General features: G+C 65.5%; 53 protein-coding genes and 1 tRNA gene (1 of these 54 cut by a window edge). 30 read left to right on the top strand and 24 right to left on the bottom strand.

What is annotated here, in order from left to right; translation table 11 throughout:
* Positions 1-646, bottom strand: the 5' portion of a protein-coding gene (locus ABIA70_RS18755) for a FadR/GntR family transcriptional regulator (RefSeq protein ID WP_354149090.1). 179 nt of this gene lie to the left of the window's left edge; the window shows 646 of its 825 coding nt (coding positions 1-646); the start codon lies at positions 644-646; its stop codon lies off the left edge, out of view.
* Between the two features lie 135 nt (positions 647-781).
* Here ABIA70_RS18755 and ABIA70_RS18750 point away from each other — a divergent pair, with 135 nt between their 5' ends.
* The 6 genes from ABIA70_RS18750 to ABIA70_RS18725 all read left to right on the top strand — a co-directional run bounded on the left by ABIA70_RS18750 (position 782) and on the right by ABIA70_RS18725 (position 6,928).
* A complete protein-coding gene (locus tag ABIA70_RS18750) occupies positions 782-2,077 on the top strand; it encodes an ABC transporter substrate-binding protein (protein ID WP_354149089.1) in 1,296 nt (431 codons plus the stop codon).
* Positions 2,078-2,281: 204 nt separating this feature from the next.
* On the top strand, positions 2,282-3,223 hold the full coding sequence (locus tag ABIA70_RS18745; protein WP_354149088.1) for a carbohydrate ABC transporter permease: 942 nt from the start codon (positions 2,282-2,284) through the stop codon (positions 3,221-3,223).
* Complete coding sequence (locus ABIA70_RS18740; RefSeq protein WP_354149087.1) at positions 3,220-4,110, top strand: carbohydrate ABC transporter permease; 891 nt, start codon at positions 3,220-3,222, stop codon at positions 4,108-4,110. Before ABIA70_RS18745 ends, ABIA70_RS18740 begins: the two co-directional genes overlap by 4 nt.
* Before the next feature lie 6 nt (positions 4,111-4,116).
* Positions 4,117-5,265: a galactonate dehydratase gene (gene dgoD / locus ABIA70_RS18735; protein ID WP_354149086.1), complete on the top strand. Its 1,149-nt coding sequence runs from the start codon at positions 4,117-4,119 to the stop codon at positions 5,263-5,265.
* 5 nt (positions 5,266-5,270) lie between these two features.
* Positions 5,271-5,957, top strand: coding sequence for a bifunctional 4-hydroxy-2-oxoglutarate aldolase/2-dehydro-3-deoxy-phosphogluconate aldolase (locus tag ABIA70_RS18730; RefSeq protein ID WP_354149085.1), 687 nt, complete (start codon positions 5,271-5,273; stop codon positions 5,955-5,957).
* Positions 5,954-6,928 carry a sugar kinase gene (locus ABIA70_RS18725; protein WP_354149084.1) on the top strand — a complete coding sequence of 325 codons (975 nt, stop codon included), beginning with the start codon at positions 5,954-5,956 and terminating at the stop codon, positions 6,926-6,928. The genes ABIA70_RS18730 and ABIA70_RS18725 overlap by 4 nt, the downstream gene beginning before the upstream one ends.
* A gap of 42 nt (positions 6,929-6,970) precedes the next feature.
* Here the strand turns inward: ABIA70_RS18725 and ABIA70_RS18720 are convergent, their stop codons facing one another.
* Positions 6,971-8,092 carry a DNA alkylation repair protein gene (locus ABIA70_RS18720; protein ID WP_354149083.1) on the bottom strand — a complete coding sequence of 374 codons (1,122 nt, stop codon included), beginning with the start codon at positions 8,090-8,092 and terminating at the stop codon, positions 6,971-6,973.
* A 99-nt stretch (positions 8,093-8,191) separates the two neighbouring features.
* On the opposite strand from ABIA70_RS18720, the gene ABIA70_RS18715 reads away from it, so the two are divergent.
* Entirely contained in the window at positions 8,192-8,998 is an 807-nt protein-coding gene (locus ABIA70_RS18715; protein ID WP_354149082.1) for a phosphatase PAP2 family protein, read from the top strand.
* A 138-nt stretch (positions 8,999-9,136) separates the two neighbouring features.
* Here the strand turns inward: ABIA70_RS18715 and ABIA70_RS18710 are convergent, their stop codons facing one another.
* Positions 9,137-9,457, bottom strand: coding sequence for a MerR family transcriptional regulator (locus tag ABIA70_RS18710; RefSeq protein ID WP_354149272.1), 321 nt, complete (start codon positions 9,455-9,457; stop codon positions 9,137-9,139).
* Between the two features lie 141 nt (positions 9,458-9,598).
* Here ABIA70_RS18710 and ABIA70_RS18705 point away from each other — a divergent pair, with 141 nt between their 5' ends.
* From ABIA70_RS18705 to ABIA70_RS18685, 5 genes are all read left to right on the top strand, one after another.
* Complete coding sequence (locus ABIA70_RS18705) at positions 9,599-10,024, top strand: Hsp20/alpha crystallin family protein (RefSeq protein WP_354149271.1); 426 nt, start codon at positions 9,599-9,601, stop codon at positions 10,022-10,024.
* 74 nt (positions 10,025-10,098) lie between these two features.
* A complete protein-coding gene (locus tag ABIA70_RS18700) occupies positions 10,099-10,452 on the top strand; it encodes a J domain-containing protein (protein ID WP_354149081.1) in 354 nt (117 codons plus the stop codon).
* Between the two features lie 46 nt (positions 10,453-10,498).
* Positions 10,499-10,876, top strand: a complete 378-nt coding sequence (locus ABIA70_RS18695; RefSeq protein WP_354149080.1) for a hypothetical protein — start codon at positions 10,499-10,501, stop codon at positions 10,874-10,876.
* A 32-nt stretch (positions 10,877-10,908) separates the two neighbouring features.
* Entirely contained in the window at positions 10,909-11,418 is a 510-nt protein-coding gene (locus tag ABIA70_RS18690) for a methyltransferase family protein (protein WP_354149079.1), read from the top strand.
* A gap of 122 nt (positions 11,419-11,540) precedes the next feature.
* Entirely contained in the window at positions 11,541-13,088 is a 1,548-nt protein-coding gene (locus ABIA70_RS18685) for a glycoside hydrolase family 1 protein (protein WP_354149078.1), read from the top strand.
* Between the two features lie 30 nt (positions 13,089-13,118).
* Here the strand turns inward: ABIA70_RS18685 and ABIA70_RS18680 are convergent, their stop codons facing one another.
* Both ABIA70_RS18680 and ABIA70_RS18675 read right to left on the bottom strand, forming a co-directional pair.
* A complete protein-coding gene (locus ABIA70_RS18680) occupies positions 13,119-14,201 on the bottom strand; it encodes an App1 family protein phosphatidate phosphatase (protein WP_354149077.1) in 1,083 nt (360 codons plus the stop codon).
* Between the two features lie 68 nt (positions 14,202-14,269).
* Complete coding sequence (locus ABIA70_RS18675; protein ID WP_354149076.1) at positions 14,270-15,001, bottom strand: DUF72 domain-containing protein; 732 nt, start codon at positions 14,999-15,001, stop codon at positions 14,270-14,272.
* A 124-nt stretch (positions 15,002-15,125) separates the two neighbouring features.
* Here ABIA70_RS18675 and ABIA70_RS18670 point away from each other — a divergent pair, with 124 nt between their 5' ends.
* The 3 genes from ABIA70_RS18670 to ABIA70_RS18660 all read left to right on the top strand — a co-directional run bounded on the left by ABIA70_RS18670 (position 15,126) and on the right by ABIA70_RS18660 (position 18,038).
* Entirely contained in the window at positions 15,126-16,946 is a 1,821-nt protein-coding gene (locus tag ABIA70_RS18670; RefSeq protein ID WP_354149075.1) for a glycoside hydrolase family 15 protein, read from the top strand.
* A gap of 106 nt (positions 16,947-17,052) precedes the next feature.
* Entirely contained in the window at positions 17,053-17,337 is a 285-nt protein-coding gene (locus tag ABIA70_RS18665) for a hypothetical protein (RefSeq protein WP_354149074.1), read from the top strand.
* Complete coding sequence (locus ABIA70_RS18660; protein WP_354149073.1) at positions 17,337-18,038, top strand: HAD family hydrolase; 702 nt, start codon at positions 17,337-17,339, stop codon at positions 18,036-18,038. Before ABIA70_RS18665 ends, ABIA70_RS18660 begins: the two co-directional genes overlap by 1 nt.
* Here the strand turns inward: ABIA70_RS18660 and ABIA70_RS18655 are convergent.
* A complete protein-coding gene (locus ABIA70_RS18655) occupies positions 18,025-18,231 on the bottom strand; it encodes a hypothetical protein (protein WP_354149072.1) in 207 nt (68 codons plus the stop codon). The two genes, ABIA70_RS18660 and ABIA70_RS18655, sit on opposite strands and share 14 nt — an antisense overlap.
* Before the next feature lie 180 nt (positions 18,232-18,411).
* Here ABIA70_RS18655 and ABIA70_RS18650 point away from each other — a divergent pair, with 180 nt between their 5' ends.
* A complete protein-coding gene (locus ABIA70_RS18650; RefSeq protein WP_354149071.1) occupies positions 18,412-19,593 on the top strand; it encodes a zinc-dependent alcohol dehydrogenase in 1,182 nt (393 codons plus the stop codon).
* Positions 19,594-19,618: 25 nt separating this feature from the next.
* Here the strand turns inward: ABIA70_RS18650 and ABIA70_RS18645 are convergent, their stop codons facing one another.
* The gene (locus tag ABIA70_RS18645; RefSeq protein ID WP_354149070.1) at positions 19,619-19,993 is read right to left on the bottom strand and encodes a sterol carrier family protein; all 375 of its coding nucleotides are present in this window, start codon (positions 19,991-19,993) and stop codon (positions 19,619-19,621) included.
* 307 nt (positions 19,994-20,300) lie between these two features.
* Between ABIA70_RS18645 and ABIA70_RS18640 the strand changes: the two genes are divergently transcribed.
* From ABIA70_RS18640 to ABIA70_RS18620, 5 genes are all read left to right on the top strand, one after another.
* A complete protein-coding gene (locus ABIA70_RS18640; RefSeq protein WP_354149069.1) occupies positions 20,301-21,416 on the top strand; it encodes a glycosyltransferase in 1,116 nt (371 codons plus the stop codon).
* Between the two features lie 32 nt (positions 21,417-21,448).
* On the top strand, positions 21,449-21,580 hold the full coding sequence (locus ABIA70_RS18635; protein WP_354149068.1) for a hypothetical protein: 132 nt from the start codon (positions 21,449-21,451) through the stop codon (positions 21,578-21,580).
* Entirely contained in the window at positions 21,577-23,427 is a 1,851-nt protein-coding gene (locus tag ABIA70_RS18630; protein WP_354149067.1) for a right-handed parallel beta-helix repeat-containing protein, read from the top strand. Before ABIA70_RS18635 ends, ABIA70_RS18630 begins: the two co-directional genes overlap by 4 nt.
* A complete protein-coding gene (locus ABIA70_RS18625; protein ID WP_354149066.1) occupies positions 23,424-24,488 on the top strand; it encodes a right-handed parallel beta-helix repeat-containing protein in 1,065 nt (354 codons plus the stop codon). The genes ABIA70_RS18630 and ABIA70_RS18625 overlap by 4 nt, the downstream gene beginning before the upstream one ends.
* Before the next feature lie 64 nt (positions 24,489-24,552).
* The gene (locus tag ABIA70_RS18620; RefSeq protein WP_354149065.1) at positions 24,553-25,968 is read left to right on the top strand and encodes a UDP-glucose dehydrogenase family protein; all 1,416 of its coding nucleotides are present in this window, start codon (positions 24,553-24,555) and stop codon (positions 25,966-25,968) included.
* 51 nt (positions 25,969-26,019) lie between these two features.
* On the opposite strand, the gene ABIA70_RS18615 is transcribed toward ABIA70_RS18620, so the two are convergent.
* The 3 genes from ABIA70_RS18615 to ABIA70_RS18605 are packed head-to-tail and all read right to left on the bottom strand — an operon-like array spanning position 26,020 to position 30,027.
* A complete protein-coding gene (locus tag ABIA70_RS18615; protein ID WP_354149064.1) occupies positions 26,020-27,363 on the bottom strand; it encodes a right-handed parallel beta-helix repeat-containing protein in 1,344 nt (447 codons plus the stop codon).
* Between the two features lie 33 nt (positions 27,364-27,396).
* Positions 27,397-28,413, bottom strand: a complete 1,017-nt coding sequence (locus tag ABIA70_RS18610) for an asparaginase (RefSeq protein WP_354149063.1) — start codon at positions 28,411-28,413, stop codon at positions 27,397-27,399.
* 36 nt (positions 28,414-28,449) lie between these two features.
* Complete coding sequence (locus tag ABIA70_RS18605) at positions 28,450-30,027, bottom strand: molybdopterin-dependent oxidoreductase (protein WP_354149062.1); 1,578 nt, start codon at positions 30,025-30,027, stop codon at positions 28,450-28,452.
* A 101-nt stretch (positions 30,028-30,128) separates the two neighbouring features.
* On the opposite strand from ABIA70_RS18605, the gene purD reads away from it, so the two are divergent.
* Together purD and ABIA70_RS18595 are read left to right on the top strand one after the other, a co-directional pair.
* The gene (gene purD / locus ABIA70_RS18600) at positions 30,129-31,445 is read left to right on the top strand and encodes a phosphoribosylamine--glycine ligase (protein WP_354149061.1); all 1,317 of its coding nucleotides are present in this window, start codon (positions 30,129-30,131) and stop codon (positions 31,443-31,445) included.
* Position 31,446: 1 nt separating this feature from the next.
* Positions 31,447-32,385: a phosphoribosylaminoimidazolesuccinocarboxamide synthase gene (locus ABIA70_RS18595; protein WP_354149060.1), complete on the top strand. Its 939-nt coding sequence runs from the start codon at positions 31,447-31,449 to the stop codon at positions 32,383-32,385.
* Between the two features lie 12 nt (positions 32,386-32,397).
* Here ABIA70_RS18595 and ABIA70_RS18590 read toward each other — a convergent pair whose 3' ends face one another.
* Positions 32,398-33,672 (bottom strand): helix-turn-helix domain-containing protein, encoded by a 1,275-nt coding sequence (locus ABIA70_RS18590; protein WP_354149059.1) that lies wholly within the window; start codon positions 33,670-33,672, stop codon positions 32,398-32,400.
* 131 nt (positions 33,673-33,803) lie between these two features.
* Here ABIA70_RS18590 and ABIA70_RS18585 point away from each other — a divergent pair, with 131 nt between their 5' ends.
* On the top strand, positions 33,804-34,016 hold the full coding sequence (locus ABIA70_RS18585) for a hypothetical protein (RefSeq protein WP_354149058.1): 213 nt from the start codon (positions 33,804-33,806) through the stop codon (positions 34,014-34,016).
* Between the two features lie 126 nt (positions 34,017-34,142).
* Here ABIA70_RS18585 and ABIA70_RS18580 read toward each other — a convergent pair.
* The 5 genes from ABIA70_RS18580 to ABIA70_RS18560 all read right to left on the bottom strand — a co-directional run bounded on the left by ABIA70_RS18580 (position 34,143) and on the right by ABIA70_RS18560 (position 41,329).
* Positions 34,143-34,219, bottom strand: a tRNA-Pro gene (locus ABIA70_RS18580).
* Positions 34,220-34,292: 73 nt separating this feature from the next.
* Complete coding sequence (locus ABIA70_RS18575; protein WP_354149057.1) at positions 34,293-36,194, bottom strand: ABC transporter ATP-binding protein; 1,902 nt, start codon at positions 36,192-36,194, stop codon at positions 34,293-34,295.
* The gene (locus ABIA70_RS18570) at positions 36,191-38,011 is read right to left on the bottom strand and encodes an ABC transporter ATP-binding protein (RefSeq protein ID WP_354149056.1); all 1,821 of its coding nucleotides are present in this window, start codon (positions 38,009-38,011) and stop codon (positions 36,191-36,193) included. Before ABIA70_RS18570 ends, ABIA70_RS18575 begins: the two co-directional genes overlap by 4 nt.
* A gap of 87 nt (positions 38,012-38,098) precedes the next feature.
* Positions 38,099-39,046 carry a metallophosphoesterase gene (locus ABIA70_RS18565; protein WP_354149055.1) on the bottom strand — a complete coding sequence of 316 codons (948 nt, stop codon included), beginning with the start codon at positions 39,044-39,046 and terminating at the stop codon, positions 38,099-38,101.
* A 6-nt stretch (positions 39,047-39,052) separates the two neighbouring features.
* On the bottom strand, positions 39,053-41,329 hold the full coding sequence (locus ABIA70_RS18560) for a transglycosylase domain-containing protein (protein ID WP_354149054.1): 2,277 nt from the start codon (positions 41,327-41,329) through the stop codon (positions 39,053-39,055).
* Positions 41,330-41,366: 37 nt separating this feature from the next.
* Between ABIA70_RS18560 and sp36 the strand changes: the two genes are divergently transcribed.
* The 3 genes from sp36 to ABIA70_RS18545 are packed head-to-tail and all read left to right on the top strand — an operon-like array spanning position 41,367 to position 42,997.
* A complete protein-coding gene (sp36, locus tag ABIA70_RS18555) occupies positions 41,367-41,522 on the top strand; it encodes a Sp36 family protein (protein ID WP_099093395.1) in 156 nt (51 codons plus the stop codon).
* 2 nt (positions 41,523-41,524) lie between these two features.
* Positions 41,525-42,070, top strand: a complete 546-nt coding sequence (locus tag ABIA70_RS18550; RefSeq protein ID WP_354149053.1) for a RidA family protein — start codon at positions 41,525-41,527, stop codon at positions 42,068-42,070.
* Positions 42,071-42,085: 15 nt separating this feature from the next.
* Entirely contained in the window at positions 42,086-42,997 is a 912-nt protein-coding gene (locus ABIA70_RS18545) for an NUDIX hydrolase (protein WP_354149052.1), read from the top strand.
* A 234-nt stretch (positions 42,998-43,231) separates the two neighbouring features.
* Here ABIA70_RS18545 and ABIA70_RS18540 read toward each other — a convergent pair whose 3' ends face one another.
* Together ABIA70_RS18540 and ABIA70_RS18535 are read right to left on the bottom strand one after the other, a co-directional pair.
* Complete coding sequence (locus ABIA70_RS18540; RefSeq protein ID WP_354149051.1) at positions 43,232-43,429, bottom strand: hypothetical protein; 198 nt, start codon at positions 43,427-43,429, stop codon at positions 43,232-43,234.
* A 220-nt stretch (positions 43,430-43,649) separates the two neighbouring features.
* Positions 43,650-44,327, bottom strand: a complete 678-nt coding sequence (locus ABIA70_RS18535) for a Crp/Fnr family transcriptional regulator (protein ID WP_214961308.1) — start codon at positions 44,325-44,327, stop codon at positions 43,650-43,652.
* A gap of 250 nt (positions 44,328-44,577) precedes the next feature.
* On the opposite strand from ABIA70_RS18535, the gene ABIA70_RS18530 reads away from it, so the two are divergent.
* Positions 44,578-45,762 carry a MarP family serine protease gene (locus tag ABIA70_RS18530; RefSeq protein WP_354149050.1) on the top strand — a complete coding sequence of 395 codons (1,185 nt, stop codon included), beginning with the start codon at positions 44,578-44,580 and terminating at the stop codon, positions 45,760-45,762.
* Between the two features lie 6 nt (positions 45,763-45,768).
* Here the strand turns inward: ABIA70_RS18530 and aroQ are convergent, their stop codons facing one another.
* The 5 genes from aroQ to ABIA70_RS18505 all read right to left on the bottom strand — a co-directional run bounded on the left by aroQ (position 45,769) and on the right by ABIA70_RS18505 (position 51,964).
* The gene (gene aroQ / locus ABIA70_RS18525; protein WP_354149049.1) at positions 45,769-46,230 is read right to left on the bottom strand and encodes a type II 3-dehydroquinate dehydratase; all 462 of its coding nucleotides are present in this window, start codon (positions 46,228-46,230) and stop codon (positions 45,769-45,771) included.
* 140 nt (positions 46,231-46,370) lie between these two features.
* Positions 46,371-48,602: an alpha-galactosidase gene (locus ABIA70_RS18520; RefSeq protein WP_354149048.1), complete on the bottom strand. Its 2,232-nt coding sequence runs from the start codon at positions 48,600-48,602 to the stop codon at positions 46,371-46,373.
* 90 nt (positions 48,603-48,692) lie between these two features.
* Positions 48,693-50,033 (bottom strand): ABC transporter substrate-binding protein, encoded by a 1,341-nt coding sequence (locus ABIA70_RS18515; RefSeq protein WP_354149047.1) that lies wholly within the window; start codon positions 50,031-50,033, stop codon positions 48,693-48,695.
* A gap of 53 nt (positions 50,034-50,086) precedes the next feature.
* A complete protein-coding gene (locus tag ABIA70_RS18510) occupies positions 50,087-51,013 on the bottom strand; it encodes a carbohydrate ABC transporter permease (protein ID WP_354149046.1) in 927 nt (308 codons plus the stop codon).
* A gap of 9 nt (positions 51,014-51,022) precedes the next feature.
* Positions 51,023-51,964 (bottom strand): carbohydrate ABC transporter permease, encoded by a 942-nt coding sequence (locus tag ABIA70_RS18505; protein ID WP_354149045.1) that lies wholly within the window; start codon positions 51,962-51,964, stop codon positions 51,023-51,025.
* A gap of 226 nt (positions 51,965-52,190) precedes the next feature.
* Here ABIA70_RS18505 and ABIA70_RS18500 point away from each other — a divergent pair, with 226 nt between their 5' ends.
* Both ABIA70_RS18500 and ABIA70_RS18495 read left to right on the top strand, forming a co-directional pair.
* Positions 52,191-53,396 (top strand): Gfo/Idh/MocA family protein, encoded by a 1,206-nt coding sequence (locus tag ABIA70_RS18500; RefSeq protein ID WP_354149044.1) that lies wholly within the window; start codon positions 52,191-52,193, stop codon positions 53,394-53,396.
* A 10-nt stretch (positions 53,397-53,406) separates the two neighbouring features.
* Positions 53,407-54,429, top strand: coding sequence for a LacI family DNA-binding transcriptional regulator (locus ABIA70_RS18495; RefSeq protein WP_354149043.1), 1,023 nt, complete (start codon positions 53,407-53,409; stop codon positions 54,427-54,429).
* A gap of 43 nt (positions 54,430-54,472) precedes the next feature.
* Here ABIA70_RS18495 and ABIA70_RS18490 read toward each other — a convergent pair whose 3' ends face one another.
* Complete coding sequence (locus tag ABIA70_RS18490) at positions 54,473-55,258, bottom strand: DeoR/GlpR family DNA-binding transcription regulator (RefSeq protein WP_354149042.1); 786 nt, start codon at positions 55,256-55,258, stop codon at positions 54,473-54,475.
* Positions 55,259-55,399 lie beyond the last annotated feature (141 nt).

The raw sequence follows: 55,399 nt of genomic DNA, 5'->3' as shown, positions 1-55,399 counted from the left end.
CGGCGGCCTCGCCGCGCTGGATGGCGCTGGCCACATCCACGTGCAGCTGCAGCGCTTCGTGATGGGGCAGGTTGGGCATCAGGCCGTGCTGCGTGCGCCCGGTCAGGACCTCGGCCACGAGATTCTGCAGCTGGGCGAACATGGCGTTGCCGGAGGCCTTGAGTACTGCGGCGTGGAACTCCACGTCCAAGCGCAGGAATTCTTCCCGGTCGCCGCGCTGGCCTGCGGCCCACAGCCGGGCCGCGTGCGAGACAAGGTCGCTGCCGGCGTCCCACGATGCACGCTCGGCTGCAAGCCGGGCTGCCTGCGGCTCAATCGCACCGCGGAGTTCATTGAGGGACTGCAGCTGTTCCAGGCGCCGGGACGAAGCCAGCCGCCACCGGATCACCTGGGGATCGTAGAGGTTCCAGGCTTCTTCGGGCTGTACCACCGTGCCGAACCGCCGGCGGGATGCCAGCATGCCCTTGGAGGCAAGAACCCGGGCAGCTTCCCGGACCACGGAGCGTGATACCTTGTGCTGCGTTTCCAGCTCGTCCAGGCGCACCAGGGAATTCGGTGCGAGAACCCCGTTGGCAATGGCGAGCCCCAGACTCTGCACCAACGCAGCATGCCGGTCAGTAGGGGACACCGCCATGGGGTTCGTCATGGATAAATCATACTGCTTTGCCAAAGGGGTTGTTTAAGTCTGCCTTATTTCTCTATGCTCTTCCCCAGAGCAGATGTAAAGATGCATTTGTAGGTGGCTGGACAGTGACGTCAGCCCGGAAGCAAGGGAGCGGTCGTGAAGCGACGTTCAATAGTTAAGTACGCGGCAGTCGCCGCAGCACTTTCGCTGGGCTTGACCGCCTGCAGCGGCGGCAGCGGCAGCAGCGACGCCAAGGAATCGGGCACCGTCCGGGTCACCCTGGCCAACCACGTCTGGACCGAAGGCATCAAGACCGCCATTCCGGAATTCGAGAAGAGCTCCGGGCTCAAGGTGGAGCTGACCCAGCTCGGCGAAGACCAGCTCTCGGACCAGTACAACGTCAAGCTCAACGCAGGCAGCGATGAGATCGACGTCATGATGTACCGGCCGCTCCAGGAGGGCAAGGCGTTCGCGAAGAACGGCTACCTCGCGGACCTGACCAGCAAGGTCTCTTCCGATTCCGGCTGGGACTGGAAGGACTACCAGGAGGGTCCGGTCAAGGCCACCACTGTTGACGGCAAGGTTATTGGCGTCCCCATCATCACCGAGCGCGAAGTCCTCTACTACCGCAAGGACCTGCTGCAGGCCGCCGGCATCGCCGTCCCCAAGACGATGGAAGAGCTTGAAGCTGCCGCAAAGGCCATCAAGGCATCCAACCCGGACACTGCAGGCTTCGTGGCCCGCACCGGCAAGTCCGCGGCCGTCACCCAGTTCTCCAGCTTCCTGTACAGCTTCGGCGGAGACTTCACCGACTCCAGCGGCAAGTCCACCGTCAACTCGGATGCTGCCAAGAAGGCCTACGCCTTCTACGGCGGCCTGATCAAGAACTACGGCCCCGCCAACGTCAGCACGGACATGAGCTGGCCCGAGGCAATGGCAATCTTCACCCAGGGCAAGTCTGCCTTCTACACCGAGGCCGATTCGCTCTACAAGAACGCCACCGACCCGGCCAAGTCCAAGGTTGCCGACAAGGTCGGGTTCGCTGCCCTGCCGGCCGGCCCCGCCGGCTCCAAGCCGTACAACATCCCGTCATGGGGCCTGGCCGTGAACGAGGCCTCAGGCAACAAGGACAACGCCTGGAAGTTCATCCAGTGGGCCACGAGCAAGGAACGCACCCTGGCTGCACAGAAGGCCGGCGTCCCCGGACCCCGCGCCTCCGTCTGGGCCGACTCCGAAGGCACGTCCACCTACCCGAAGGACCTGGCCGAGGCCATCGCCACCAGCGCCAAGAACGGCATTGGCCACGACCGTCCCCAGGTAATCACCGTAGGCAAGGCCCGCGAAATCGTTGGCGAGCCGATCGTTGCCAGCATCACCGGCGCAGACGCGTCCGCAGCCGCCGACTCGGCCCACGAGGCCTTCCAGAAGTTCCTGGACAGCGAAAAGAAGTAATACCTGCGGTGCACCCCGAGCCGGCGAGCGAGGACCCGGTGCACCACACAGCCCCGGGGGGGGGGGGGGGGGGGCGCGCGCCGCCCCCCCCCCCCCCCCCCCCCCCCCCCCCCCCCCCCGGCGGGGGGGGGGGCGGGGCCCCCCCCCCCCCCCCCGCCCCGGCTACTCTTCACCCCCCAACTCTTTAGGTGAACCATGTCTGTAATGACTCCTCCCCGCAGCTCAGCCCGGAACGCAGGGCGTGCTCCCGGTGCCCGCGACAAATTCTCCGACTGGGCCAACACGCACCGGAAGTGGCTTTTCGCGGCCCCGGCGATGATCTTTGTCGGCGTCCTGATCATTTTCCCGCTGGCCTGGACCCTCTACCTGAGCCTCACTGATTCGCAGGGCTCCGTCCGGGCAGCCACCGAGTTCATCGGCCTGGAAAACTACATCACGGTACTCTCCGACGTCGAACGCTTCTGGCCTGCAGTGGGCCGCACCATGACCTTCACCGGCATTGCCCTGGTCTGCGAAGTGGTGCTTGGCATGGGCATCGCACTGCTGCTCTGGCGCCCCTTCCGCGGCGAAAAGTGGGTCCGCGTGGCCATCCTGCTCCCGCTCGTCGCCACCCCCGTTGCCGTCGGCATGATGTGGAGGCTGATCTTCGATCCCAACATCGGGTTCGTGAACCAGCTGCTCGGCATGGTTGGCATCCCGCCGCAGCCCTGGCTTTCCGGCCAGGACACGGCGCTGGGCACCACCATCTTCATGGACGTCTGGCAGTGGACCCCCATGGTGGTCCTCATCCTGCTCGCAGGCCTGACGTCCCTTTCCGAGGAGCCCGATGAGGCCGCCCGCATGGACGGCGCCAACGCGTTCCAGCGCTTCTTCTACATCACCCTGCCCCTCATGATGCCCACCGTGATCGTGGCCATCCTGCTGCGCGGCATCGATGCGCTGAAGACCTTCGACATCCTTTACGCCACCAAGGGCAAGGGCGGCGGATCGTTCCACGAAGTGGAAACGCTCAACGTCTACGCCTACGGGCTGAGCTTCGACTACAACCAGTACGGGCTGTCCTCCGCGGTGCTGATCCTCTTCTTCATGATCATCATCGGCACCATGTGGCTGCTGACCATGCGCAAGAAAGCGGTAAACAAATGACCGTACTGAACGAAAACACCGCAAACCAGGCGTCCGCCGGGCAGCCGCAGCCGGTCCGCCGCCGTCGGAAGCCCCTGGGCACGCGCGCCTACAAAGTCTTCCGCGTCGCCGCACTGATCGCCGTGGTGCTGTTTCTCCTTGCGCCGCTGGCGTGGATGCTGATGGCCTCCTTCAAGACCAACGTGGATATCTACGACACCGCCAAATCGATCATCTTCACCCCCACGGGTGAGAACTACGCGAACGTCCTCCAGCGCAACAACTACTTCGTCTTCATTTTCAACAGCTTCTGGGTGGCATTCGTCTCCACCGCCCTCTCGCTGGTGCTGGGCGTCCCTGCCGCGTATGCCATGAGCCGGTTCACCATGCACCGTTCAGCCCTGGTGGTCCTGATGGCCCGCGTCATCCCCGGCGTTTCCCTGCTGGTGCCCTGGTACTACGTGTTCTCCAACCTGAAAATGGTGGGCGGGTTCGAAGTGCTGATCCTCAGCCACATGTTCGTCGCGCTGCCCCTGATCGTGTACATCATGATGAGCTACTTCGACTCGCTCCCGCTGGAACTTGAGGAATCCGCGCAGGTGGACGGGCTCACGCCCATCGGCGCGTTCCAGCGCATCACGCTGCCGCTTTCGGTGGCCGGTATGGCCACGGCAGGCATCCTGTCCTTTATCTTCTCGTGGAACAACTTCATGTTCGCGCTGGTGCTGTCCGGGTCCAAGACCAAGACCCTGCCCGTGGCCATCTTCGACTTCGTCTCCTACGCCAGCATCGACTGGGGCGGACTCATGGCGGCCGCCACCGTGGTGACCATCCCCATCATGATCATTGCGCTCTTCACGCAGAAATACATCGTGTCCGGCATGACCGCCGGCGCCACCAAGGGCTAGGCCGGCATGACACTTATCAGCAGAATCGAAACCTTCCTCGTCGCGCCGCGGTGGCTGTTTGTCCGGATCGAGACCGAGAGCGGGATTGTCGGCTGGGGCGAGGCAACCTGCGAGGGGCGCAGCGAGACAGTGCGCACCGCCGTCGAACAGCTCTCCGAGCTTCTGATCGGCAACGACGCCCTCCGGATCGAAGACCACTGGCAGGTCATGACCAAAGGCTCCTTCTACCGGGGCGGGCCCATCCTGGCCAGCGCGGTCTCCGGCCTGGACCAGGCTCTCTGGGACATCGCGGGCAAGCACTTCAACACCCCCGTGCACCAGCTCCTGGGCGGCCACGTCCGGGACAGGATCCGGATGTACGGCTGGGTGGGCGGGGACGAACCCAACGAAATCGCGGACCAGATCAGCGCCCAGCTGGAAGTGGGCCTCACTGCCGTCAAGATGAACGCCAGCGGCCGGATGAGCCCGGTCGCCTCGGTGGCGGAGATCGACGGCGTTGTCCGCCGTGTTGCCGCGGCCCGCGAGGTGCTGGGGGAGAACCGGGACGTCGCGGTGGACTTCCATGGCCGCTTCAGCCTGGCCAACGCCCGCCGGGTGGCGCCGCTGCTGGAACCGTACCGGCCCTTCTTCCTCGAAGAGCCGGTGGTTCCGGAAAACACGCACCTGCTGCGCGAATTCACCTCCTCCACCACCACGCCGGTTTCCACCGGTGAGCGGCTCTACAACCGGCAGGAATTCCTGCCCGCACTGCAGGCCGGCATCGCCGTGGCCCAACCGGACCTCTCCCACGCCGGCGGCATCACCGAGGTCCGCAAGATCGCCTCGCTCGCGGAAATCTACGACGTCCAGCTCGCCCCGCACTGCCCGCTTGGGCCGCTCGCGCTGGCCGCCTGCCTGCAGGTGGGTTTCGCGACGCCCAACTTCCTGATCCAGGAACAGAGCATCGGGATCCACTACAACCAGGGCGCCGAAGTTCTGGACTACGTGGTGGACAAGACGCCGCTGAAGTTCGTGAACGGCCACATTGAACGGCTGACCGGACCCGGCCTCGGCATCGAAATCGACGAGGCAGTGGTCCGCGCCGCGGACAAGCGCGGCCACGCCTGGCGCGGGCCGGTCTGGCGCCATGCCGACGGAGCCTTTGCAGAATGGTGAGTGAAATGACTGACGGACCGAGCAGCAACCTGACGTCCGGTGCCCTGCTGGTCGGCGTCAAGGACACCCGGCTCGTGGGAATCGTGCGCGGCACCGACGGGGCGGCCGCGGCGCGGGCTGCCCTGGCCGCGATGGAGGAGGGGTTCCGTTTCGTCGAGATCGCCCTGACCACACCGGGGGCGCTTGAGGCGATCCGCGAGGTCCGCGCTGCGGCGCCCGCAGGCTGCTTCGTCGGCGCAGGAACCGTGCTGAGCGTGCAGGACGTGGACGACGTCGCAGAGGCGGGCGGCCAGTTCGTGGTCACGCCGTCCCTGGCCGAGTCCATCCAGGAGTCTGCCCGGCGGGGAATCCCCGTCCTGGCCGGTGCCCTGACGCCCAGCGAAGCCCTCGAGGCGATGAACCGCGGGGCCACGGCGGTCAAGCTTTTCCCCGCCTCCATCGGCGGCCCGGGTTATCTTAAAGCACTGCGCGATCCCTTCCCCGGGATCCCCTTCATCGCCGTGGGCGGGGTGGGCCTCGCCGAAGCCGCCGGATACTGGGAAGCCGGCGCAATCGCCGTCGGACTTGGCGGTCCGTTGTTCGGTGACGCCGGCTCCGGCGGTGACCTCGCGCCGATGCGTGGGCGGGCGAGGGCCTTTGTGGACCTGGCAGACTCTTTCGCCCGCCGGAGCACCGCAACGGGCGTACGGTGAGCGCAGCCGTCGATCTCCTGACCTTCGGTGAATCCATGGTTTCGCTGCGGTCCACCGGCCCCCTGTCCGCCGGCGGCAGCCTGAACATGCACGTCGCAGGCGCCGAGTCGAACGTAGCCGTAGGCGTTTCCCGGCTGGGCCACAGTGTTGCCTGGGCAGGAGTTGTGGGCGCCGATCCGCACGGCGAATACATCCTGCGGCAGCTGCGCTCCGAGGGGATCGGCACGCAGTGCAGGGTGGACGGCGCCCGCAGCACCGGCGTCATGTTCCTCGAGCAAAGGACGGCAGACCTCACCCGGGCGTTCTACTACCGTGCCGGTTCCGCCGGCTCCACCCTCAACCGGGAGGACCTGGACCGTGCGTTATCGGCCTGCCCGCGCGTGCTGCATCTGACCGGCATCACCGCAGCCCTCAGCCCGGAAGCCCGGCAGGCCGTGGAATACGCCGCCGGCCGCGCCGCTGCCGAGGGCATTGTGGTCTCGCTCGACGTCAACTACCGCAGCCGGCTCTGGTCCCGCGAGGAAGCCCGGGCCGTGCTGGCCCCGCTCGTGCGGCACGCGGACATCCTGATAGCGTCCGACGACGAACTGGACCTTGCTGCGTCCGGCACCTTGAGCGGGGGCCACTCCGACGACGCCGAAACAGCGCTCGCCGCTTCTTTGCTGGAGCAGGGCATCGGCGAAGTCGTGGTGAAGCGGGGCGCTGCCGGCGCCGGCGTCCACACAGCGTCCGGCCGGTTCGAGGCGCCGGCGCTCACCGTGACAAGCATCGATACCGTGGGTGCCGGGGACGCATTTACGGCCGGCTACCTCTCTGCCCTGCTCGACGGCGAGGACGTTGCCGGCCGGCTGCAGCGAGGCTCCACCATGGGGGCCTTTGCAGTCAGTACCGCCGGCGACTGGGAGGGCCTTCCCAGCCGGGACGAACTGGCAATGCTGGGCACGGCGGCCAGCGGAACCACGCAACGCTAGCTGCGCCGGCCCGGGAACGCGCGGCCGGACCGCAGGGCCGGTTCAGACCTGAACCCGGAACTCTGTATGGCCGTGCCGGATTCCGTTGATCTGCAGCTCCAGCGCATGGACTCCCGCGTGGTGCACCCGGGTGGTCATCTGCCGGAAAGCATGGCGTTTGGTCACCGAACGTGTCTCACCCGCGGCGAGGGTCAGCGCCCCGATCTTGAACACCTTGGCCGATCTCGTGCCGTTCGCCTTGACGTAATGCACCACATAGTCCACCGCCAGCCGGGCGGCCCCGGGGCCGGTGTTGGAGATCTCGAAGTCGAAGGCCAGTTCTCCGGGCAGGGCAAGTGAGTCCCGGTCCAGCCGCGGTCCGGTCACAGCGAGCGACGCCGGGACGAACCCCAGCAGCGCAAGCGCCCCCGGGTCCGCGTTCTTGATCAGGGTCCGCAGGCCGTGCCTGACCACCGAGGCGGTGTTGCTGTCCGGTGCCGACAGCCAGCGCTGCGCCGTTGCCACCACCAGGGCGGGGGCATGCCTGGCCACGTCATTGAGGTGGTTCGCGACTGAGCGCCGCACGTAGTCGGACGGATCACGGTAGAGGGCATCCAGCAGGGGAACGGTCGATTCCGGAGCCAGGACGATCCCGGGGACCCGCACCGCCCAGGGTAGGTAGGGCCGGGTTCCCTCACTTGCGAGCCTGCGGACATGCTCGTCCGGGTGCGCGGTCCAGCCCTGGATGACCTGCAGGGAACGCTCCAGGTCCGCGGCGAGGAGCCGGCGGATGGCGAATTCTCCGGTCAGCCTGGGCGTCAGTTCCGCCAACAGGGCCAGGCAGTCATCAAAGTCGCTGCGGGCATCAGCGCCGGATCCGGCCTCCAGCGCAAGCGTCACCGCGGCCTCCGACACCGGCCACAGGATCCAGCCGGTGAATCCGGCAGCAGTGAGTGCGCGCCGGAAGGTGCGTGCCGCCGTCGGGTAGCCCGGGTCCGGGAGCAGCCGGGCGTCCGCCAGGACTGCGCCGCTCACCACATCAGTGCGGGCCCGCAGGCTCAGCTGGTCCAGTTCCGAGGCGCAGGCAACCACGTGGGGCCAGCTTGACCCCGGGGCGGCTTCGCCGAGGATTTGCGCCAACGCGTCCACGTTTTCCCGGTTGATCAGCTCATTCATCACGCCCATGGAGTCAGGCTACCGGGCACGGGTGGAGCCCAATGCCCCGCACAAGGGATAATCTTCACCCTAAGCAAATCCTTTACGGCGCACGGAGCGGAAATAACAGTGACAGAGCGGGCGGAACCAGGAAAGTCAGGCAATTCCGAAAAGAAGGGTGGCCTCTGGCGTACCTTCCACGACAAGTTCGTTGTGGAGGAACGCTACGTGGAACCGGCTGCAAGGAAAGCCCTGTACCGGACAGCGGTGATCCTCATGGCCGTGGGTGCTGCCGCGTTCATCATCACGCTGCTTCTGGTCCTGCAAAGCAACACCGGACCTTCCGCGGCCGACGAATCCGCGCGCAACTGGCTGCTTTCGCTCAGGTCCGAGTCCCTGACCGTTGTCATGATCTTCCTCGCCGTCATTTTTGGTCCCATTGCGCTGCCCATCATCGTGCTGGTGGTGACGGTTGTCTGGGGGTTCGCGGCCAAGCATGCGTGGCGCCCCCTGGTCCTCGCCGCGGCAATGCTCAGCGGCGTACTGATTTCGCAGATCATCCTCCAGATTGTCCGGCGCTCACGGCCGCCCGTGGAACTGATGCTCTTCGGGGCCGACTACACATTCTCTTTTCCTTCCGGCCACGTGCTGGGGGCCTGTGACTTCCTGCTGGTGACCACGTTCCTGGTCTTCTCGCGCCGGGAGAATCCCAAGTCCGCTGTGTTTGGCTTTGTGGGTGCGGGCGTCGGCATTGTCCTTGCCATCGTGAGCCGGCTCTACCTCGGCTACCACTGGCTGAGTGACGCGGTCGCCTCCGTCTCCCTGTCGTTGCTTATCCTCGGTGCAGTCATTGCGCTGGATACGTGGCGCACCGCCCGGGTTCGCGGCGAACGGATCACCGGCGAGCTCTCCAAAGCGGAGGCCCCGGGAGACTAGTGGCAACCGAGGCCGATGTCCGGAGGTTGTGCCTGGCGCGGCCCGGCGTGACCGAGCGCATCAGCTGGGGCCAGCCTGCCTGGGCGGACGGGGCGCCCCGGGAGGCTAGTGGCAACCGCGGCCAGAAACCTGTAGGCGCTACTCTTCCGGCAGGGACTGCGCGCGCCTGAGGGCGCGATGGAGCTTGGCATTGGCTGCCTCAAGTTCCAGGACCCTGGCCACGCCTGCCAGATTGAGGCCCTGTTCGAGAAGTTCCCCGATATGCAGCAGCAGGGCGATGTCGTTATCGCTGTACCGGCGCGTGCCGCCGGAGGTGCGGACGGGGGTGAGCAGGCCACGGGTCTCGTAAAGCCGGATGTTTTGCTGACCCGTTCCGGCGAGCTGGGCTGCCACGGAGATGGCATACAGCGGCCGGCCGGCCCGGGCCTGGGGTTTCCGTTCTGAAATCCCGCGAACTATGTCCACTCGAAATTCCTTCCTTGCGATGTTGCATCAGTCTCTCACGGGTGCTATAAAAAATCTATATCCACCACCATAGATAAGTGGGATGGGTATGGATACTGGATACAACTTCTACAAAGCTGAAGGAGTGGAAAGATGATGTTGATGCGTACGGACCCGTTCCGTGAGCTGGATCGGCTCACCCAGCAGGTCTTCGGTACCGCTGCCCGCCCGGCCGCCATGCCCATGGACGCCTGGCAGGAAAACGGAGAGTTCGTGGTGGCGTTCGATCTCCCGGGCGTCAAGCTGGATACCGTGGACCTGAACGTGGAACGCAACGTGCTGACCGTCCGGGCGGAGCGCCAGGACCCCACGCAGCCCAATGTCGAGCTGGTGGCCTCCGAGCGTCCGCGTGGTGTCTTCAGCCGCCAGTTGATTCTGGGCGAGTCGCTGGATACAGACAACATCAAGGCCAATTACGACCAGGGCGTCCTGACGCTCCGGATCCCGGTCGCGGAGCAGGCCAAGCCGCGCAAGATCGAGATCGAAACGAAGCAGGGATCCATGCACGAGATCCGTTCGTAGGTCCCGGACGCCGGGGCGCAGGCAGCCGCTGCTGCCTGCGCCCCGAGCCGTTACAGTCCGAAACGTTCCCGCCCATGACCAGCCAGCCCGACTACTACGCCGCCCTGCGGTTGGACCCCGCCGCCACGCAGCAGGAAATTTCCCGTGCCTACCGCGCGTTGATGCGCACCCACCACCCGGATGTCGACGGCGGAACCGCGGCGGACCGCGAGATACGGGATGCCGAACTGCTCCGGATCATGCAGGCTTTTTCCGTCCTCCGGGACCCCGTGCGGCGGGCCGCGTACGACCGCACCGTCGCCGGCGGCGCACGCCTGAGTGACGCCGCGACTGAAATCCCGGTCCGGAAGGTCCCCGGCAGGGCAGCGCCTTCCGGAGCCACCATCAGGATCACGCCGGTGCGCTGGGAGAGCGGTCCGTGGATCTGAGGCGGGACACCCAAAACAGCCCTAACCACGAGGAGGCCGACGAGCAATGAGCGAGTGGCGCCGCTACGATTCCCACCTTATTCCCGCGTTCCATGAACGGTTCGAACAGCGCTGGGGCGCCGGCACAGCGCCCTTCCTGGACCCCGAGGCCCACGAGGAGCCGCTTCCCCGCGCCCAGTGGATCAACCCCGACACCGGTGCCGCCCTGGCAGTTGTCCCGGTTTGGACGGCGGAAGAGCGGCAGCAGCGGTCCTTTGGGGTGTTCTATCTTCCGCCCGCCGGCGACATCTGGGTCCTCCGTCCCGGTTACACCGGTTACCTTGAGCCGGCCGACGGCGAACCGGAACACCTCGTCACGCTGCGCAACGATGCCTACCGCAAGGCCGTAGCGCACGCCAAGGAGTTCCTCTTCGGCTCGCAGTGACACCGGTGATTTCCCGGGGTTACAGTTCCGGTATGGCCACACCCTCCCGAACGGTGAAGCGGTTGCAGGAGCTCTACGAAAACCTCCCGCTGCCCGCCGGCCATGTGATCGGAATGGCCGTTGATTTTCTCCTCGACCGGCTACGTCCCGCGCCCCTTCCCGGCTCGCGTTCCTTGCACCGCAGGGCGGGGGCGCTACTGGTGCTCGCCGGCGTCGGCCTTAATTTTTGGGCGCTGCACGAAAGGCGACGCCACACGGCAGGCCGCTTCGCGCTGGAGCGGCCGGAAGAACTGGTCACCACCGGCCCGTACGCCATGACCCGGCATCCCATGTATGTGGGCTGGTGGTTCATTCGCCTGGGCACGGGAACCTTGGCCGGTTCGGCCTGGACCCTGGTGACGCTGCCGGTCCTGTCGCTCGCGGGGCACCCCGAAGTCCTCCGCGAGGAGGCTCTCCTGGCCGAGCACTTCCACGAGGCCTACCCCGCCTATGCAGGACGGGTTCCGCGTTACCTCGGATTCCCAGCCCGGCAACCCCCGTAAGCCTCGTCCCCCTGCGCCATTATGGGTTCCCCCGCAAGGAATTATGCGAGGATATGGACCTGACAAAAGCGTGGGTCACGGACCCGCGGGAAAACGTTCCTCCGTCATTAAGGGCTGACTTCATGCACATTACCGCCAAGGACCTGGCCGCCCGCATCCCCGCCGACTTCACGCTGGGGGTTGCCACGGCGGCGTTCCAGATCGAGGGCGCACTTGATGAGGACGGACGCGGGCCCGCCGGCTGGGATGCTTTCGCGGCCAAGCCGGGGGCAATCGTTGATGACCACAGCCCCGCGGTCGCCTGCGATCACTACCACCGGATGCCCGACGACGTGGCCCTGATGAAGCAGCTGGGCGTAGACTCCTACCGCTTCTCCCTTTCCTGGCCACGGATCCAGCCCACGGGCAGCGGCGCCGTGAACCGGAAAGGGCTGGACTTCTACGACCGGCTCCTTGACGAGCTCCTGGCCAACGGGATTTCGCCCATGCTCACGCTGTATCACTGGGATACCCCCCAGGCCCTGGATGACCTGGGCGGCTGGATGAACCGGGACACCGCCTACCGGCTGGGGGAGTTCGCCGCCATCGCCGCCGAGGCGTACGGGGACAGGGTGGCACGGTGGTGCACCATCAACGAACCCGCCACTGTCACCACCAACGGCTACACCCTCGGCCTGCATTCCCCCGGCGAGGCGCTCCTGATCAACGCGCTGCCCACTGTCCACCACCAGCTGCTGGGCCACGGCCTCGCCGTTCAGGCCCTGCGTGCCGCCGGCGTGCCCGGTGAGATCGGCATGACCAACGTCTACTCGCCGATGGTTCCCAACTCCATCAACCCCCTGGACCGGATCAGCGCCGGCCTGATGGACCTTGCGCAGAACCGGCTGTATGCGGACCCGGTCCTGACGGGGAAGTACCCGGACCTCATCCGCGCCGCGAAGTTCTTCAGCTCCTTCGACCACCCGGAGGAGGACATGGAGATCATTTCCCAGCCCCTGGATTTCTACGGCCTGAACTACTACATGCCCACCAAGGTCGCCGTCGGGCCGGGCGAGGGTGCTGTTCCGGCGAGTATGGCGGAGGCCATGGGCAGTGACCTGAGCGCCGTGGGCAGCGGCGGAACCCCCTTCCACGTGGAGACCTGGCCGGAAGCGGACGTCACCTCCTACGGCTGGCCCGTCAAGCCGGAATACATGAGCGTGGCACTGAAGGAAATGGCGGAGCGGTATCCGAACCTGCCCCCGGTGATCATCACGGAAGGCGGGGCGAGCTTTGAGGACATCATCGTCCGCGACAAGTCCACCAACACCACGTTCATCCCGGACGAACGCCGGCTCAAATACCTTTCGGACCACATCGAAGCGGCCCTGAAGGCGACCGCTCCGGGCGGAGAGGCCGAGTCGGTGGACCTCAGGGGCTACTACGTGTGGTCGCTGATGGACAATTTCGAGTGGTCTGCGGGCTTCAAGCAGCCGTTCGGCCTGCTCCATGTCGACTTCGAGACCCTCGAGCGGACGCCCAAGGCGTCCTACTTCTGGTTCCAGGAGCTCATCGAGGAGCGGAACCTCGCCGCGGCGGCCGGGGCCGCCGTCGCGCAGGCAGTCACGGCGGAACCGGGGGTAACGGACATGCCCGACGACGACGTGACAGCCTTGGGTGCCACCGCTTAGCGGTTCAGCTGCGGCGTGGCGGGGATCCGGCTAGAGAAGGTCCAGGGCCTTGAGCTGCTTGGCCATCCCGGCGCCGTCCGTTGAATAGATCCACGGCACCATGGAGGTGGTGTGGTCGCCGTCCTCGGAGTGGCCGCCTGCCAGGACTGATTCACTGACGGACAGTTGCCGGATGGCGATCGCGGCAACTTTGTCCCCGTACTCCTGGGCGAAGCCGGAGTAGATCTGCTCGTCGTGCTGGCCGTTGTCGCCGATCAGGAGCCAGCGCATGTCCGGGAATTCCTTGGCGAGCCGCTCAAGGTTGGTGTGCTTGTGCTCCTGCCCGCTGCGGAACCAGCGGTCATGTGTCAGGCCCCAGTCCGTCAACAGCAGTGCGCCGGCGGGGTACATGTTCCGGCTGAGAAAGCGGGCCAGCGTGGGGGCGGCGTTCCAGGGACCGGTGGACAGGTAAATGACCGGCGCTTCCGGATGCTCGATGGTCAGCCGGTCCAGCAGGACCGCCATGCCCGGGGTAGCCATGCGGGCACGTTCGCTGAGCACAAAGGTGTTCCACAGTGCCAGGAAGGGCCTCGGCAGGGCCGTGACCATGACGGTGTCGTCGATGTCGGACACGATGCCGAACTTTGCTTCGGCGTCGATCACCTGGATCAGCGTCTCCACGGGGTCCGTGCCGTCGGCACGCAGGACGGCAGTGTGCCAGCCGGGGGAGAGTTGCACTTCCACCACCGTGTCGATGAGCCCGCCGCGGTCCGCCTTGACCCTGGTGACGACGTCGCCGATGGTTATTTCCACCTCGGTGAACTGCAGCGGGACGCTGGTGAACGCACGCCAGCCCCGGATGTTCTGTGTGCCGTTCCGTGCCGCGTGCTCGGCCTGGCTGCCGGGGGTGGGCTTCTTCGTCAGGAGCACGCGCCCCAGCACGCGGACCCAGCCCGTGGAACCGTAGCCCTGGTAGGCGATGGTTTGCGGCGCGAAGTTCCAGCGTTTGGCGAGCCGGATGCGGACGCCGTTGACGACGTCGGACAGCCGGTGGGCCAGCAGGAAGAGCTGGGTGCCGGACAGCTGTGCCGGGTGCGGAAGGTTGTGCGGTGCGTTCTGAGGAGCCCTGTCCATGCTTACCACTCTGCCACAGCCAAGACGCTGACCGGCAAGGCGGCGGCCCCTTGCCGCCTTCCGTGACGTCAGCCCGCGCCGAGGATCCAGCGCAGGGTCTCCGCGTTCCGCACGGCGTTCCCGCCGCCGTCGTTATTGAAATAGGCATAAACATCCTGCCCGGCGCCGGCCCACTCGCGGATGCGGTCAGCCCACCAGTGCAGGTCCGTGTCCGAGTAGGAGCCGCCATAAAGGTGCTGGTGGTCGGGGCCGTGAAGCCGAACATAGACGAACGGTGCCGTGGTTCGCAGTATGCATGGCAGATTGGCGCCGCTCATGATGCAGTAGGCAGCCTGGTGGCGTTCAAGCAGGGAATAGACATCGTGGTGCTCCCAGCTGTGGTGGCGGAACTCCACGGCAACCCGGATCCACCACGGGAGAGCTGAGAGAAAATAGTCCAGCCGGGCGTCATCGCGCTCAAACTGGGGCGGGAGCTGGACCAGCAGAACTGCCCGTTTGTCTCCGAGTTCGTGCCAGCAGCGGACGATCCGCTCCACCCACACTTCCGGTGCGTACAGCTTCTTCGCATGCGTCAGCCCACGGGGCGCTTTGACAGACATCTGAAATCCTTCAGGGAGCCTGCGCCGCCAGCTGGCGAACGACGTATCCCGCGGCCACCGGTAGAAGCTGGCGTTCAGCTCAACGGTGCTGAACCGGGAAACATAATGCTGGAGCCTGTCCCGGGCAGGCAGGCCTGGCGGGTACAGGACGTTCTCCCAGTGGTCATAACTCCAGCCGGACGTGCCGATGTGGATCGACACAGTCAGCTCGGATCCGACGGCGTTGCACAGGTCATGGTGCCTCCGGGGGTCAGGGCCGGCAATCAATTCAGGCTACACCGCCGGACTTCACCACCCGGGGCGTTCCGTATGGCACTGTATTGGAATGGCGCGGATAGAAGATTACGCAGTTGTTGGCGACCTCCACACCGGCGCGCTGATCAGCACCGAGGGCTCCATCGACTGGCTCTGCCTTCCACGGTTTGACTCGCCGGCCTGTTTCAACGCCCTGGTGGATACGCCGGAGGCCGGACGCTGGCTGCTGGCCCCGGAGGGCGGCGGCGCCTGCACCAGGCGCGCCTACCGCGAGGGCACCCTTGTCCTGGAAACGGAATGGGATACCCCCGACGGCACCGTCCGGATCATCGACTTCATGCCGCCGCGGGACGAGGTGGCGGACATCGTGCGGATCGTGGAGGGCGTGAGCGGAAGCGTCAGGATGCACGGCGAACTGACCCTGAGGTTCGACTACGGGCACATCGTTCCCTGGGTCCGGCGGGACAAGCACGGACTCCATGCCATCGCGGGACCGGACGCCGTCTACTTTGTCACCGACGCGCCCCTGCATGGGGAAAACCTGCACTCCCTCAGCGACTTCACCGTGGAGGCCGGCGAGCGCGTGCCGTTCGTCCTGACGTGGGCGCCCAGCCATGTTGGCCGCCCCCACACAGTGGAAGCCGAGGACGTGCTGGGCACAACCCTTGCATTTTGGCGCGGCTGGACGTCCCAATGCACAGTCAAGGGAAAATACCAGGACGCCGTAATGCGTTCGCTGATCACGCTCAAGGCCCTGACCTACGCTCCCACCGGCGGCATTGTCGCAGCCGTGACCACTTCCCTCCCCGAGCAGATCGGCGGCCCGCGCAACTGGGATTACCGCTACTGCTGGCTCCGGGACGCCACCATGACGCTGCAGGCATTGTTGGCCGCCGGCTATACGGCGGAGGCGGCTGCCTGGCGTGACTGGCTGCTCCGTGCCGTGGCAGGTGACCCGGCCGACCTCCAGATCATGTACGGAATCCATGGTGAACGCCGCCTTCCGGAGATGGAGTTGCCGTGGCTTGCGGGATACGAGAACTCAAAGCCGGTGCGGATTGGCAACGGTGCCGCGGAGCAGCTTCAGCTGGACGTCTGGGGCGAGGTGCTCGATTGCCTGGCGCTGACCCGGAACTCCCTGCTGAAGCACACGGACGAATCCTGGGACCTGCAGGTGACGCTGATGGAGCACCTGGAAACAGTGTGGGACCAGCCGGATAACGGCCTCTGGGAGATGCGCGGTCCGAGGCGCCATTTCACCCATTCGAAGGTGATGGCCTGGGTGGCAGCGGACCGGATGGTCAAGGGTGTCCGCGACTTCGGGCTCGCGGGTCCGGTGGAACGCTGGGAGGCACTGCGGGACACCATCCACCGGGAAGTCATGGCCAACGGTTTTGATCCTGTTCGCAACACCTTTTTGCAGTCATACGGGCGGCCCGAACTCGACGCCAGCCTGCTGCTGATTCCGCGCGTGGGCTTCCTCCCCGCGGATGATCCGCGCGTGCTCGGGACAATCGACGCGATCCAGCGCGAGCTGACCGAAGACGGTTTTGTCCTGCGGTACCGTCCGGCCGACAGCGACGACGGACTCCCGGGGGATGAGGGCGTGTTCCTGGCCTGCTCCTTCTGGCTGGTGGAGGCACTCCTGGGTGCGGGGCGCTCCGGGGAATCCACCGCGCTCTTCGAACGGTTGCTCGAACTCCGCAACGATGTGGGGCTGTTCAGTGAGGAATGGGGCGTCACGGCCGCGCGCCAGCTCGGCAACACCCCGCAGGCCTTCAGCCATTTCGCCATGGTGACCAGCGCCCTTGAGCTGCATCAGGATTCGGTCCGCCGCAGCGATACCCCCATCCCCCCGGAGGCAGAAAGGGTAGGCCAGCGGGGGACCTAGGAGTGGATGGCACTACTCCTTCGCCCAGGAAGTAAGTATACTTACTAAGACTGACGGAGCGCTCCAGGAAAGCACAGCGCAGTGACTGAACAAGGGGTGATTGGTAATGGCCGGATATTTTGAACTGGTGGATGCGCCAGACGGTGGCTACAGGGTGAGGATGATGGATGGTTCCGGGAACCTGATGGCCATCTCCGTGACCTTCCCGACCAAGCGGGCCGCCGTGAAAGGCGTCGAGATGGCGCGCGAGATCGCCGGCACGGGCCTGATCCGGGACCGCAGCGGCAACGGCGCTGGAACCATCCTCCGGGATCGGGTCCGTCCGGCGTCACCGAAGGATAAGGCTGCGGCGCACGGGAAGAAGCTGTCCGCACGCGCTGCTGTCGGGTGATGGGTCCCGGCGGTCCGGCTGGCCAGTCCCGCAGGGGTGTCCTGTTCGATGTTGACGGAACCCTGGTGGACTCCAACTACTTCCACACCTTGGCCTGGTGGCACGCCTTCCGCATGCACCAATTCGACGTCCCCATGGCAGCCATTCATCGGTGTGTAGGGATGGGCGGGGACCGTCTGGTGGACACACTCCTTCCCGCGGGCCGGGAGCGGGACGCGGATTCCGAAATCCTTGCCAGCCACGCGGCGGTCTTCGCCCTGAACTGGCCGTCGCTGCGTCCGCTCGAGGGCGCCGGGGAACTGCTGGCCGCCTGCCACGAGCAAGGACTTGCCGTCGCCCTGGCATCGTCAGCCCGCAACCAGGACCTGGCAGCCGCCCGCAGGGCGCTCGACGCAGACCAGTTCATCCATGCCGCCACCAGCGCCAACGATGCCAAAGCGAGCAAGCCCGCGCCGGACATCCTTGTTGCGGCCCTCGAAGCTGTCGGCGTCCTCGCAGCCGACGCCGTCTATGTGGGTGACTCGGTGTGGGATATGCAAGCCGCGGCCGCCCTGGGGATGCCGGCCATAGGCGTTACCTGCGGCGGGACCAGTGCGGCCGAACTGCGCGACGCGGGCGCGGCCGAGGTTTATGACGGTCCCCGTCAGGTACTCGGCAATCTGCAGCAGGGCGCCATCGGCAGGCTCCTCATACGGGCTTGACCCACGCGACGCTGACTTTGACCGAACCGTCGTCGCTCCTCTCCACCTCCTCAACCACTTCCGAAGGGGCAGCGCCCATCCCCATGATTTTGGTGCGGTAGCTCTCGAGCAGTTCCGTGAGGCTTTGCTCCGTCCATTCGCCTGGACGGATCCTCGTGGAGATTTCAACGGGCTCAGGCTGGTTAAGCGCCATAACGGCGGCTCCTCACTGTGGGCGGAATCAGGCTGGCGGGACCGAAGTCTGCCGCCTCCTACGCTAGGAGCCTTCTCCGGCCCGCACAAGGAAAAAGTCATCAGCATACTTACTTTTTGTGTTCGGACCGACTAGCGTCGAACGAACCATAACCCCGGGATCCGACGGAAAGGCAACCCCATGAAGGCCCTCACCTGGCAAGGCAAACGCTCAGTCCGCGTCGATGAAGTCCCGGATCCGGTGATCCAGGAGCCCACGGATGCCATAGTGCGGATCACGTCCACAGCCATCTGCGGCTCGGATCTCCACCTCTACGAGGTGCTCGGTCCTTACATGCACAAAGGCGACGTGATCGGACACGAGCCCATGGGCATCGTGGAGGAAGTGGGCAGCGGCGTCACCAACCTCCGCAAGGGTGACCGGGTGGTGGTTCCCTTCAACATCTCCTGCGGCCACTGTTACATGTGCAGCCAGGGCCTGCAGTCCCAGTGCGAGACAACCCAGGTCAAGGACAAGGGATCAGGCGCCGCCCTGTTGGGTTTCTCAGAGCTGTATGGCTCCGTTCCGGGCGGGCAGGCGGAGTACCTTCGCGTGCCTCACGCGGACTACGGCCCGGTGAAGGTCGGGGCCGAGCTGCCGGATGAGCGGTACCTGTTCCTGTCCGACATCCTGCCCACCGCCTGGCAGTCAGTGGAGTACGCCGATGTCCCGCGCGGCGGCACGCTTGCGGTCTTCGGCCTGGGGCCCGTGGGGCAGTTCGCCGGCCGGATCGGCGTCCACCGCGGGCTGCGGGTCATTGGCGTGGACCCGGTGCCCGAGCGGCGCGCCATGGCCGCGCGGCACGGGGTGGAAACGCTGGACTACAGCAAGGGTGTTGCGGAGGAACTGCGGGAAATGACCGCAGGCCGGGGGCCGGACGCGGTGATTGACGCCGTCGGAATGGAAGCACATGGTTCCCCGGTTGCCGGTTTCGCCCACCAGGCACTGGGCCTGCTGCCGGACAAACTGGCGCAGAAGGCGATGGAGACCGCCGGCGTGGACAGGCTCGCTGCCCTGCACACAGCCATCGACGCCGTGCGGCGGGGCGGCACGTTGTCCCTGAGCGGGGTCTACGGCGGACAGGCGAGTCCCATGCCGTTGCTGACCATGTTCGACAAGCAGCTCCAGGTCCGTATGGGGCAGTGCAACGTGCGCCGCTGGACCGATGACCTGCTGCCCCTGGTGGAGGACGACGCCGATCCGCTGGGTGTTATGGATCTGGTCACCCATCGCTCGGGGCTGGGGGGTGCCCCTGCCCTCTATGAGAAGTTCCAGAAGAAAGAGGACGGCTGCATCAAGGTGGTCCTCAACCCCGGGCAGTAGTCCCTGCCGGTTGGGGGTTAGGGGGTCAGAGCGGCAGCAGTGAAGACAGGTCAGCCCTCAGCCCGGAGGCTGCCACCCTGCCCTCGCCCACAGCGTCCGCCCAGCTCACCGTGCCGGTGACCATCCCCAGCCAGGTGGCGGCGTCGCACTCGATCACATTCGGCGGTGTGCCGCGCGTGTGCCGGGGCCCCTCCACGCACTGGGTAACGCCGAACGGCGGCACCCGGACCTCCACGGAGTTCCCCGGCGCCCGGGCGGTAACCTCTTCGAGGGTGTAGCGGACCGCCGTGGCGGTGACGTTCCGTGAAGGAGCGCCCGACGGCGACCGGGCAGCTTCCTGCCATGCGGCAAGGGCCGCTTTGCCCTCTTCAATGCCGATGCGGCGGCGCGCTATGGCCATGAGGCCGGCCTCCCCTTCTGGAAACAATCTCAGTAATCCCCTAGGTAGAACGCGAGTACAACGACGGAGGAAGTCGGGTAGTTACGGGGTGAATTAGGGTAGCGCGTTTAGTGGCGGAGCGGTAATCCGTCCGGGCATGGTGGTTACAAGGCTCGACGCAGAGTCGGCAGCAGTGACAGCCCGGCCCCGACCGTTGGGGCGATCCACCAGGGCTTCCGCCATGGGTTCGACGTGGCGGACGGGACTGACCGCCGGCACCTCGGCCCGGCAGCCCCTCACTGACATCCACAACAGCGAAGGACCGCTCATGCCTCCCCTTCCCCTGGATTTCAATGATGCCTTCCGCAGCCTCACCGGCGGCAGCTTCAGCGAGTTCTATGCCGAGATTTCGCCCTACTTTCCGCTGGCAGTTGCGGGCGTGATTGTCTGGGGCCTGTGGCTCTACCGCTTCATCCTCTCCCACCGCGCCAGCCCGATCGTCACGGACTTCCGTGCCTCGACATCGGTGGTGGTCCCCTCGTTCCATGAGGATCCGGACATCCTGATGAGCGCACTGGAGTCCTGGCGGGCCCAGAAACCGGACGAGATCATCGTGGTCCTGGATGTCGAGGACCTGGATGCGTACCACCGGATTACCGCCCTGGGCGACGACACCATCCGGCCGGTCCTGTTCCACCACGTCGGCAAGAGATCCGCGCTGGGCGTGGGTATGCGGATGGCCCGGTTCGAGATCCTGGTGCTGACTGATTCGGACACCTGGTGGCAGCCGGGCCTGCTGGAGAACGTGCAGATGCCCTTCGCGGACCCCACAGTGGGGGGAGTGGGAACCCACCAGACCGTTTACCAGCGCGACTCCAGCGTGTGGCGGCGGATAGCCGACTGGCTGGTCAATGTCCGGTACCTCGACTACGTCCCGGCGATGGGCCGTGCCGGTGCGGTACCCTGCATTTCCGGCCGCACCGCGGTGTACCGGCGCAGCGCCGTCATGGGACTGATTGAGCACCTGGAGAACGAATATTTTATGGGCAGGCGCTGCATTTCGGGCGACGACGGAAGGCTCACCTGGCTGGTCCTCGCCTCCGGGTACAAGACCGTCCACCAGTCCTCAGCGTGCGCGCTCTCCATGTTCCCCGCCAGTTTCCGGGCCTTCATGAAGCAGCGCATCCGCTGGAGCCGGAACTCGTACCGGTGCTACCTCACCGCGATTGCCAAAGGGTGGCTCTGGGGCGTCCCTTTCGTGACGAAGGTGACCGTGCTGCAGATCATCCTCACGCCGCTCACCATGGGCCTGACCATGTTCTACCTCATCTTCAACCGGCTTGATCCCACACCCTTCGGCGTTGCGGCGGCTGTGTGCTGGCTCCTGCTGGGCCGGGGTATCCGCGGCATCTCGCATCTGCGCCGGCACCCAAAGACATCCTGATCCTTCCCGTCCTGGCGGTCACAGTGATCCTGGTGGCCCTCCCCATCAAGCTCTACGCGTTCGCCACCATGAACAAGCAGGGCTGGCTGACCCGCCACGCAGACCAGATGGGCGGCGACGGGCAGGACGCGGCGAGCCTGAGTGCCGGGGAAGTGGCGGCATGAAGGCGGGCCGCGCCATTGTGGTTGTTGCGCTCACGGCCGCGCTGGCCTCGGCAGGTTTCATCTATGCCGGAAACATCGGCAAGGGCGAAGCAGTGGATGCGGTGGGCCGGAACGAGATTGCGGACAACGGGAACGTCCAGGGCGTGATCTATCCGGGCGATCCTGCCAGCGAAGCGAGACTCGTGGAGCAGGAGGACGAGCGGCTGGTCTACGTCCGGACCATCGCCTCCGCTGCCCGCTGGCGGGTGGAAGGCCTGGAGGGTCCCTACCGGATCCGGACAGGATCGAGCTACACGCTGGTCCTGCCTGCCCGGAACGAGGCCTACACCGTGGGCGACCTGCTGGCACTGGCCCCGAACGCGTTCCGCCTGCAGGACGGCGGGTCATACCTGCTCTCCGAGAGCATCACTGTGCTGGCGGGAGCCACGCTCGCGCTCGCCTCACCGGATCCCGCGCGGGGCCTGGACCTCCGGCTCGAAAGCGGAGCCCAGGGGTTCGTCTCCGTGGTGGCGCTGGGCGGGTCCCTCACCCTGGGCGGCTCCGAAGCCTCCAAGGTTTCCGTCACCAGCTGGGACAGCACCAAGGGCGGACCGGACAAAACCACCGGGGACGGCCGGGCCTACATCCGCGTCGTCGGCGGCCATGCCTCCTTCGCCCACTCCGACGTCTCCTATCTGGGCTTTTGGAGCGGAAATACGGGAGGACTGTCGCTGACCGGAACGGATGCGGTGGGTGCCTTCAGTGAGGAGCAGCCGACGGCGGCGGAGGCCCAGGAGGCCGGGGGAGGCGCTCGGCTCCTGCCGGACGCCGAACTGCAGGGCCTTACCGCGGAATCCGCCCAGGACTACAGTGTGGTCACCGCAGGAATTGAAAACCTTCGGGTAAGCAACAACGCCTTCGGGCTCTTCGTGACCAACGCCAGGGATGTAGTCATCAAGGACACCATCATTTACGGAAGCCTGGTGGACGGGCTGGTGCTCCACCGGTTCGTCTCCAACGCCACCATCACCGGGACCTCGTCCTCCGGGAACGCTGTGGACGGGTTCACCATAGGCCGCTCCACCGAAAGCATCAGCTTCGAAAACGTCCAGGCCAGGGAGAACGGCCGCAACGGTCTTTCCATGGACGGCAGGCCGCTGGCCGACGGGCCAAATGCCGTTGGCACCGCCGTCGATGGCTACGGCGGCAACCAGGTCAGCGGAGGTTCGTTCGACAAGAACGCCCGGTACGGGATCGAGGTGGTTGGCGGGGCCGGCCTGAGCGTCCGGAACAACCGGCTTGCCGGAAACGAAGTGGGAATCGTCGCAACCGACGGCGCCAAGGACGTGACCATTGCCAACAACACGCTGCTCGACCATACCCGGCAGGCCGTAGCGGTACGGGATGCCGGATCTACGGCCGAGGTCACCGGCAACTCGATCACGGGTGGGGATACCGGCATCTACGTACGTGACGCAGGTGCCGTCGTCGAGGAGAACACCCTGAACAACATTTCCAACCACGGCATTACCCTGCTGGGCAACGTCAGCGAAACCACGGTGGCGGGCAACGTCGTTGCGGGCAACGGGTCCACGGCCATCTGGGCTGAGGGTTCGGCGGGGGCACTGCTGGGCGAAAACGACGTCCTCGCCTGGGTTCCGGCCTACACCGTGGAACGGGTGGTGAAATCCGTGTTCCAGCCGCTCACCTTCATCTGGTTCCTCCTGGGGGCGCTGTTGCTGGTGACCGCCGTGGCCCGCGGAAAGAACGCCGAACGCGTCCTCCGCAGCCCTTATGCCGACCACGTCCCGCTGACCTCTCTCAGCCGGGGAGTGGTGACGTATGACGACGTGAGGCAGCTGCAGTGAGGGTCCGCAGTGTGAAGCCCGCCGCCTGGATCGCCCTGGCCTCGATGCTGTTGGTGACGCTGGTAGTGGTCTTCGCGGTGATCAGCTTCCAGAACACCACCCCGCAGACCGGCACAGCACCTTCGCCCGGGCAGCCGGGACCTTCGGGCGGCGCGAGCGGACCTGCAGTTTCCGCCAGTTGCCCGGCCGCAACCCTGACCGTGGCCACGTCCGCCGAACTGACGGCGGCCCTGGCTGCGCCGGAGCCCGGTGCGGTGATCCTCCTCGCCGACGGCGTGTACGTGGGCAACTTCGTGGGAACCGGCGCCGGCGCCGCAGGGCAGCCCATCACGCTCTGCGGCGGAAAGGGAGCCGTGCTCGACGGCGGCGGAAAAGAGGACGGCTACGTCCTCCACCTGGACCGGGCGTCCCACTGGACGCTGCAGGGCTTCACGGTACGGAACGGTCAAAAAGGGGTGATGCTCGATGGGACCACACAATCCGTTGTCCAGGGCCTGACGGTGGAGGGCACGGGTGACGAGGCGATCCACCTGCGCAGGTTCAGCTCCGACAACCTCGTGGCGGGCAACACCGTGACCGGCGCCGGGCTGCGGAAACCCAAGTTCGGCGAAGGGATCTACATCGGCACAGCCGAGAGCAACTGGTGCGACATCACCTCGTGCGAACCGGATAAGAGCGACCGCAACGAAATCCGGGAAAACACCATTTCCGGCACCACCGCCGAAAGTATCGACATCAAGGAAGGGACCTCGGATGGGGTCCTGACCGGCAACAGCTTCGAAGGTTCATCGATCAAGGAGGCCGACTCCTGGGTTGATGTCAAAGGCAAGGGCTGGCGGATAGAAAGGAACACTGGCAAGAACTCGCCCTTGGACGGGTTCCAAACGCACGAGATCCTCGACGGCTGGGGCACCGGGAACGTCTTCCGGGAGAACACCGCCGAAGTCAACGGTCCCGGCTTTGGATACTCATTGAAACCGGTGCGCGACAACGTGGTCGATTGCAGCAACACTGCCTCCCGGGCGGAACAGGGCCTTTCCAACCTGCCCTGCACCAACTAGGGAACGTCCGGGATACCGGAATCCTGCTCCACTCCTCTCCTTAGAACAAAGGAACGAGAACCCAATGAACAACCTTGAGTCCTTCAGCGCGCCCAAAATCACGGTGATCGGTACCGGGTACCTGGGCGCAACGCACGCGATCTGCATGGCCATCATGGGCTTCGATGTCCTGGGCTTTGACGTCGACCACCACAAGATAGACCAGCTCCGGGCAGGCAAGGTGCCCTTCTATGAACCGGGGCTGCCGGAGAAGCTGCGGGAGGCGCTGGCTTCCGGCCGGCTGAAGTTCACCACCAACCTGGACGACGTGGCCGAATTCGGTGACGTCCACTTCATCTGCGTGGGCACACCCCAGGCACCCAATTCGTCCGCCGCTAACCTCAGCTACGTGGAGTCGGCGTTTTCCGGGTTGGCCGCCCGCATCAGGCGAAAGGCCCTCCTGGTGGGCAAATCGACAGTACCCATCGGCACGGCCGAGCGGCTCACGGCGATGGTTGCGGACATCTCCCCGCTGGGCGCCGAACTCGAACTGGCCTGGAACCCCGAATTCCTCCGGGAAGGCTTCGCGGTCCAGGACACCCTGCATCCGGACCGCCTGGTGTTCGGTGTGACATCGCCCTGGGCCGAGGAAATGCTTCGGCGTGCCTTCAAGCCGCTGCTCGACGACGGGACCCCGCTGATCGTTGCGGACCTCGCCACCGCGGAACTGGTCAAGGTGGCGGCCAATTCCTTCCTGGCAACCAAGATCTCCTTCATCAACGCGATGGCTGAGGTCTGTGAGGCCACCTCTGCCGACGTCAGCCTGCTGGCGGCCGCTTTGAGCCTCGATGACCGGATCGGCGGCAGGTTCCTCAAACCGGGACTCGGTTTCGGTGGCGGCTGCCTCCCCAAGGACATCCGCGCCTTTAAGCACCGCGCGGAAGAGCTGGGGGTGGGGCAGGCTGTGAGTTTCCTGGGCGAGGTGGACTCCATCAACAACCGCCGGCGCGTCCGCACCGTTGACCTGGTGCGGGAGCTTGCCGGCGGAAGCCTCGCAGGGGTGAAGATCGCCGCCCTCGGAGCGGCGTTCAAACCCAATTCAGACGACGTCCGTGACGCGCCGGCCCTCGATGTGGCGCGAATGCTCTACCTGGAAGGTGCCACAGTCAGTGTCTACGATCCCGAAGCGAACGCCAATGCCCACCGGCTGTACCCGGACCTGAACTATGTGGGCAGCCTGGCTGCGGCTGTGGAACAGGCGGATGTGGTGGCCCTGTTGACCGAGTGGGAGGAGTTCCGGGCGGCGGACCCTGACGATCTGGGAGCCCTGGTGCACCACCGCCGCATAGTCGACGGGCGGCACGCGCTCGATCCTGAGCGCTACACCTCACGGGGCTGGGAATACCGGGCACTGGGGCGGCCTTACCAGCCGAGCACCGTTGCCCACAGAAGCCCCGTTGCCCACCGGGGCCCCGTTGCCCACCAGAGGCAGCCGCTCTAGGGGTCCTCCTTTGGGGATGGATCGTTCAAAGAAGGAGGCAGGCCGGCCTGGTCAGCCGGAGCACGGCACGTTGCTCAGGCCCAGGCCGGCCTTGCTCTCCTTGCAGGCAATAACAGTCCCCAGGCTGCCGGACTGCACCCATACCTCGTACCCCGGAACACCGCCCAGGATGGTGTTACCGGAGAAGCTGTTGTTCAATCCCCAGCCCTCCAGCACGCTGTGGACCTGGAACGCGTCAGCAAGGGCGGTGGATCCGGTGTTGCCGTCCACGATGTAGCCGTTGCCTTTGATATCCGCCCACGAGTCGGCGGAGTTGCTCCCCGAGTATCCGGCATCGGTGAAGCTGTTGCCCCGGATAACGCCTCCCGAGGTGCCCTCCTTGGCGTCGACTCCTTCGGCCGCGGTCCGTGAGATTCTGTTGTTGAGGATCTGCACGCGGTCCGAACGGTCGGGGACGTCCGCCGATCCCATGACCGTTGCCCAGTTGCTTTTCGCGCTTCCCACGTACAAGCCCTCGCCGTACCCCGGCTGGGCCAGACCCACGTCATGGATGTCCGAATCGCGCACGATGCCATCGCTGCTGTTCTTGCGGAAATGGACTGCTTCGCTTCCGATGCGACCCACATCCACGTTGCTGATGACGGTGTGGGTGCTGCCCTCCAGGACTATTCCCTTCGCAGCCTCAGTCACGGCAAGGCCGGCGATCCTCCAGTGGCTTCCCGTGACGTGCAGGCCGTAGCCGCTCCAGATCGAGCCGGTGCTGAGGACAGCCGCCCGCGACCCGGCCAGCGTGATGGGTGCATCAGCCGTTCCGGAGGCGGAAGCGACAAATTTCCCGACGTACAGTCCATCCTGCATGTGGATGGTCTGCCCCGGAGCTGCGGCGGCCAAGGCAGCAGACAGTTCGGCGGCCGTTGAGACGGAGACGGTGTTTGCAGGGATGGGTGCGGGCACCGGTTCGGGCGCGGGCGACGGCGACGGCGAAGGCGAAGGCGCCGGCGCAGATTCACTGGGGGAGGCCACCTGGAATTCCGCGGCCACGGATTGCCTTCCGCTCAGGTCCCAGCGCGCCTCGATCCTGTGGTTTCCGGCCGCCGTCGTGACAGACCATGTGTACGGCGCACTGCTGTCCTGGCCCAGATACGTCCCATCGATCTTGAATTTTACGGTGACCCCCGGTGGCGCGCCGGCCGTAACCGTGAAGTCGCCGTCGGGCTGGACCGAGCCTGCCAGCGGCGCACCGTCCACTGTGAGCGTGGGGCCGATGGCTGCTGAAGCGGCAGGCGGTGCGGCCGTGGCCGCAATGGTCAGCAGCCCAACCAATCCGGCAGACAGCGTCAGCATGCTGATGCCTGGACGCGTGTGCGTTTTCGGATTCACTGAGACGTTATTCATTGAGACCTTTTCCAGTGACTTATTTCCGGTGACTTAGTCGAGGAGCGCGGACACTGCTGGCCCGAGGCGGATCCTTCCCACTGCCTGGCCGCCGCCCATGACCGGACTGACCACCCGTTCCAGGACACTGGAAACACCAGGGATGTCCACCGCCCCAGCGGCGGCGAGCATCGTCAGTCCTATCAGGGAGGTGGCGCGGATGTTGCCGTCCAGTATCTTGACGGCCACAGACACGCCCTGCGGAGTGGCCATCGCCAGCACACCCTCGGCGCCGATCTTGGCAATAATCCCCAGTTCGTCCATGACCACCGTATTGGCCTCGCCCTGGCCCTGGACAGCCCACGGATAGTCCAGCATGGACGTGGCGATGGTTGCTGCGCGGGCGTTGGAGTTCTTGTCGCCCGGCGCTTTGGCCAGGAGGGAGAAGGCGCGAGCCAGGCCGGTCAGCGATACGGCTGCCACCGGGGCGCCGCAGCCATCAATCCCCAAGTGGGCGATCCGTTCCCCGGTGTACTCCTCGATCACGCTGCGCACGCGCTGCTGCAGGGGATGGTTCGGCTCAAGGTAGCTGTGGGTGTCCCAGCCGTTTTCGGTGCAGGCCCACAGGAACGCCGCGTGCTTGCCGGAGCAATTAAAGGCCAGCTTTGACTTGCCACGTTCGGAGCGCACCAGCCAGTTGCGGGCTGTCTCGTCCTGCGGCCACGCGGCAGGGCACTGGAGCTGGTCTTCGGTGACGCCGGCGGCCTTCAGCATTCCCTCCGCCACGTCCATGTGGTCAAGGGACCCCGTATGGCTGCCGCATGCCAGCGCCACCTGGGCGCCGCGCAAGGGAACGCCGGACTGCATCGATGCCAGCGCCTGAAACGGCTTAAGCGCAGACCTGGCAAAGATGGGCGTGGTGATGTCGCCAAGTTCTGTCACTACCGTGCCGTCCGCTGCCAGCAGCACGGCGGAGCCGATATGCCGGGACTCCACAAATCCGCTGCGCTCGATGACGGCCAGTTCGACGGCGGAGTCCACGGTAAACGTGGCATGGGGGTTGTGCGGCATGAAGCCAGTCTAGGGGCCGGACCCCCCGATCCCGGGCTACTCCACGGTGACCATGACCGACTGCCAGCCGGACGCGCCGTCCGGCACGGGATCGGCCCGTTGGTCCGTCTGCACCTCGCCGGTCCCGTCCGTGGCGCGGACCTTGATGTAGTGCGGCCCGGGGGTCGCCTCCCAGTCGAAGGACCACTGGCGCCAGGTGATGAGCGACGCCTCGGTGGACAGGACCGCTTCGGCCCAGGGGTTGTTGTCGATCTGGACTTCCACCCTGGTGATGCCACGGGTCTGCGCCCACGCCGTGCCGCCGATCGCCACGCGGCCGGCCGGTACCTTGGCGAAGGACTTCGGAACCTCCACCCGGGCCATGGTCTTGATGGGCCCTCGTTCGGACCACCCACGCTGTGTCCAGTAGGCCTTGCTGTCCGCGAACCTCGTCACTTCCAGGTCCACCACCCACTTGGTGGCGGAAACGAACCCGTACAGCCCCGGCACCACCATGCGCACCGGATAGCCATGCTCCAGCGGGAGGGGCTCGCCGTTCATGCCAATCGCCAGCATGGCGTCCCGGTCATCCTGCAGTACTTCCAGCGGTGTGGAGGCGCTGAAACCATCGATCGACGTCGAGAGCACCATGTCCGCCCCGTCCTTGGGGCGGGCCCGCTTAAGGACCTCACGAATCGGAAGGCCGAGCCAGCGCGCGTTCCCGGCGAGGTTGCCGCCCACCGGGTTCGACACACAGGTCAGTGTCACGTGCGATTCGATGAGGTCGGCGTCGAGCAGGTCCTGGAAGGTGAGGCGGACCTCCTGCTCCACCAGGCCGTGGATGCGGAGTTCCCAGTCGTCCGCGTTGATTTCGGGAACGCTCAGGGCGGTGTCGATCCGGTAGAAGTCGCCGTTGGGCGTGATCCACGGCGTGACCCCGGGCGCGGGGGACTGGACGCCGGCGGGCACTGCTGCGGCGGCCTTGAGCGGGGTGGGCAGCTGCAGGGCCTCCCGGGCCTGGGCGATGTTGCTGCGGGCGGCGCTGAGCAGGCGTCCGCCCGTGGCGGCGATCCCGGCACCGATTGCCGTGATCCCGGCAGCGGCGAAGAAGCGGCGGCGGCTGGTGGCGGGACGGCCGGGTTCCTCCGCGCCAGTGTCAGCCGGTGCCTCCGGCCAGGCCTTCAACCGCCAAAGCGGGGCGATCAGCAGCCGCAAAACCACGAGCCCGGCCACTGTTCCCAGGACTGTGGGGACGGCGTCGAGCGGCTTGACGCTTGCCCGCGTGACAACGCTGGCCACGATCACTGCCCCCATGAACAGCACGCCCGCCACGCCCAGCGCCCACTTCCGGTAGGCCGCCACGCCCAGCACGCAGGCCAGCAGCAGGATGGTCACTCCCATGCCGACGAAGAGGGCGGCCTTGTCGTTGGTGCCGAACGTCGCGATGGCGAAATCCTTCATCCACGGCGGCGTGAAGTCGATGAAGGTCGAGCCCAACGCGATCACTGGAGTGGCCCGCGCAGTGAAGAACGCCCCGATCAGCTCCGCGACGGAAAGTACGACGGCGGCCGCCACCACACCGGCCAGCGCGGCCATGGCGGTGGGACCCTTGAGCCAGTTCTGAAGCTTCTTCATGCCTTGGGTTCGTAGCCGAAGGCTCCGGAGATCGCTGATCCCGGTCACAGCTTGGACTTTCCTTAGGAGAGGGCAGGGTCCACAAAGTACCCTTGGAGACTGTGAAGGTACTCGTCATCGGCCCCGGAGGCCGCGAACACGCCATTGTCCGCTCCCTGCTCGCCGACCCCAACGTGTCCGAGGTCCACGCAGCTCCCGGCAATGCCGGCATCAGCAAGCTGGTCCCCACCCACCGGATTGACGGGAATGACCCCGACGCCGTAGCTGCGCTGGCTACCCGGCTCGGCGTCGACCTTGTGGTGGTGGGCCCCGAAGCCCCGCTCGCCGCAGGGGTTTCGGATGCGGTCCGTGAGGCCGGCATTCCGGTCTTCGGTCCCAGCAAGGCCGCCGCCCAGCTGGAAGCGTCCAAGGCGTTCGCCAAGGAAGTCATGGCTGAGGCCGGCGTCCCCACGGCCATGGCCATGGTGGCCACGAACGCGGAGGAAGCGGCCTCCGCCCTGGACACCTTCGGTGCGCCGTATGTAGTGAAGGACGACGGCCTCGCGGCAGGCAAGGGCGTTGTGGTCACCAAGAATCGTGACGAAGCGCTCGCCCACGCCCAGGCATGCTTTGATGCCGGCGGCACGGTGGTCATCGAGGAGTTCCTGGACGGCCCCGAGGTCTCCGTCTTTGTCCTGTGCGACGGCCGCAACACTGTGGCGCTCTCGCCGGCCCAGGACTTCAAGCGCATTTTCGACAACGACGAAGGCCCCAACACCGGCGGCATGGGCGCGTACACCCCGCTGGAGTGGGCTCCCGCCGGCCTGGTGCAGGAAGTCATTGACCGGGTGGCCCAGCCCACGGTCAAGGAGATGGCCAACCGCGGCACCCCGTTCGTGGGTGTGCTGTTCGTCGGCCTGGCCTTGACCTCGCGCGGTACCCGGGTCATCGAGTTCAACGTCCGCTTCGGCGATCCTGAAACGCAGGCCGTCCTGGCCAGGCTCAAAACCCCGCTCGGTGCGCTGCTGCTGGCAGCCGCCAAGGGCGAACTGGACCAGGCCGAGGAGCTGCGCTGGTCCAAGGAGACCGCCGTCGCCGTCGTCGTCGCGTCCGAAAACTACCCGGACAAGCCGCGCACCGGCGACCGCATCCGCGGCCTGAAAAAGGCGGAGGAGCTTGAGGGCGTGCACGTGATCCACGCGGGTACCGCGTTCGACGAAGACGGCAAGGTGGTCTCCGCCGGCGGCCGGGTGCTGGCCGTTGTTGCGCTCGGAAGCGACCTCGTGGAGGCCCGGGAACGGGCGTACGACGGCGTGGAGCTGGTTCAGCTGGAGGGGTCCCAGTTCCGGACAGACATCGGACGGAAAGCCGCCCGTGGCGAAATCAAGGTGGCGTCCAGCGCGACGGCATCGCTGCCGGTGACGAAGGCGAGGGCATGACATGACCGGGAATTCTCCCCAGCGCGGCTTCAGCACCGCCACCCTGGAACTGCCGGGCTGGACGCACGTCTACTCCGGCAAAGTCCGTGACCTGTACGAGCCTGCAGACGAAGCCATCCGCCAGCAAGTGGGTGAGGACTGCGTCCTGGTGGTCGCAAGCGACCGCATCAGCGCGTTCGACCATGTCCTGGCGAGCGAGATCCCGGACAAGGGCCGTATCCTCACCCAGCTGAGCCTTTGGTGGTTCGACCAGCTTGACGTGGTGCACCACGTGCTGGCCTCCACGGTGGAAGCCGGGGTTCCAGCGGCGGTGGAAGGCCGCGCCATGATCTGCAAAAAGCTGGACATGTTCCCGGTGGAGTGCATCGCCCGCGGTTACCTCACCGGTTCCGGGCTGCTGGAGTACAACGCGCACGGGACGGTCTGCGAGATTCCGCTGCCGCCAGGCCTGGTGGACGGCTCACGGCTGGAACGGGCCATCTTCACCCCGTCGGCGAAGGCCGAGGTGGGCGAACATGACGAGAACATCTCCTATGACGACGTCGTTGCCATGGTGGGCGATGACATTGCCGGGCGGCTGAGCGAGCTGACCCTGAAGATCTACACGGCGGCCGAGAAGATCACCCGGGAACGCGGCATCATCCTGGCGGACACCAAAGTGGAGTTCGGTTATGACGCCGTGTCCGGTGCCATCACCCTGGGCGACGAAGTGCTCACGCCCGATTCCTCCCGCTTCTGGGATGCAGCCACTTACGAGCCGGGCAAAGCACAGCCGTCATATGACAAGCAGTATGTCCGCGACTGGCTGACATCGGCCGAGTCAGGCTGGGACAGGAAATCGGATACGCCTCCGCCGGCGTTGCCCGAGGACGTCGTGGCCCGCACCCGCAGCCGCTACATCGAGGCCTACGAGAAACTCACGGGCAGGGCGTTCGCCTAGCCGCTTCCGGAGTCAGCTTGCCTTGGCGTTTTTCGCCGCGGCGGCCGAACGCTCCTGCGCGAGCCTGATTTCCAGGATCGAGTCCAGTGCCTGCTGGACCCGGTCCTGGGCTCCGGCCGAGCTGAAGTCCTTCTGTGCTTCGTGGAGGTACACCAGGGCTTCGTCGGATTCGCCGGCAGCCTTGAGTGATTTGCCCAGCAGGAGAGCCACCTCGCCGGCGGTGTGCTTGGCCAGTGCGTCGGACTCGGCATGGATTTCGCGGAGCTTCTGGATGGCGGCAACGATGTCGCCGGTGAGGTACAGCCAGCGGGCGCGGATGAAAGCGACCTCCAATTGGTCGCTCTTCATGCCGTGCACGATGGAAAACGCCAGCTCGGCACGCTCAATTGACGCGAGCGTCTCAGGCTCCACGATGCCGGACTGGAGCCGCACCGCAGCCGATGCCTTGTTGAAGCGGGCCCACAGTTCGATGTCGTTGGCAGGGGAAAGCAGCTTTGCTGCCCGTTCGTGCTCTTTGACACCCTCGGTGTAGTCGTGGCGCATAAACGCCACGTTGCCGATGACCCAGGCCACCTCGCCCGCGAGCTGGGCCATTGAGGTTTCGTCTACCTGGGCATTCATCGCCTGGCAGTACCTCCAGGCCTCGTCCAGCCTGCCGCTTTCAGCCAATGCTGCGATAAGAGCGCGGTGGGCGCCGATAATGATGATGGAGTTCTTCGGGAGTTTCTCGGACAGCTTTACTGCTTCAAGGGCGCGATCCACAGCAAGCGAAAGCTGGCCCTGGCGGTGGAACACAGCAGCCAGCATCTGGCGGGCACGCACGCCCAATCCAACTGACTCCCTGGCCATCGGGTGCTCCAGCAGGCGTTCAGTAATTTGCTGACAATCCTGCAGGTCTCCGTGCTTCATGAGGCATTCCGCCTGCATGTAAGTCATGTTCCACCAGGCACTGGTGTTCTTGCCCTCGAGTGCGATTCTTGCGGCAGTCGCTGCATGGCTCGCCGCCAGTGGGTAATCACGCAGGTCCCACGCCTGCCGGGCGTAAAGGCCGGCCAGGACGTACTCGGCGTCGCTGACCGAGATGGGCTGGCTCCATGCTTCCAGGGCCTTGGGCGCCAGTTCCAACCGGCGGGCAAGTTCCTCGATGACCTCGGCCGTAGGCTCCCTGCGGCCGGTTTCCAAGAGGGAGATATAGCTCGGGGAATAAAGGTCCTTACCCAGTTCGGCCTGGGTCAGGCCACGTTCGAGCCGCTCCGCCCGGAGCTTCTCCCCGAATCCGTTGCCCACGGGATATCCTCCTTATTCTGGACAGCATATATACACAAAGCTTGACAGTCCCTGTGGAAGATATTTTACAATAGGTGTCAACAAGGACGTGCTGACTTTGTAACGAATCCGACTCGTATTGAGGACTCCATATGTTTAAGAAGATAGCTGCCGCTGCCGTACTGGCAGGCGCCTTGGCATTCTCCGCAGCGGCTCCGGCCGTCCTGTCCGCAGGTTCGATCTCCGACACTGCAGGCGTCTCGGTTGCCAGCGGCAACTGGCCCGACCCGATGTCCAAGCCTGTAAAGGATCAGAAGGGCACCACGTACACCACCTACTCAGGCAACTGGCCCGACCCGATGTAAGCAGTTCCTCTCAGGAGGCGGGCCCCGGTGCATTCATCGAATGCACCGGGGCTTTACTTTTGCCCGAAAGTCGTTGCAAAAAAGAAATGAAAAAAGAGGGCCTCCCGGGGGAGACCCTCTTTCATTTGGTCGGGATGACAGGATTTGAACCTGCGACCTCGTCGTCCCGAACGACGCGCGCTACCAAGCTGCGCCACATCCCGATCCGCTGCAAAAGCAACTTTACAAGGATAGCCGACGCCGGGCCCGGAAGCGAAATCGGCCGGCAGGCCCGGCTCAGACCAAGGAGTCTTTCCACGCCCCATGGAGGTCCGCGAACCGTCCGCCGCCGCCGATCAGGTCGGCCGGGGTGCCGTCCTCCACGATGCGGCCGTCGTGGACCACCAGCACGCGGTCAGCCGTTTCCACGGTGGAGAGCCGGTGCGCGATGATCAGCGCCGTCCGGGCGCCACCGGCAGCAGCGGAACCTCCGGAGCCCGCGGCAGCTGCCGCCGCGTCATCCTTGGCGCCTTCCGTTGTGCCCGGACCGGACGTGGACCGGAGCAGGCGGGCAAGCCCGCTCTGGACCAGGCGCTCGGAGGGAATGTCCAGCGACGAGGTGGCTTCGTCCAGGATCAGCACCGCCGGACGGGCAAGGAATGCGCGGGCGAAGCTGATCAGCTGCCGCTGTCCCGAGGAAACCCGGCCGCCGCGCTTGTTGACGTCCGTGTCGTAGCCCTCAGGAAGTTCCTGGATGAACTCATGGGCGCCGACAGCCCGGGCAGCGTCTTCGATTTCTTCACGGGAAGCCCCGGGCCGCCCCAGGGCGATGTTGTCCGCCACCGAGCCGCTGAACAGGAAGGCTTCCTGGGTGACCATCACAATGTTCCGGCGCAGGTCGGTGGTGCTGAGGTTGCGCAGGTCCACACCGTCCAGCGTCACCGAACCGGCAGTGACGTCATAGAAGCGGGCGATCAGCTTGGCCAGGGTGGACTTGCCCGCGCCGGTCTGGCCAACAAGGGCCACTGTCTGGCCGGCGGCGATGTGCAGGTCCATGCTGGGGATGACCACCGGACCATCGCCGTAGCGGAATTCAACACCCTTGAAGTCAATCGTGCCCCGGGCATCACGGAGGGCCACAGCGTCTGTGGGCGGCCGGACCGTGGGGACCTCCTCCAGCAGGCCGGACACCTTCTCCAGGGCGGCCTGGGCGCTCTGGAAGGAGTTGTAGAACATGGCCATCTGGTCCACCGGCTGGAAGAACCGCTTGGTGGACAGCATCAGGGCCAGCAGGATACCGACGGCGAGGTCGCCGTTCAGCACCCGGAAACCACCGAACAGCAGGACCACGGCCACGCAGACATTGCCGATCAGCACCAGGCCGGGCTGGAAGATGCCGTTCAGGTTGATGGACCGCACGGTGACGCGCCGGTAGTCATCGGAGAGTTGGCTGTATTCTTCCGCGTTCTCGCGTTCCTTTCGGAAGGCTTTCACGGCCCGGATCCCTGTCATGGTTTCCACGAAGTGCACGATCAGCCGGGCCGACACCACCCGGGATTCACGGAAAGCGATCTGCGAGTGCTTTTGGTACCAGCGGGCCAGGAAGAACATGGGCACGCCTGCCGCCAGCACCAGCAGTCCGCTGCGCCAGTCCAGCACGAAGACAGTCACGGCGGTGAAGACCATGAAGAGCATGCCCGAGGCCAGAGAACTGACTCCGGAGTCAAGCAGTTCCCGCAGGGCCTCCAGGTCCGAGGTCTGACGGGCAATGATCCGGCCTGAAGTGTACTTTTCGTGGAATTCCAGGCTGAGGCGTTGGGTGTGCTGGAAAACGCGCACGCGCAGGTCCAGCAACATCGCCTGGCTGAGCCGCGCGGTGGCCGTGACATACAGGGCGGTGAGCCCCGCCGTCGCGATCGCAGCCAGGAGGTACGCGACGCCGGTCAGCACCAGCGGCACGTTGTCGCCGGCACGCAGGGCCGGCAGGGCATGGTCGATTCCGAAGGCAATCAGGGCAGGGCCCGCAACGCGGGCGGCCTGCGAGAGCACCACCATGGCGATGGTCAGCCAGAACCTGAGCCGCACGGGACGGATCAGCATGGCCAGCAGGGCGAGCGACCGCCGTCGTACTGCCCTGCTGTCGCTCTTGCTGAGGTGGGCGTTGTCCTCGTTGGCGGTGCCGAAGGTTGCGGTGGTCATCGCGTGATGTCCTCTGACTTTGAATCTGCCTCTTCCTCAAGCTCCGACAGTTCCGAATCCAGGTCGCGTGGTTCCCGGTCCAGGCTGGCGATGACGTAGCGGTAGTGGGGGCTGTTTGCGAGAAGTTCGGTGTGGGTTCCTACGGCGGCGATGCGGCCGTCCTCGAGCAGGGCTACCCGGTCGGCGAGGGCCACCGTTGACGGCCGGTGCGCGACGATCAGGGTGGTGGTATCCCTCAGGACGGCGCGCAGACGGGTTTCCACGAGTTCCTCGGTGTGCACGTCCAGTGCGGACAAAGGGTCGTCCAGGACCAGGACGCGCGGCCTGGCGGCAATGGCGCGGGCCAGGGCAAGCCGCTGGCGCTGGCCGCCGGACAGGCTCAGGCCCTCCTCGCCGATGAGGGTGTCCACGCCCTCGGGGAGGGAGTACGCGAAGTGCGCCTGGGCCACGTCCAGGGCCTCGTCCAGGGCTTCGTCGGTTCGGTCCTGCGCCCCCAAAAGCACGTTGTCGCGGACAGAACTGGAGAACAGTGTGGTGTCCTCGAACGCCACGCCCACCAGGCGCCGAAGCTGCTCGACGTCGAATTCCCGCAGGTCCACGCCGTCGATGGTGATCGAACCCCTGGTGACGTCGTAAAGCCGGGGAACCAGCTGGATCAGGGCACTCTTGCCGCTGCCGGTGATGCCCACCAGCGCCATGGTTTCGCCCGGCCGGACGTCCAGGCTGATGTCATTCAGGATGGGTTTGTCCGGCGCATCCTCGAACGCGAAAGTGGCGTGGTTGAAGCTGAGCGCACCCTTGAGTTGTCCGGGCTTGCGCGGCTTCGGCGGGCTGGTGATGGTGTTGACGGTATCCATCACCTCGAAATGCCGGTCGAGGGCCGTTTTGGCCGTAAGCGCCATGGCCAGCAGCATGCCGGAAAATTCCACCGGTGTGGCCATGACGGCGGCGGTGGCGAAGAACGCCACCAGCGCGCCGATGCTCAGCTGGCCGCTGGCGCACAGCATCACGCCCACCACCAGGCCGGCACCGAGTGCCAGTTCCGGCAGCAGCGTGACCACCAAGGTGAACGTGGCCTGGTGCCTGGCCTTGGCGATCTCGGTCTGGCGGAGCTCCTCGGCCTGCTCGTTGAAGTTTTCCAGGGCTTCCCGGCTCCGGCCGAACGCCTTCAGCACGCGGATTCCGTGGACGGACTCTTCAACGGTGGTGGCGAGGTCGCCCGCCTGGTCCTGGCTGCGCCGGGCCACCTTGCTGAAACGGGTGCGGAAACGGAAACTGTAGGCCATGATGGGCACTGCTGCGGCCAGGAAGATCAGCGCCAACTGCCAGCTCATGGAGAACATGACCGCTATCCCGATGATCACTGTCAGCGTGGTGACCACCAGCATGATCGCCCCGAAAGCCATCCAGCGGCGCAGGAAGTTCAGGTCGGTCATGGCGCGGGAGAGCAGCTGCCCGGACCCCCAGCGGTCATGGAAGGACACGGTCAGGTCCTGCAGGTGGCCGTAGAGGGTCACCCGCATTTGCGTCTCCACGGTGGTGGCGGGGTTGATCACGAACTGCCGGCGGAGGGCCACCAGTACCGCCTCGGTGATGCCCAAAGCCAGGATCACGACGGCGGCAGCCCACACGGCGCTTGAGGCGCCGCCCGGTTTGAGCGACTCATTGACGAGGACACGGAGCACCTGGGGAATGGTCAGCGCCACGATGCTGGCCAGTAGCGCGCAGACGAGCCCCAGCACCAGCCGGGGGATAATCGGCCTGACATGAGGGTAGAGACGGCTGATGGATCTGAAAAATGAGGTCTGCTTGGCCATGCCCGCTTCTCAAACTCTAAAACGAATGTAGTTTCCCGTAGCAACTACCCTATGCCATCGAGTGATAGGACTCACTCGCTACGGAATTTATTCGCGCGAGGTCAGTGTCAGCAGGACAGCTTCGGGCTTGCAGGCGATGCGGACGGGAGCGAAACGGGAGGTGCCGATGCCGCCCGAGACGTTCACCGGCGTCGTGCGTCCGTCGCTTTCCCAGTTGTTCAGTCCCTTGGCCCGCCACGTGGGGAGGTCGCAGTTGGACACCAGTGCGCCGTATCCCGGGATGCACAGCTGGCCGCCATGGGTGTGGCCCGCGAGGAGCAGGTCCGCGCCGTCCTCGGTGAAGTGGTCCAGCACGCGCTGGTACGGGGCATGGATGACGGCGACGCGGAGGTGCGCGTTTTCGTCCTGGTTGCGGGTTCCGCGTGGCCAGCCGGCGTAGCGCTCCCGCTTCAGGTGGGGATCGTCAACGCCGGAGAAATCGAACCGGATTCCCTTCAGCACCACCGACTGGTGACGGTTGGTGAGATCCAGCCAGCCGCCCATTCCGAACCCCGTCCGGAGCCGCGGCCAATCCAGCTCGACCGGTTCAGGCTTGGCCCTCGACGGGCCCAGGAGGTAGGCGGCGGGGTTCTTGAACGACGGGGCGTAATAGTCGTTGGAACCCGGAACAAACACCCCGGGAAATTCCAGTAGCGGGCGCAGCGCCTTCAGCAGGGGGTCGATTGCCTTGCGGTGGCTCAGGTTGTCTCCGGTGTTGACCACCAGGTCCGGCTTGAGCGACGCCAGGGATTCGAGCCATTGGGCCTTGGTTTCCTGCCCGGGGACAAAATGGATGTCGCTCAGGTGCAGGACCCGGAACGGTGCGTGTCCGGCCGGCAGGATGGCCAGCGTCTCCTCACGGAGAACAAACTGGTTCTTTTCCCAGAGCCCGTAGCCAAAGGCGGCCAGGCCCGCTGTTGTGCCGGCGGCGGCGGTTAAGGCAAAGCCGCGCCCGATGTTCCGGGCGCGGCTGGCCAAAGCAGGGCTGAGGTTCATGCGCGCCTAGCCATTGCCGTTTCCGTTGCCCGGCTTGCTGGGCGCGGGTGCGGGCGTTGTGGGCTGCGGCGCCGGGGCGGGGGCCTGCGTCGACGGCGTCGCGGGAGTGGTCCTTGCCGGCGTTCCATTCAGCATGTTGGTGGGCGGCGCGGGGAAGGGGTTGGTCCCGTAAGCGGGTGCAATCTGGGCCATGTACTTGGAGAACATCGGGCCAGCGATCATGTAACCGTCGATCGACTCATAATTCTTGCCGTTGATGGTCAGGTTCCGGCCGGGGCGGAGCTGGTCACCCAGCGGGTCGCCGAACCACGCCGCGGTAGCCACACCGGTGGTGTAACCCACTACCCAGGTGGAGCCGTTGGTGTCGTTGGTGCCGGTCTTGGCGGCGACGGGGAAGTTGGTCTTGGTGGACAGGCGGGGCTGGATGAGGGCACCGGAGCCGCCGTTCAGTACTTCCTGCATGGCATATGCGACGCCACGGGCAACCTCGGGCTTGACCGCGTCCCGGCAGGAGGTGGACTGGGCGGGAAGCTGGGCGCCCGTCTGGTCCGTAACCGATGTGATGGCGATGGGCTCGCAGTATTTGCCGTCGTTGGCGAACGTGGCAAAGGCGGAGGCCATGGTCAGCGGGGCGGTCTGGGTGGAACCGATGAGGTTCGCGAGCGTGGTCATCTTGACCTGCGGGTGGGGATCGTCACCGGAGGGCAGGCCGCCGTGGATTCCCACGGCATCCACAATCTTCTGGATGCCGCAAAGGTCAACCTGTGCTGCCGAGGCAAATGTGGCCGTGTTGATGGAGTTCATCAGGCCGTACAGGACCGTCATGTTGCGGTAGTAGCCCTCATCGGAGTTCTGCAGGTCGAAGCTGCCGGAAACCCGCGAGTCATACCAGCCGACAGTAGGGTCCGGGCAGGTGTTTTTCCACGGGAAATTCTGTGGATACTTGCGAACGGAGGCATTGAGGTTCGTGTTCATGGACTTGCCCTCGTTCAGCCACTCGGCGAACGTGAAGGGCTTCATGGTGGAGCCGGGCTGGAAACCGCCCAGGCCGTTGAGGTCGTTGCCGTCCTTGTCCAGCTTGTCCACATTGAAGTTCTGCGTCTGGTTGAACTTGCCCTCGACCGGCAGGAAGGACGTGTTCTGCGCCATGTTCAGGATCTTGCCGCTGTTGGGCTGCACCGAGACGATGGACGCGCCCCAGTTGTCCGGGTTCGCGCCGGCGGCGGCATCCGACTCAGCCTGGGCTACCGTCTGGGCGTTCACGTCCAGCGTGGTGGTGATGGTCAGGCCACCGCGGAACACTGTATTGGTGCGTTCTTCCAAATCCGCGCCGTAGGCGGGGTTGTTCAGGAGCAGGTGGAGCACGTAGTCACAGAAGTACGGTGCCGTGGAGGCGTAAGCGCAGCCCTGGCGCGACGGCGTGACCTTCGGTTCCACCGGGGTGGCCACTGCGGCATCGTGTTCGGCCTGGGTGATCTTCTTCTGGTTCAGCATCAGGCCCAGCACCAGGTCGCGGCGCTGCTTGGCGTTCTCCGGATTGGTGATGGGATCGAACGCCGAAGGACTGTTGACGAGGCCTGCCAGGAGGGCGGCCTGCGGCAGCGTCAGGTCCTTGGCAGTGGTGCTGAAGAAGAATTTGGACGCGGCTTCGATGCCGTAGGCGTCGCGGTTGAAGAAGACGATGTTGAGGTATCCCTCAAGGATCTGCTCCTTGCTGAATTCCTTCTCCAGGGCGATGGCGAGCTTCATCTCGCGGAGCTTGTCACCAACGCCCTTGTTCACGCCGTTGAGCTTGATGTCCGAGTCCTTGCCCTCGGCAGCAAGGTTGGAGTTGAGGACGTTGTTGACGTACTGCTGGGTGATGGTGGAGGCACCCTGCTTGTTGCCGCGGGCCGTGCTTACGAGGGCGCGGAGGATACCCGTGGTATCCACGCCGCCATGCTCGTAGAACCTGCTGTCCTCGACCGCAATGATGGCTTTCTTCATGAACGGCGAGATCTGGTCCAAGGCAACCTTGGTCCGGTTCTCCTCGTAGAGGTTGGCGATCAGGCTGCCGTCCGCCGCGAGGATCCGGGTGGACTGGCTGGGCGGGTCAACCTGCAGCTCGGCCGGAAGGGTGTCGAAGAAGTCAATGGAACCGCTCGCCGCGCTGCCGGAAACGGCCGCCGCCGGAACCAGCAGGCCGGCCACCAGGACACCGCAAATGGCGCTCACGCCAAGGAAGCCTAAAATCTTTCCGAGGGTAGTGGCTGTGTCGAAAATGGGGTTCCTGCGAGTCACCATGTTTTCCACTTTACCGGCAAGGACTAGTCTTTCTCTCATGACCAAATGGGAGTACGCCACGATTCCGCTCATTATTCACGCCACAAAGCAGATCCTGGACCAGTGGGGCGAGGACGGCTGGGAGCTCGTCCAGGTCATCACCGGACCGGACGGCAATGGCCTGGTTGCCTACCTAAAGAGGGAGAAGCAGTAACAATGAGCACCCCCGCAGAAACCACCTCCGGCCCCGCAGAATCACCGGATTCAGCCCCGGTTTCAGCCGTCGAGCAGCGCCTCGCCGAGCTGGGCCTGACCCTTCCCGAAGTCGTTGCCCCGGTAGCCGCTTACGTGCCTGCCGTGATCTCCGGCAACCATGTGTATACCTCCGGCCAGCTGCCCTTCGTCAACGGCAGGCTTGAAGCCACCGGCAAGGTGTCCACCGGCACCGAGGGCTACGCCGACGAGCCCACCGTGTCGCCCGAGGATGCCAAGCGCTTCGCCGCAATCTGCGCCGTGAACGCCCTCGCGGCCGTGAAAAGCGTCATCGGCGACCTCGACCGGATCACCCGGATCGTCAAGGTTGTGGGGTTCGTCTCGTCCGACCCCACCTTCACCGGCCAGCCCGGCGTCATCAACGGTGCCTCCGAACTCCTGGGCCGCGTTCTCGGTGAGGCAGGGCAGCACGCCCGTTCCGCCGTCGGCGTTTCGGTCCTTCCCCTCGACTCCCCGGTCGAGGTCGAACTGATCGCCGAATTCAGCTAGGACCGGTCGCTTCCTTTGCCTCAGCTCGCCCGACGCCTGTTTGTCCTCCCTGCAGAACTTGAAGGAGCAGCACGAAGCTGGATTGAACACGGTGAGCGGACCCCGCGTGCCGCCCGCTACGCATCTTCAGTGGTGCTTCTGCGGGATTCGCCCACCGGCCTGGAGACCTGGCTCGGTTACCGGCCAGGGTCCTCGCCGCTGGGCGTGCTCGCCTTTCCCGGGGGTTCTTTGGACGCGTCCGACGACGACGCCGTGGGCTGGCTGGGGCCCTCACCCCAGCATTGGGCCGAGCAGATGGGGACCACCGACGTCGGGCTGGCGCGCCGCCACGTGGTGGGCGCCATCCGCGAACTGTTCGAGGAAACCGGGGTGCTCCTGGCCGGCCCGGACATGTCCACCACTGTGGAGGCCACGTCAGGCCAGGAGTGGATGCGGGCCCGTGTGGCCGTCGCCGACCAGGAGAAGACGCTCGCCGAGTTGCTCGCCAAGCGTGGCCTGTCGCTGCGGACCGACCTGCTCAAGCCCCTGGTCAACTGGCGGAGCCCGGACTTCGCGCACCGCCGGTTCGATACCCGCTATTTTGCCGCCACCGTCCCCATGAACCAGAAGCCCAGCCTCCTGGAGGGTAAAGGCGTGTGGGGACGTTGGGTCTGTGCCACGAAGGCCATCGAAGAACGCGACACCACGAACCTCGGCGATGAAGTGGGCCAGGAAAACACTGTTGGCCTGACCCTGAGCCAGCTCCTGGTGCCCGGTTCGGAGATCATGCTCGAGAAGATGGCCGCCGCGAATGGCTGCATCGCCTACCTCAGCTACAAACGCAAGCCGCACGTGTACCAGCCGACGCTCGTCGAAGAGGACGGGAAGCTGATGCTCGAAGTCGAAGCCGCAAAAACCGTCGCCGGCGATCCTCAACGGGACCGCTAACTTCCTGTCGCCCAGCCTGTCGGCTGTGCGACAGCCTTTCGCCCTCGCTTAGACACGACGCATAGGGGAAACTTCGGTCGCTGAGCGACTCTGGTTCCCGATGCGCTCCTACGCGAAAGACTGCCACCCAGGTCAAACGCTCTGGCAGGTCCTGCGGGTTTTTTCCCAACGCTCTGGCGGGTCCTGCAGGGAGTTGGCCGACGCTCTTACGGGTATTGGCGCAACGATCTTTCCCTATGCGCCCGCGATGCGCTTCAGCCGGATGGCGGCGTACGGGCGGCTGGGCAGGTTGCCCGCCGTCCAGGACTCGTCGGATGGCTCCACGGGTATTTCGCCGCGCCCGTCGCGGATCACCAGGATCACCGTGCCGATCACGGCCGCCACGGACGCCAAACCCAAAAGCGTCAACAGGATCACAACTGCCAGGGACATCGTCATGCACCTCTGACTTAACTTTAAGTCCGGGAGCTCGTTCCGGCACCTGCTGTTCGAAAGCCAGGAAGCCCGGGAGAAAGTGAGAGAGGGTCTGCGGAAAACGTGCAGGGAGTGCCAGAGCGTTTGTGGGGATGCAAAAGGCCCGAGGTCCGGCATCCCCCACGCCGTCGGGGGGACGGTGGGGTGGATGTCGGCCTCGGGCCGGCGGACTAGCTTGTTAGCGGGAGCGCTGGCGGAGGCGCTGCATGTCCAGGATGACGACGGCGCGGGCTTCGAGGCGGAGCCAGCCGCGCTGGACGAACTCGGCCAGGGCTTTGTTGACTGTCTCGCGGGAGGCGCCGACCAGCTGGGCCAGTTCTTCCTGGGTGAGCTCGTGCGCCACCAGGACGCCATCCGTTGCCGGGCGGCCGAAGCGGTCAGCGAGGTCCAGGAGTGCCTTGGCCACACGGCCCGGTACGTCGGAGAAGACCAGGTCGGAAAGGGAATCGTTGGTGCGCCGCAGGCGGCGGGCCAGGGCCTGCAGCAGCTGGGCGGAGACCTCGGGGCGGGTCCGGAGGAGGGCGTTGAGGCTCTCGTTCCTCAGGCCGGCGAGGCGGGTTTCGGACACGGCCGTCGCGGTGGCGGTGCGGGGGCTGGGATCAAACAGCGCCATTTCGCCGAAGAGTTCGCCCGGGCCCAGGATGGCGAGCAGGGACTCCCTGCCGTCGGGGGAGGTGCGGCCCAGTTTCACCTTGCCGGAGACGATGAAATAGAGCTGGTCGCCCTGGTCGCCCTCGCGGAACACCGATGCGCCGCGGGAAAGGTCCACCTCGGTCAGCTCATCCGTCAGCAGACGGAACGCTTCGTCGTCGAGCGTGGCGAAAAGGGGCGCTCGGCGCAGTACCTCGATGTCCATAAAATCTCCTGATAAAAGTTTCGGCTGTGGCGCTTTTGCCATTGTTTCAGAATTTTGGCGGTTCTGTGACGTACTTGGCAGCCGATTCGCCCTGAAGCACCGGCGAAGAGCCTATTTGAACCGCGCAAGGACATTGATTCCACGCCGTGCGGGCATTTGCGTAGGGCTGGGCCCGGGGCGGCGGGAATCCACAGAATAATGTCAGGCATCGCCACTAGAATTGGGAGTCAACCGTAAATAAGGAGCCTTGGTGTTTGGCTTGACCGTTCTGGACCTGGTGCTGATCCTGGCCCTGCTGTCGTACCTGATCTATGGCCTGCGCAACGGCTTTCTGGTGACCCTGGGCGGAATCGTTGGTTTCGCCGCCGGCGCTCTCGCTGCATTCTTTGCCGTACCGCTCGTTAGCGGCTTCGTGGAGGACTCCGGCTGGAGACTCACCGCGATCGTGGCCGCCGCCGTCGTGCTGATGGCCGTGGGACACGGCCTCGGGACCATGATCGGGCGGAAAATCCGCGGCGCGGTGCGGATCAGGCCGTTGCGCGCAGCGGACCGGCTCATTGGCGGCGCGGCCAATGTGGTGGTCTCGGCACTTGTCATGTCCATGCTGGCTTTCAGCATCAGCTCCCTGGGCGTTCCGTTTGTCTCCCAGCAACTGGCCGAATCCAAGGTCATCCGGTATATCGACGGGCTCACCCCTGTTCCGGTGAAGGCCACCATGGCGCAGTTGCGTTCCACAGTGATCGGCAACGGAATCCCCACGCTGATCGAAGGGCTGGACCAGGCCCCGCGAGTGGCAGTGCCCAATGCCAGCACCAATACCGTCGCCCTGAACCGGGCCGGGGAATCGGTCCTGAAAATCGCGGGAACGGCCTACCACTGCGGCCAGAACCAGACCGGCACGGGCTTTGTGGTTTCGCCGGGGCGGGTTGTCACCAATGCGCATGTGGTGGCGGGCGTGTCGGAGCCGGTTGTGGAGATTGCCGACGGCGGTGCGATGCCCGGGCGGGTGGTCTATTTCGACACCAGGCACGATCTCGCTGTGCTGGCCGTGGACGGACTGGGCTCAGAGCCGCTGGAGCTGACTTCGGATCTGCCGGCGGGCAGTCCGGCCGCGTTCGCCGGCTACCCCCACGGTGGTCCTTTCACGGCCAAACCTGCCACCATCCAGGACATCGCCTCCGTTCTGGTGCCCGATATATATGGGAACAACCCTTCCCCTGAGGACATCTACCGCCTGGCCGGCGACGTCCAGCCCGGCAATTCCGGCGGGCCGCTGCTGACCACGGACGGCCTCGTGGCGGGCGTGATCTTCGCCAAGGCAACCTCCGATGCAGAGATGGGGTTCGCCATCACCATGAATGACCTTTACCCGGTCGCCTCCCAGGCAGCCGGCATGAGCGCTCCCGTTTCTTCCGGGCAGTGCATCCAGAAGTAGCAGTCGTTACAGGACCTCGGCCAGGTAATCGATGGCCAGCTTGTAGCCGAACACGCCCGCTCCCACGATCACCGCGGCACAGACCGGCGACAGGAACGAGTGGTGCCGGAATTCCTCACGCTGGTGCACGTTGGTGATGTGGACCTCAACGGCCGGAAGCTGCACCGCTGCCAGGGCGTCACGGAGGGCAACAGAGGTGTGTGTGAAGGCGCCGGCGTTCAGGACAATGCCGACGGCGGTGCCGCGGGCGGCGTGGATGACGTCCAGCAGGACGCCCTCATGGTTTGACTGGACGCACTCCACGACGAAGCCGTGGGCTTCCGCCGTGGCGGCCGCCAGCTGTTCCACATCGGCGAGGGTGGACGTGCCGTACTTTTCCGGCTCGCGGGTTCCCAGCAGATTGAGGTTGGGACCGTTGATTACCAGGATGGTCCCGCGGCTGTCTTCGTTGGAAGTGGGTTCAGTCATGGGTGCAAATCTAGCGCCAGAGTCATCGCCAAAAGAAACGCCGGGTCACTACACGCCCTTCCCGGGCCCCGGATTGGGCGTGTAGTGACCCCGCGTTGCCTTGAAAGCGCTGGGTAAGGGCGCCTTTGGAGCGCGGATGGCTAGATTGCGGTGAACCTCAGCAGCAGCGCGTGTTCCGGGTTGAGGATGGGCATCGGCAGACCCACCTCAGCCAGGAACCGGCCGCCGGCAACCGCACCGTCGGCGAGCCACGCCGGGGGACGGACCTGGGTGAAGGTGTGCGCGTAGTCAGCGTCACCTGGCACCGGGAGGATTGCATCCGCCCGGTAGGAACGTTCCGGTTCCAGGCCGGGGATGGTGATCCGGCCTGTCTGCTCGGCGAACGAGGTGCGGGTGCTCACCAAGGCGAACAGCGCCGCCGTCGTGCCTGGCAAAGCGGCTGGTCCAGCCGGCCCGGCAGCGGGGGCCACCACGCCGTGAAGCATCAGCGATCCGTCCGCAAGGTCCGCACGGACCATGCGTCCGGAGTGGATCAGGTCGCGGTGTTCCTTGTAGAGCCCGATGAAGCGCTTGAGTTGCTCCCGTTCGGCGCCCTGGACCCCGCGGACGTCCCATTCCATGCCGAAGTGCCCGAAAAGCGCGGTGATGGCACGGAACGACAGATCGTGCGTGCGGGCCGTGGTGTGCGAGGTGGTGGGGCCGACGTGCCCGCCCACCAGTTCCGGCGGGACCACCAGCCCGGTCCAGCGCTGGATGGTCTGCCGTTCCAGGGCGTCGTTGCAGTCCGAGGCCCAGATCCGGTCCGTGCGTTCCAGGATGCCCAGGTCCACGCGCGCGCCGCCGGAGGAGCAGCTTTCGATCTCGACGCCGGGGTGGGCCTTTTTGAGTTCGTCAAAGAGGCGGTAGGCGGCCAGGGTCTGCTCGTGGACCGAGGCCCGTCCGGCGTGGCCGTGTTCGAGCAGGTCCCGGTTCTGATCCCACTTGAGGTATCTGATGTTGTTCTCACGCAGCAGGGCATCCACGCGGTCGAAAATGTACTGCCATGCTTCCGGGTTCACCAGGTCGATGATGTGCTGGTTCCGCCATTCAAGCGGAAGCCGGCCGCCGTCCTTGTGCGATGCGGCGGCGGGACCGACGATCCACTCGGGGTGGGCGCGGGCGATGTCCGAATCGAGGTTGACCATTTCCGGTTCCACCCAGAGCCCGAATTCCATCCCGCGGGAGGTCACGGCGTCGATCAATGGCGTCAGGCCATCGGGCCAGAGGGATTCGTCCACGTACCAGTCGCCCAGGCCGGCGTGGTCGTCGCGGCGGCCGCGGAACCAGCCGTCGTCGAGCACAAACCGCTCGACGCCGAGCTCGGCGGCAGAGTCAGCCAGCTCGATCAGGGTAGCCAGGTTGTGGTCGAAGTAGACCGCTTCCCAGGTGTTGAGGACCACGGGGCGGGGCTTGCCGGCGGGGGTGCCGGAACCGGTGCCAGCGGCGGGCAGCACATGGTGCGGGCGGGACCGGAACCAGCTGTAGAAAGCATCGCTGATACCGTCCAGGCCCCGGTCCGAGTAGGCGGCAAACAGCGCCGGGGTGGTGTAGCTCGCGCCGGGTTCGAGGACCACTTCCGCCGGGCCCAGGAGCTCGGAGCCGCCGATCATGGTACGGCCGTCGCCGATGCTGTCCGCGAACTGCTCGTGGTTGCCGCTCCACGCCAGATGGGTTGCCCAGACCTTCCCGTGGCGGTTGCCGAACCCGGCCGTGCCGGCGGCGAAGAGCAGCGAGGAGTCGTGCCCGGTGCGGCCGTGCCGTCCGGTGCGGACCCAGGTGCCCTGCTGGATGGGGCGGCGCTGCGGGTGGTTCTCCCGGCACCAGCGGCCGGTGAGGTCAAGGAGTTCGACGGCGTCCGGCGCCACGGGGAGGACCGTGGCCAGCTCATCCAGCTGGTAGGGCGTGGTGCCGTCGTTGGTGACGGTGTGCCGGAGCTCCAGCAGGCCGCCGTGGTGCAGGGTGAGGGACGACGCGACAGTGACGCCGGCGTCGGGATCAGACTGGACAATAACAGCGGAACGGCCGACGGCGGTGCCGCCCTCGGTGCCGGCTGTCACCGTGCGGAGGCGGGCCGAGAAGTCGAGGCCGGAGACGCCGTCGGCGATGCGGTGGCCGCGGAGGCCGGGGCGGCCGCGCCAGCTGGAGGACGCCTGGGGCAGGAGCCCGGCGGGCACTGTGGCGTCGATGGCGGAGTGCGGTACCGGTTCGCCGAGGATGGCGAGGTCCGGCAGGGTGCTGCCAAGGTCCGCGCCCCAGTGGATAACCTCGGCCTCCCCGCTGTCGAAGCTGATCACCAGGCTGGTTCCGGCGGAACGGAGGTGGAGGGGGTCCATAAGTACTGTCCTTCTACGGGGTGGGGGTAAATGAGGCTGCGCGCCGCGGGAACACGACGCCCGCGGCGCGCAGCCGGTAAAGCGGGTGGGTTACTTGAAGAGGGCGTTGACCTGTTCGTTGGCCTGCGTCAGGGAGCTGGCCGGGGCTTTTCCGGACACGACCGCGTCCATGGCGGGCTCCATGATGCCCTTGACCTTGGCCGTGTTGTCCGTAATGGGGTACAGGAACGTGGTCTTGTTCTTGACGTGCTCGGTGAAGGCGCTGACATCCACGCCCTTGGCCTTGAACGCTTCGGCAGCCTTGTCAGAGGATGCCTTCAGTGCGGGGAACACCACGGCCTTCGAGGCCACAACGTCCTGGCATTTAGCTGAGGCGAGGTACTCAACCCACTTGATCGCGGCGTCCTTCTTCTTGGTTCCTGCCCAGATTGAGTCGGCCAGACCGTTGAACATGGAGGCGCGCTCGCCTTCCGGCCCGACCGGGGTGGGGGCGATGCCCACTTCGATGCCCTTGTAGCCGGTGTACTGGCCGGTCATCCATGAGCCGTGGGCGTTGATGGCGGACTTGCCCGCAGCGAAGGTATCGGCCATGGCCGCGCCGACGGTGGTTTCCAGCTTGGGCATGTAGCCCTTCTGGGCCAGTCCAGCGAACCAGTCCATGCTCTGCTGGAACTTGGGGTCATCGTAGTTGTAGTGCGTGCCCCACGGGTTTTTGTCCGTGTGGGACCAGCCGGTGGTGTTGGTGAGGTAGCTCCACTCGGTCTGGCCGGAGGAGTCGCCTCCGCCGTTGAGGCCCAGACCGTAAACGGCGACGTTGTTCTTGTCGAAGCCGGCTTCGTCCCCGCGTTTGCCGCTCTTGTCCACGGTCAGGTGGGCGATGACGTCCTCGTAGGTTCCGCCGTCCTCCGGGTTCCAGCTGAGGGTCTTCATCTGGCCCTCGGTGACGCCGGCGGCCGTAAGCATCGCCTTGTTGTAGAACAGTCCGATGGTGTCCCAGTCCTTCGGCAGGCCGTAGCGCTTGCCGTCCTGGCCCACCCAGAGGTCCGCTAGGCCCTCGTTGTAGGCGGTAAGGTCCACGTTGTCCTTCTTGACCGCGTCGTCAATGGCCAGCAGCTGCTTGTTTTCGGCCAACTCGCCGTAGCGTCCCAGGTGGTTGGTGAAGACGTCGGGGGCGGTGCCGCCCACAAAGCCGTTGGTGAGGGTGCTCCAGTAGTCGTCCCACCCACGCTGGGTGATCTTGACTGTCAGGCCTTCGTTGGCCTTCTGGAAATCGTCGGCACACTGCTGGTAGGCGGGGAGCTGGTTGGCGTCCCACAGCCAGTAGCTGATTTCGCCCTTGGTGGCTTCGGCAGAGGACGATGAGCCGCTGCAGGCGGAGAGGGAGAGGGCCACAGCTGCGGCGACGGCGACGGCGCCGAGGGTTTTCTTCATGGTGTTCTTTCCGTTCGGGGTGGGGTGTCTGGGACGGGTAGGGCGGGAAGTGCTTATTTGATGCCGGAGAAGCCGATGGAGTTGACGATCTTCCTGCCGAAGGCGGCGAAGAGGACCAGGACGGGGAGGGCGGAAATCAGGACCGCGGCCATGAGACCGGACCAGTCGGGGGCTCCCTGGGGGGACTGCGACTTGAAGACGCCGAGGCCCACCTGCAGAACGCGGACGTCGTCCTGGGAACCGACGAGCAGCGGCCAGAAATATTCGTTCCACTGGCCGATGAAGGTCAGCAGCGCCAGTGTGGCCAGCGGTGCCGCGGCGTTGGGGAGGACGATCTGGAAGAAGATACGAAGGTGCTTGGCGCCGTCGAGCATGGCCGCCTCTTCAACCTCCCGGGACATGTTCAGGAAGAACTGTCGCAGGAAGAAGATGGCGAACGGGGTCATGAACAGGTACGGCAACACCATGCCGAGCATCGTGTTGAGCAGGTCCAGGTTCTTGATCAGCAGGAAGTTGGGCAGCGCCGTGAAGATCGGCGGGACCAGCATGGTGCCCAGGAACAGGCTGAACACCAGGTTCCGGCCCTTCCAGCGCAGCCGGGCAAAGGCATAGGCGGCCATTGCGCTGAAGAACACGGCCCCGGCAGTAGTGATGGAGGAGAAGATGATGGAGTTCCGGAGGTAGAGCCAGAAGTCGATGGCGGCACCGGAACCGCCCTCAGCGACGGCGTCGGCCGGGCTCTGCAGCCCGAACACCCGCATGAAGGCGCCGAAGGTGAAGTCGGCCGGGAGCAGGCTGGCCGACTGGGTGGCCAGCGCGCTGTTGGTGGACAGCGCAGTGCGCAACACCCAGAGGAACGGCAGGACGGAGACCGCGATGGCCAGGGCGAGGAGCGCCCAGGTGCCCGCGCGGCGGGGGTTGAAAGGACGACGGCGGCGGGTTGGCCCCGGCAGCGGTGCGCGGCTGGTTGTGGTGGTCATGCGGGGCTCCTAGTCCAGGTCCGACTCGTTGCCCTTGAGGAACTTCATCTGGATGAAGGCCACGAGAGCGAGGATGAGGAAGAGAATGACGGCGATGGCGGATCCGTAGCCGAAATCCGACTCGGTGAAGGCGCGCTGGTAGATGTAGTACTGGATGACGCGGGTGGCGTTGACCGGGCCACCCTGGGTTGTCACCGCGACGGTGTCGAAAACCTGGAAGGAGCCGATCACCGTCACCACCAGCACCATGACCAGGACCGGGCGCAGCAGCGGGATGGTGATTTTGCTGAAGGTCTGGAACGGTGAGGCGCCGTCCAGTTTGGCCACTTCGTAGACGTGCCCGGGGATTGCCTGCAGGCCGGCGAAGATGAGCAGTGCGGTATAGCCCATGTGGCGCCAGGTGTTGATGAGGGCCTGCGTGGGGATGGCCCACTCCTCGCTGCCGAAGAACGCGACGCGGGGGAGGCCCGCCCACTCGATGAACTGGTTCACCACACCGATCTGGTAGTCCAGCATCCAGAACCACAGCAGCGCCGCGATGACATTGGACATCAGGTAGGGCAGGAGCAGGGCGCCGCGGATGAGGGTGGATTTGGCGACCTGGTACATCAGGAGTGCCAGGCCGAGGGCCAGCGCTGTCTGGAGGACGATGTTGAGGAAGACGTACTGGCCTGTCACGGCCAGGGAATTCCAGAACAGCGGGTCCTTGGCGATGGCCGTGTAATTGTCCATCCCCACCCATTCCGGGTCTCCGAGGATGTTGTACTCAGTGAAGCTCAGGTACACGCCGCGGATGGTTGGAACAACGTAGAAGAAGATGAAGCCGATCATGGCCGGGGCGATGAAGAACAGGGCGATCTTGAGGTCGCCGAGCTGGCGGAAACCGCCGCGCGCTGCTGGGGCCCCGGATTCGAGCGGGGCGGTTCTCGTGTGTTTGGCAAGGGTGGTCATCTTCGACCCTTTCCTGACTGTGATGGAGGTAACAACTGGGAATGAATCTACACGAGTAGATTGACGAGGGCAAGAGCTAATTTTAACCAGTTGCGCCAATGGTTTATTCAATGGTTGTGCTATTGACTCGTGTAGATTCCGGTGAAACACTGGGAAACCTGATGGACAGCGCTTGCCCGGCCTTGAGCCAGAACCTGCGTGATGCCCCAACCCCGGAAGGTAGACAATGGCGTTTTCGCTTGGCGTAGTAGGAGTCGGCCAGTTCGGCGGCCAGTTCGCCCACCTCTTTGATCTCCACCCCGGTGTCAGCGACGTGTATGTGGTGGATGAGCTGCCCGAGCGTGCGGCAGAGGCGGTGGACCGCCACCGCCTGGCCGGATCAATGGCGAGCTTCGAGGACCTCCTAACCTCCGATGTCGACGCCGTGGCCATCTTCACCCAGCGCTGGACGCACGGGCCGCTGGTGGAGCAGGCCCTCCGCGCCGGCAAGCATGTCTACTCGGCAGTGCCCATGGCTGTCTCCGAGGAGGAGATCGCCCGCATTATCGACGCCGTCCGGGAGACCGGGCTGGTCTACATGATGGGGGAGACCAGCTACTACAACCCCGCCACGGTCTATGCGCGCAAGCAGATTGCCGCCGGGAAGTTCGGCCGGATCTTCTACACCGAGGGCGACTACGTCCACGACATGGACCTGGGCTTCTACGATGCCTACCAGTACAGCGGCGGTGAGCGCTGGAAGGAAACCGCCAGCTACCCGCCCATGCTGTACCCCACCCACGCGGTGGGGGGAGTGCTGGGTGCCGTTCCCGCCCACGCTGTCAGTGTCAGCTGCGTCGGAGTCCGGGATGACCGCAAGGATGGTGTCTTCGACAAGGACATCAGCATGTTCGGCAACGATTTCTCCAATGCCACGGCCCTCTTTGAACTCAACGACGGCGGCGTGATGCGCACCAACGAGATGCGCCGGGTGGGCTACCCGTCCCATATCCGGGAGTCCCGGTTCAGGTTTTTCGGAACCGAGGCCAGCTTCGAACAGCTCGCCAAAGTCTCTGTCTGGCAGGACAAGGAAAACGTCCATGACATCTCCGAGCAGTTCGAAACCCGGCCCAGCATGTCCGTTGATGACCCGTCGCTGGCCAACGTGGCGCCGGAACTGAGGGACGCTTTCGTCTCCGGGCTCTCTCCTGTCCATGACGCGGAGCGGCTCCCCGAGGAGTTCCGCGGCGCACCCAACGGCCACGAGGGCAGCCACCACTTCCTGGTGGACGACTTCGTCACGGCGGTCGATTCCGGCACGCTGCCTCCGGTCAACGCCTGGGTGGCGGCCAGGTTCACCTTGCCCGGGATCGTGGCCCACCAGTCCGCCTTGCAGAATGGCGCACGGCTGCCCATCCGTGACTTCGGCGATGCGCCGGGTACGAGTACATAACATGGACAGCATGACTACTCCGGCAGTACAGGTTGCGCGAGGCGGTCCCGTAACCCGCAAGGACGTTGCGCGCTATGCCGGCGTGAGCACCGCCGTCGTCAGCTACGTTGTGAATGGCGGGCCCAAGAAAGTGGCGCCTGCCACCGAAGCCAAAGTCCAGGACGCCATCCGCGTCCTGGGGTACCGGCCCAACGCGGCGGCGCGGGCCCTCAAGCTGGGCTCCAGCGAGACGCTGGGGCTCATCGTGCCGGATATCTCCAACCCTTTCTTCTCGCTCTTTTCCCACGCGGTGGAGGACGCGGCCGCCGAGCTTGGCTATGCACTGGTGCTCAGCAACTCGGACGGCAACCTGGCCAAGGAGCGGCGCAACGTACGCAACCTGGCTGCCCGGCAGGTGGACGGCGTGCTGCTGGCCAGCGTCCTCTTTGAGCCCGACCTGGAGGTTCTGGAAACTGCGGACATCCCTTCGGTGCTGCTGAACCAGGAACGGGACGCGCCCGGGTTCAACAGCATCGGCGTTGACCTCGCCGCCGGTGCCAAAATCGCGGTGGAACACCTGATCGGGCATGGGCACACCAACATCGGTCTGGCCATGGGCACCAACGTTTCCGGCAGTACTGACGGCCGTGAGGTGGGCTGGCGGGAGGCCTTGCAGGAGGCGGGCCTGGCTGAGGGGCCCATTGCCTACAGCGGCTTCACCCGCCCGGGGGGTTATGTTGCCGGCCAGCGACTCCTGGCGTCGGTCAACAGGCCAACTGCCATCTTTGCCACTTCGGACATGCAGGCGATCGGCCTTTTGCGGGCCCTCCACGAAGCGGGGCTGGCCGTCCCCGGCGATATTGCGGTGGCCTCCTTTGACGGTTCCGCCGAGTCCGAATACTCCTGGCCTCCGTTGACCACCGTTGAGCAGCCTGTGGCCCAGATGGCCGAGGCCGCCGTGGCTGCCCTGGTGGGCGCCGGCCGCGGTGAAAAGCCCCGGCACCGGATCTTCCCCACGAAACTTCACATCCGCCAGTCGTGCGGCTGCCCCTGAACCAGAGGGCTTATCAGCCGCGGGGCCGCCGCGCTACCGATCCCTAGACCTGGACGATCCGGAGCCGGGTCCGCTCGCCGAGGAGCCGCTGGGCTTCAGCGCCGAGGCCGGCGTCGCTGATAACCTCATCTGCTGCTTCCAGCGGGGCGATGGTGCTGATGCCCAGCGTGCCCCACTTGGTGTGGTCGGCCACGACCACTGTTTTCCGGGCGGCGGCCACGAACGCGCGGTCCGTTTCCGCCTCCAGGAGGTTGGGCGTGGTGAATCCGGCTTCGGCATCCATCCCGTGGACGCCGAGAAACAGCACGTCCAGGTGCAGTTGCTTCAGCGCCGCCGTCGCGATGGGACCGACCAGGGCGTCCGAGGGCGTGCGTTCGCCGCCGATCAGGATCACGGTGGATGCGAAACGGGCTGAGCCGGCCGATGGCCCGTGGTGGAACTGGTCTGCGATGCGCACGGAATTGGTGACCACGGTGATGCGCGGACCGTTGACGAGTTCGTTGGCGAGGGCCCACGTGGTGGTTCCTGCGCTTAGGCCCACAGCCATGCCCTCCTGGACCAGGCCGGCCGCCTCCAGTGCGATGGCACGTTTCTCCGCGGTCAGCTGGGTGGACTTAAGTTCGAAGCCGGGCTCGTGGGTGCTGGCGTCGCCGGGAAGTTTGGCCCCGCCATGAATGCGCTCCACCCGGCCGCCTTCCTCCAGCAGCTCGATGTCGCGGCGCACAGTCATCAGGGAAACCCCCAGCTGCTGCGCGAGGTCCGAAACCCGAACAACCCGCTCCCGCTGGAGGGCTTCAACAATCGCCTGATGTCGAGCGGCAGGGAGCATCGGAAGGAAATCCTTAAGACAGGGACAGTACTGCCACAAGTCTAGGTGTACTAACCCGGTTGGTTGGTGACGCGGTGGATCGGTGAGGCGCCTTTGAGTGCGGTGTGGGGCCTGCGGTGATTGTAGTACTCGATGAAGTCC

The sequence above is a fragment of the Arthrobacter sp. 754 genome, assembly GCF_040548695.1.
Lineage (GTDB): Bacteria > Actinomycetota > Actinomycetes > Actinomycetales > Micrococcaceae > Arthrobacter.
This window is presented reverse-complemented; position numbering and strand designations above follow the sequence as displayed.

Bases quoted from the DNA above. Each gene is read 5' to 3' on its own strand.
- ABIA70_RS18610 (WP_354149063.1), bottom strand. From the start codon at position 28,413: ATGCCGCACAACCCCCATGCCACGTTTACCGTGGACTCCGCCGTCGAA.
- ABIA70_RS18670 (WP_354149075.1), top strand. From the start codon at position 15,126: ATGGCGCGGATAGAAGATTACGCAGTTGTTGGCGACCTCCACACCGGC.
- ABIA70_RS18620 (WP_354149065.1), top strand. From the start codon at position 24,553: ATGAACAACCTTGAGTCCTTCAGCGCGCCCAAAATCACGGTGATCGGT.
- ABIA70_RS18550 (WP_354149053.1), top strand. From the start codon at position 41,525: ATGAGCACCCCCGCAGAAACCACCTCCGGCCCCGCAGAATCACCGGAT.
- ABIA70_RS18650 (WP_354149071.1), top strand. From the start codon at position 18,412: ATGAAGGCCCTCACCTGGCAAGGCAAACGCTCAGTCCGCGTCGATGAA.
- ABIA70_RS18575 (WP_354149057.1), bottom strand. From the start codon at position 36,194: ATGACCACCGCAACCTTCGGCACCGCCAACGAGGACAACGCCCACCTC.
- ABIA70_RS18515 (WP_354149047.1), bottom strand. From the start codon at position 50,033: ATGAAGAAAACCCTCGGCGCCGTCGCCGTCGCCGCAGCTGTGGCCCTC.
- ABIA70_RS18615 (WP_354149064.1), bottom strand. From the start codon at position 27,363: ATGAATAACGTCTCAGTGAATCCGAAAACGCACACGCGTCCAGGCATC.
- ABIA70_RS18665 (WP_354149074.1), top strand. From the start codon at position 17,053: ATGGCCGGATATTTTGAACTGGTGGATGCGCCAGACGGTGGCTACAGG.
- ABIA70_RS18495 (WP_354149043.1), top strand. From the start codon at position 53,407: ATGACTACTCCGGCAGTACAGGTTGCGCGAGGCGGTCCCGTAACCCGC.
- aroQ (WP_354149049.1), bottom strand. From the start codon at position 46,230: ATGACTGAACCCACTTCCAACGAAGACAGCCGCGGGACCATCCTGGTA.
- ABIA70_RS18700 (WP_354149081.1), top strand. From the start codon at position 10,099: ATGACCAGCCAGCCCGACTACTACGCCGCCCTGCGGTTGGACCCCGCC.
- ABIA70_RS18690 (WP_354149079.1), top strand. From the start codon at position 10,909: ATGGCCACACCCTCCCGAACGGTGAAGCGGTTGCAGGAGCTCTACGAA.
- ABIA70_RS18740 (WP_354149087.1), top strand. From the start codon at position 3,220: ATGACCGTACTGAACGAAAACACCGCAAACCAGGCGTCCGCCGGGCAG.
- ABIA70_RS18595 (WP_354149060.1), top strand. From the start codon at position 31,447: ATGACCGGGAATTCTCCCCAGCGCGGCTTCAGCACCGCCACCCTGGAA.
- ABIA70_RS18505 (WP_354149045.1), bottom strand. From the start codon at position 51,964: ATGACCACCCTTGCCAAACACACGAGAACCGCCCCGCTCGAATCCGGG.
- ABIA70_RS18560 (WP_354149054.1), bottom strand. From the start codon at position 41,329: ATGGTGACTCGCAGGAACCCCATTTTCGACACAGCCACTACCCTCGGA.
- ABIA70_RS18695 (WP_354149080.1), top strand. From the start codon at position 10,499: ATGAGCGAGTGGCGCCGCTACGATTCCCACCTTATTCCCGCGTTCCAT.
- ABIA70_RS18540 (WP_354149051.1), bottom strand. From the start codon at position 43,429: ATGTCCCTGGCAGTTGTGATCCTGTTGACGCTTTTGGGTTTGGCGTCC.
- ABIA70_RS18730 (WP_354149085.1), top strand. From the start codon at position 5,271: ATGACTGACGGACCGAGCAGCAACCTGACGTCCGGTGCCCTGCTGGTC.
- ABIA70_RS18570 (WP_354149056.1), bottom strand. From the start codon at position 38,011: ATGGCCAAGCAGACCTCATTTTTCAGATCCATCAGCCGTCTCTACCCT.
- ABIA70_RS18565 (WP_354149055.1), bottom strand. From the start codon at position 39,046: ATGAACCTCAGCCCTGCTTTGGCCAGCCGCGCCCGGAACATCGGGCGC.
- ABIA70_RS18640 (WP_354149069.1), top strand. From the start codon at position 20,301: ATGCCTCCCCTTCCCCTGGATTTCAATGATGCCTTCCGCAGCCTCACC.
- ABIA70_RS18745 (WP_354149088.1), top strand. From the start codon at position 2,282: ATGACTCCTCCCCGCAGCTCAGCCCGGAACGCAGGGCGTGCTCCCGGT.
- dgoD (WP_354149086.1), top strand. From the start codon at position 4,117: ATGACACTTATCAGCAGAATCGAAACCTTCCTCGTCGCGCCGCGGTGG.
- ABIA70_RS18685 (WP_354149078.1), top strand. From the start codon at position 11,541: ATGCACATTACCGCCAAGGACCTGGCCGCCCGCATCCCCGCCGACTTC.
- ABIA70_RS18520 (WP_354149048.1), bottom strand. From the start codon at position 48,602: ATGGACCCCCTCCACCTCCGTTCCGCCGGAACCAGCCTGGTGATCAGC.
- ABIA70_RS18655 (WP_354149072.1), bottom strand. From the start codon at position 18,231: ATGGCGCTTAACCAGCCTGAGCCCGTTGAAATCTCCACGAGGATCCGT.
- ABIA70_RS18585 (WP_354149058.1), top strand. From the start codon at position 33,804: ATGTTTAAGAAGATAGCTGCCGCTGCCGTACTGGCAGGCGCCTTGGCA.
- ABIA70_RS18680 (WP_354149077.1), bottom strand. From the start codon at position 14,201: ATGGACAGGGCTCCTCAGAACGCACCGCACAACCTTCCGCACCCGGCA.
- ABIA70_RS18660 (WP_354149073.1), top strand. From the start codon at position 17,337: ATGGGTCCCGGCGGTCCGGCTGGCCAGTCCCGCAGGGGTGTCCTGTTC.
- ABIA70_RS18535 (WP_214961308.1), bottom strand. From the start codon at position 44,327: ATGGACATCGAGGTACTGCGCCGAGCGCCCCTTTTCGCCACGCTCGAC.
- ABIA70_RS18630 (WP_354149067.1), top strand. From the start codon at position 21,577: ATGAAGGCGGGCCGCGCCATTGTGGTTGTTGCGCTCACGGCCGCGCTG.
- sp36 (WP_099093395.1), top strand. From the start codon at position 41,367: ATGACCAAATGGGAGTACGCCACGATTCCGCTCATTATTCACGCCACA.
- ABIA70_RS18720 (WP_354149083.1), bottom strand. From the start codon at position 8,092: ATGGGCGTGATGAATGAGCTGATCAACCGGGAAAACGTGGACGCGTTG.
- ABIA70_RS18645 (WP_354149070.1), bottom strand. From the start codon at position 19,993: ATGGCCATAGCGCGCCGCCGCATCGGCATTGAAGAGGGCAAAGCGGCC.
- ABIA70_RS18705 (WP_354149271.1), top strand. From the start codon at position 9,599: ATGTTGATGCGTACGGACCCGTTCCGTGAGCTGGATCGGCTCACCCAG.
- ABIA70_RS18500 (WP_354149044.1), top strand. From the start codon at position 52,191: ATGGCGTTTTCGCTTGGCGTAGTAGGAGTCGGCCAGTTCGGCGGCCAG.
- ABIA70_RS18605 (WP_354149062.1), bottom strand. From the start codon at position 30,027: ATGAAGAAGCTTCAGAACTGGCTCAAGGGTCCCACCGCCATGGCCGCG.
- ABIA70_RS18510 (WP_354149046.1), bottom strand. From the start codon at position 51,013: ATGACCACCACAACCAGCCGCGCACCGCTGCCGGGGCCAACCCGCCGC.
- ABIA70_RS18490 (WP_354149042.1), bottom strand. From the start codon at position 55,258: ATGCTCCCTGCCGCTCGACATCAGGCGATTGTTGAAGCCCTCCAGCGG.